55 protein-coding genes and 1 tRNA gene (1 of these 56 only partly in view) are annotated in these 55,272 nt (G+C 69.8%); 29 read left to right on the forward strand and 27 right to left on the reverse strand.

The annotated features are described in order from the left end of the window. A protein-coding gene (locus tag K4L06_RS15060) for a hypothetical protein (RefSeq protein ID WP_221672169.1) crosses the window boundary here: on the forward strand, positions 1 to 911 show its 3' portion. Its footprint begins 253 nt before the window's first position; 911 of the gene's 1,164 nt are visible here — the last part of the coding sequence; its start codon lies off the left edge, out of view; its stop codon occupies positions 909 to 911. Positions 912 to 1,183: 272 nt separating this feature from the next. After that, positions 1,184 to 1,480 (forward strand): hypothetical protein, encoded by a 297-nt coding sequence (locus K4L06_RS15065; RefSeq protein ID WP_221672170.1) that lies wholly within the window; start codon positions 1,184 to 1,186, stop codon positions 1,478 to 1,480. Between the two features lie 135 nt (positions 1,481 to 1,615). Here the strand turns inward: K4L06_RS15065 and K4L06_RS15070 are convergent. After that, a tRNA-Pro gene (locus K4L06_RS15070) sits at positions 1,616 to 1,692 on the reverse strand. Between the two features lie 275 nt (positions 1,693 to 1,967). Here K4L06_RS15070 and hisS point away from each other — a divergent pair. The 3 genes from hisS (at position 1,968) to K4L06_RS15085 (ending at position 6,201) form a co-directional block, all read left to right on the forward strand. Beyond that, on the forward strand, positions 1,968 to 3,353 hold the full coding sequence (hisS, locus tag K4L06_RS15075) for a histidine--tRNA ligase (RefSeq protein WP_221672171.1): 1,386 nt from the start codon (positions 1,968 to 1,970) through the stop codon (positions 3,351 to 3,353). A 259-nt stretch (positions 3,354 to 3,612) separates the two neighbouring features. Beyond that, positions 3,613 to 5,511 (forward strand): aromatic amino acid lyase, encoded by a 1,899-nt coding sequence (locus tag K4L06_RS15080; RefSeq protein ID WP_221672172.1) that lies wholly within the window; start codon positions 3,613 to 3,615, stop codon positions 5,509 to 5,511. A gap of 141 nt (positions 5,512 to 5,652) precedes the next feature. After that, entirely contained in the window at positions 5,653 to 6,201 is a 549-nt protein-coding gene (locus K4L06_RS15085; protein ID WP_221672173.1) for a 2OG-Fe(II) oxygenase, read from the forward strand. 12 nt (positions 6,202 to 6,213) lie between these two features. Here K4L06_RS15085 and K4L06_RS15090 read toward each other — a convergent pair whose 3' ends face one another. Further along, the gene (locus tag K4L06_RS15090; protein WP_221672174.1) at positions 6,214 to 8,088 is read right to left on the reverse strand and encodes a diguanylate cyclase; all 1,875 of its coding nucleotides are present in this window, start codon (positions 8,086 to 8,088) and stop codon (positions 6,214 to 6,216) included. Positions 8,089 to 8,320: 232 nt separating this feature from the next. On the opposite strand from K4L06_RS15090, the gene K4L06_RS15095 reads away from it, so the two are divergent. The 9 genes from K4L06_RS15095 to hisIE all read left to right on the forward strand — a co-directional run bounded on the left by K4L06_RS15095 (position 8,321) and on the right by hisIE (position 16,064). Next, positions 8,321 to 8,632 (forward strand): YerC/YecD family TrpR-related protein, encoded by a 312-nt coding sequence (locus K4L06_RS15095; protein WP_221672175.1) that lies wholly within the window; start codon positions 8,321 to 8,323, stop codon positions 8,630 to 8,632. A gap of 85 nt (positions 8,633 to 8,717) precedes the next feature. Beyond that, the gene (gene hisG, locus K4L06_RS15100) at positions 8,718 to 9,632 is read left to right on the forward strand and encodes an ATP phosphoribosyltransferase (RefSeq protein WP_221672176.1); all 915 of its coding nucleotides are present in this window, start codon (positions 8,718 to 8,720) and stop codon (positions 9,630 to 9,632) included. Positions 9,633 to 9,640: 8 nt separating this feature from the next. After that, positions 9,641 to 10,942, forward strand: a complete 1,302-nt coding sequence (gene hisD / locus K4L06_RS15105; RefSeq protein ID WP_221673649.1) for a histidinol dehydrogenase — start codon at positions 9,641 to 9,643, stop codon at positions 10,940 to 10,942. Positions 10,943 to 10,985: 43 nt separating this feature from the next. Continuing rightward, positions 10,986 to 12,083, forward strand: a complete 1,098-nt coding sequence (gene hisC / locus K4L06_RS15110) for a histidinol-phosphate transaminase (RefSeq protein ID WP_221672177.1) — start codon at positions 10,986 to 10,988, stop codon at positions 12,081 to 12,083. Continuing rightward, positions 12,080 to 13,240 carry a bifunctional histidinol-phosphatase/imidazoleglycerol-phosphate dehydratase HisB gene (gene hisB / locus K4L06_RS15115; RefSeq protein WP_221672178.1) on the forward strand — a complete coding sequence of 387 codons (1,161 nt, stop codon included), beginning with the start codon at positions 12,080 to 12,082 and terminating at the stop codon, positions 13,238 to 13,240. Before hisC ends, hisB begins: the two co-directional genes overlap by 4 nt. Continuing rightward, positions 13,240 to 13,851, forward strand: a complete 612-nt coding sequence (gene hisH, locus K4L06_RS15120; RefSeq protein WP_221672179.1) for an imidazole glycerol phosphate synthase subunit HisH — start codon at positions 13,240 to 13,242, stop codon at positions 13,849 to 13,851. The genes hisB and hisH overlap by 1 nt, the downstream gene beginning before the upstream one ends. Before the next feature lie 2 nt (positions 13,852 to 13,853). Beyond that, a complete protein-coding gene (hisA, locus tag K4L06_RS15125; protein WP_221672180.1) occupies positions 13,854 to 14,603 on the forward strand; it encodes a 1-(5-phosphoribosyl)-5-[(5-phosphoribosylamino)methylideneamino]imidazole-4-carboxamide isomerase in 750 nt (249 codons plus the stop codon). Next, complete coding sequence (hisF, locus tag K4L06_RS15130; RefSeq protein WP_221672181.1) at positions 14,597 to 15,403, forward strand: imidazole glycerol phosphate synthase subunit HisF; 807 nt, start codon at positions 14,597 to 14,599, stop codon at positions 15,401 to 15,403. Before hisA ends, hisF begins: the two co-directional genes overlap by 7 nt. Then, complete coding sequence (gene hisIE, locus K4L06_RS15135; RefSeq protein WP_343225769.1) at positions 15,378 to 16,064, forward strand: bifunctional phosphoribosyl-AMP cyclohydrolase/phosphoribosyl-ATP diphosphatase HisIE; 687 nt, start codon at positions 15,378 to 15,380, stop codon at positions 16,062 to 16,064. The genes hisF and hisIE overlap by 26 nt, the downstream gene beginning before the upstream one ends. Positions 16,065 to 16,366: 302 nt before the next feature. On the opposite strand, the gene K4L06_RS15140 is transcribed toward hisIE, so the two are convergent. Beyond that, on the reverse strand, positions 16,367 to 17,158 hold the full coding sequence (locus K4L06_RS15140) for a hypothetical protein (protein ID WP_221672183.1): 792 nt from the start codon (positions 17,156 to 17,158) through the stop codon (positions 16,367 to 16,369). Positions 17,159 to 17,532: 374 nt separating this feature from the next. Between K4L06_RS15140 and K4L06_RS15145 the strand changes: the two genes are divergently transcribed. The 4 genes from K4L06_RS15145 (at position 17,533) to K4L06_RS15160 (ending at position 20,594) form a co-directional block, all read left to right on the forward strand. Beyond that, a complete protein-coding gene (locus K4L06_RS15145; RefSeq protein ID WP_221672184.1) occupies positions 17,533 to 19,149 on the forward strand; it encodes a calcineurin-like phosphoesterase family protein in 1,617 nt (538 codons plus the stop codon). After that, positions 19,146 to 19,739, forward strand: coding sequence for a YdeI/OmpD-associated family protein (locus tag K4L06_RS22800; protein WP_221672185.1), 594 nt, complete (start codon positions 19,146 to 19,148; stop codon positions 19,737 to 19,739). Before K4L06_RS15145 ends, K4L06_RS22800 begins: the two co-directional genes overlap by 4 nt. A 176-nt stretch (positions 19,740 to 19,915) precedes the next feature. Continuing rightward, complete coding sequence (locus tag K4L06_RS15155) at positions 19,916 to 20,368, forward strand: type II 3-dehydroquinate dehydratase (protein ID WP_221672186.1); 453 nt, start codon at positions 19,916 to 19,918, stop codon at positions 20,366 to 20,368. 7 nt (positions 20,369 to 20,375) lie between these two features. Continuing rightward, positions 20,376 to 20,594: a hypothetical protein gene (locus K4L06_RS15160; protein ID WP_221672187.1), complete on the forward strand. Its 219-nt coding sequence runs from the start codon at positions 20,376 to 20,378 to the stop codon at positions 20,592 to 20,594. A gap of 216 nt (positions 20,595 to 20,810) precedes the next feature. Here K4L06_RS15160 and mtnC read toward each other — a convergent pair whose 3' ends face one another. The 5 genes from mtnC to K4L06_RS15185 form a co-directional block, all read right to left on the reverse strand. Then, a complete protein-coding gene (mtnC, locus tag K4L06_RS15165; RefSeq protein WP_221672188.1) occupies positions 20,811 to 21,509 on the reverse strand; it encodes an acireductone synthase in 699 nt (232 codons plus the stop codon). A 216-nt stretch (positions 21,510 to 21,725) separates the two neighbouring features. Continuing rightward, positions 21,726 to 22,283, reverse strand: a complete 558-nt coding sequence (locus K4L06_RS15170) for an acireductone dioxygenase (RefSeq protein ID WP_221672189.1) — start codon at positions 22,281 to 22,283, stop codon at positions 21,726 to 21,728. Beyond that, positions 22,280 to 22,918, reverse strand: a complete 639-nt coding sequence (locus tag K4L06_RS15175; protein WP_221672190.1) for a methylthioribulose 1-phosphate dehydratase — start codon at positions 22,916 to 22,918, stop codon at positions 22,280 to 22,282. Before K4L06_RS15175 ends, K4L06_RS15170 begins: the two co-directional genes overlap by 4 nt. 101 nt (positions 22,919 to 23,019) lie before the next feature. Then, positions 23,020 to 24,447 carry an amino acid permease gene (locus tag K4L06_RS15180; RefSeq protein ID WP_221672191.1) on the reverse strand — a complete coding sequence of 476 codons (1,428 nt, stop codon included), beginning with the start codon at positions 24,445 to 24,447 and terminating at the stop codon, positions 23,020 to 23,022. Positions 24,448 to 24,689: 242 nt separating this feature from the next. Continuing rightward, a complete protein-coding gene (locus tag K4L06_RS15185) occupies positions 24,690 to 26,171 on the reverse strand; it encodes an amino acid permease (protein ID WP_221672192.1) in 1,482 nt (493 codons plus the stop codon). Positions 26,172 to 26,475: 304 nt separating this feature from the next. Here K4L06_RS15185 and K4L06_RS15190 point away from each other — a divergent pair, with 304 nt between their 5' ends. Next, positions 26,476 to 26,970 carry an NUDIX hydrolase gene (locus tag K4L06_RS15190; protein ID WP_255595661.1) on the forward strand — a complete coding sequence of 165 codons (495 nt, stop codon included), beginning with the start codon at positions 26,476 to 26,478 and terminating at the stop codon, positions 26,968 to 26,970. 28 nt (positions 26,971 to 26,998) lie between these two features. Then, positions 26,999 to 27,334, forward strand: a complete 336-nt coding sequence (locus K4L06_RS15195) for a hypothetical protein (protein WP_221672194.1) — start codon at positions 26,999 to 27,001, stop codon at positions 27,332 to 27,334. Between the two features lie 849 nt (positions 27,335 to 28,183). Here K4L06_RS15195 and K4L06_RS15200 read toward each other — a convergent pair. The 8 genes from K4L06_RS15200 to K4L06_RS15235 form a co-directional block, all read right to left on the reverse strand. Then, entirely contained in the window at positions 28,184 to 30,271 is a 2,088-nt protein-coding gene (locus K4L06_RS15200) for a phospholipase C, phosphocholine-specific (RefSeq protein WP_221672195.1), read from the reverse strand. A gap of 412 nt (positions 30,272 to 30,683) precedes the next feature. Next, the gene (locus K4L06_RS15205; RefSeq protein WP_221672196.1) at positions 30,684 to 31,157 is read right to left on the reverse strand and encodes a GNAT family N-acetyltransferase; all 474 of its coding nucleotides are present in this window, start codon (positions 31,155 to 31,157) and stop codon (positions 30,684 to 30,686) included. After that, positions 31,154 to 31,516, reverse strand: coding sequence for a hypothetical protein (locus K4L06_RS15210; RefSeq protein WP_221672197.1), 363 nt, complete (start codon positions 31,514 to 31,516; stop codon positions 31,154 to 31,156). The genes K4L06_RS15205 and K4L06_RS15210 overlap by 4 nt, the downstream gene beginning before the upstream one ends. Further along, the gene (gene yeiP, locus K4L06_RS15215) at positions 31,506 to 32,072 is read right to left on the reverse strand and encodes an elongation factor P-like protein YeiP (protein WP_221672198.1); all 567 of its coding nucleotides are present in this window, start codon (positions 32,070 to 32,072) and stop codon (positions 31,506 to 31,508) included. The genes K4L06_RS15210 and yeiP overlap by 11 nt, the downstream gene beginning before the upstream one ends. A gap of 126 nt (positions 32,073 to 32,198) precedes the next feature. Beyond that, positions 32,199 to 32,969, reverse strand: coding sequence for an SDR family NAD(P)-dependent oxidoreductase (locus K4L06_RS15220; protein ID WP_221672199.1), 771 nt, complete (start codon positions 32,967 to 32,969; stop codon positions 32,199 to 32,201). 153 nt (positions 32,970 to 33,122) lie between these two features. Further along, positions 33,123 to 33,689 (reverse strand): hypothetical protein, encoded by a 567-nt coding sequence (locus tag K4L06_RS15225; protein ID WP_221672200.1) that lies wholly within the window; start codon positions 33,687 to 33,689, stop codon positions 33,123 to 33,125. Positions 33,690 to 33,693: 4 nt separating this feature from the next. Beyond that, positions 33,694 to 34,308, reverse strand: a complete 615-nt coding sequence (locus K4L06_RS15230) for a hypothetical protein (RefSeq protein ID WP_221672201.1) — start codon at positions 34,306 to 34,308, stop codon at positions 33,694 to 33,696. A 150-nt stretch (positions 34,309 to 34,458) separates the two neighbouring features. After that, positions 34,459 to 34,941, reverse strand: coding sequence for a GNAT family N-acetyltransferase (locus tag K4L06_RS15235; RefSeq protein WP_221672202.1), 483 nt, complete (start codon positions 34,939 to 34,941; stop codon positions 34,459 to 34,461). A gap of 204 nt (positions 34,942 to 35,145) precedes the next feature. On the opposite strand from K4L06_RS15235, the gene K4L06_RS15240 reads away from it, so the two are divergent. From K4L06_RS15240 to K4L06_RS15265, 6 genes are read left to right on the forward strand one after another with little or no spacing between them, the layout of a single operon-like run. After that, positions 35,146 to 35,808 (forward strand): DUF4189 domain-containing protein, encoded by a 663-nt coding sequence (locus tag K4L06_RS15240; protein WP_221672203.1) that lies wholly within the window; start codon positions 35,146 to 35,148, stop codon positions 35,806 to 35,808. 60 nt (positions 35,809 to 35,868) lie between these two features. Then, entirely contained in the window at positions 35,869 to 36,450 is a 582-nt protein-coding gene (locus K4L06_RS15245) for a DUF4304 domain-containing protein (protein WP_221672204.1), read from the forward strand. 52 nt (positions 36,451 to 36,502) lie between these two features. Then, positions 36,503 to 36,937 carry a DUF4279 domain-containing protein gene (locus K4L06_RS15250; RefSeq protein ID WP_221672205.1) on the forward strand — a complete coding sequence of 145 codons (435 nt, stop codon included), beginning with the start codon at positions 36,503 to 36,505 and terminating at the stop codon, positions 36,935 to 36,937. Positions 36,938 to 36,958: 21 nt separating this feature from the next. Then, positions 36,959 to 37,366 carry a hypothetical protein gene (locus K4L06_RS15255; RefSeq protein ID WP_221672206.1) on the forward strand — a complete coding sequence of 136 codons (408 nt, stop codon included), beginning with the start codon at positions 36,959 to 36,961 and terminating at the stop codon, positions 37,364 to 37,366. Next, positions 37,363 to 37,668, forward strand: coding sequence for a hypothetical protein (locus tag K4L06_RS15260; RefSeq protein WP_221672207.1), 306 nt, complete (start codon positions 37,363 to 37,365; stop codon positions 37,666 to 37,668). Before K4L06_RS15255 ends, K4L06_RS15260 begins: the two co-directional genes overlap by 4 nt. Positions 37,669 to 37,695: 27 nt before the next feature. After that, complete coding sequence (locus tag K4L06_RS15265) at positions 37,696 to 38,394, forward strand: hypothetical protein (protein ID WP_221672208.1); 699 nt, start codon at positions 37,696 to 37,698, stop codon at positions 38,392 to 38,394. A gap of 39 nt (positions 38,395 to 38,433) precedes the next feature. Here K4L06_RS15265 and K4L06_RS15270 read toward each other — a convergent pair whose 3' ends face one another. The 5 genes from K4L06_RS15270 to K4L06_RS15290 form a co-directional block, all read right to left on the reverse strand. Further along, positions 38,434 to 40,998, reverse strand: a complete 2,565-nt coding sequence (locus K4L06_RS15270) for an EAL domain-containing protein (RefSeq protein ID WP_221672209.1) — start codon at positions 40,996 to 40,998, stop codon at positions 38,434 to 38,436. Then, complete coding sequence (locus tag K4L06_RS15275) at positions 40,995 to 41,894, reverse strand: hydroxymethylglutaryl-CoA lyase (RefSeq protein ID WP_221672210.1); 900 nt, start codon at positions 41,892 to 41,894, stop codon at positions 40,995 to 40,997. Before K4L06_RS15275 ends, K4L06_RS15270 begins: the two co-directional genes overlap by 4 nt. After that, positions 41,891 to 42,505 (reverse strand): hypothetical protein, encoded by a 615-nt coding sequence (locus tag K4L06_RS15280; RefSeq protein WP_221672211.1) that lies wholly within the window; start codon positions 42,503 to 42,505, stop codon positions 41,891 to 41,893. The genes K4L06_RS15275 and K4L06_RS15280 overlap by 4 nt, the downstream gene beginning before the upstream one ends. 330 nt (positions 42,506 to 42,835) lie before the next feature. After that, the gene (locus tag K4L06_RS15285; RefSeq protein ID WP_221672212.1) at positions 42,836 to 44,851 is read right to left on the reverse strand and encodes a biotin carboxylase N-terminal domain-containing protein; all 2,016 of its coding nucleotides are present in this window, start codon (positions 44,849 to 44,851) and stop codon (positions 42,836 to 42,838) included. 200 nt (positions 44,852 to 45,051) lie between these two features. After that, the gene (locus tag K4L06_RS15290; protein WP_221672213.1) at positions 45,052 to 45,834 is read right to left on the reverse strand and encodes an enoyl-CoA hydratase-related protein; all 783 of its coding nucleotides are present in this window, start codon (positions 45,832 to 45,834) and stop codon (positions 45,052 to 45,054) included. 132 nt (positions 45,835 to 45,966) lie between these two features. Between K4L06_RS15290 and K4L06_RS15295 the strand changes: the two genes are divergently transcribed. Genes K4L06_RS15295 through K4L06_RS15305 form a run of 3 tightly spaced genes read left to right on the forward strand, consistent with a single transcriptional unit; the run spans position 45,967 to position 48,345 of the window. Beyond that, positions 45,967 to 46,212, forward strand: a complete 246-nt coding sequence (locus K4L06_RS15295) for a FeoA family protein (protein WP_221672214.1) — start codon at positions 45,967 to 45,969, stop codon at positions 46,210 to 46,212. Beyond that, positions 46,209 to 48,101, forward strand: coding sequence for a ferrous iron transporter B (locus K4L06_RS15300; protein ID WP_255595155.1), 1,893 nt, complete (start codon positions 46,209 to 46,211; stop codon positions 48,099 to 48,101). Before K4L06_RS15295 ends, K4L06_RS15300 begins: the two co-directional genes overlap by 4 nt. 1 nt (position 48,102) lies before the next feature. After that, on the forward strand, positions 48,103 to 48,345 hold the full coding sequence (locus tag K4L06_RS15305; protein ID WP_221672215.1) for a DUF6587 family protein: 243 nt from the start codon (positions 48,103 to 48,105) through the stop codon (positions 48,343 to 48,345). Between the two features lie 84 nt (positions 48,346 to 48,429). Here the strand turns inward: K4L06_RS15305 and K4L06_RS15310 are convergent, their stop codons facing one another. From K4L06_RS15310 to K4L06_RS15335, 6 genes are all read right to left on the reverse strand, one after another. Continuing rightward, entirely contained in the window at positions 48,430 to 48,975 is a 546-nt protein-coding gene (locus K4L06_RS15310; protein ID WP_221672216.1) for a hypothetical protein, read from the reverse strand. 36 nt (positions 48,976 to 49,011) lie between these two features. Then, complete coding sequence (locus K4L06_RS15315; protein ID WP_221672217.1) at positions 49,012 to 49,386, reverse strand: hypothetical protein; 375 nt, start codon at positions 49,384 to 49,386, stop codon at positions 49,012 to 49,014. After that, on the reverse strand, positions 49,383 to 49,970 hold the full coding sequence (locus K4L06_RS15320; RefSeq protein WP_221672218.1) for a polymer-forming cytoskeletal protein: 588 nt from the start codon (positions 49,968 to 49,970) through the stop codon (positions 49,383 to 49,385). Before K4L06_RS15320 ends, K4L06_RS15315 begins: the two co-directional genes overlap by 4 nt. 319 nt (positions 49,971 to 50,289) lie before the next feature. Further along, complete coding sequence (locus K4L06_RS15325) at positions 50,290 to 51,663, reverse strand: J domain-containing protein (RefSeq protein WP_221672219.1); 1,374 nt, start codon at positions 51,661 to 51,663, stop codon at positions 50,290 to 50,292. Beyond that, a complete protein-coding gene (locus tag K4L06_RS15330; RefSeq protein ID WP_221672220.1) occupies positions 51,660 to 53,357 on the reverse strand; it encodes a molecular chaperone HscC in 1,698 nt (565 codons plus the stop codon). The genes K4L06_RS15325 and K4L06_RS15330 overlap by 4 nt, the downstream gene beginning before the upstream one ends. A gap of 140 nt (positions 53,358 to 53,497) precedes the next feature. Next, the gene (locus K4L06_RS15335) at positions 53,498 to 55,108 is read right to left on the reverse strand and encodes a carboxyl transferase domain-containing protein (RefSeq protein WP_221672221.1); all 1,611 of its coding nucleotides are present in this window, start codon (positions 55,106 to 55,108) and stop codon (positions 53,498 to 53,500) included. Positions 55,109 to 55,272: the final 164 nt, after the last annotated feature.

Raw genomic sequence — 55,272 nt, forward strand, 5'->3', positions numbered from 1 at the left:
AGGCACCGGATACGACCGAGCTGCGCAAGTTCGGCGAGCTCGAGGTCCGGCGCAAGGACAGGACGATCGCCGCGTTGACCTGTGCGCAGGACACCGTCGAACGGGTGCCCGATCTGCTGCTCGACCGGATGCGCAAGCTCGGGCGCACCCACGCCAGCGACGCGGTCGAGTTTCCCAACTACGACATCCAGTATCCCGGCCCGGTCGCGCAGTCGCCGGCCTGCGAACGCGACTCGAACGTGGACAGCTGCTGGAGCCAGGGCGTCTCCGCCGCGCGCGGCGGCGATCCGGCGCTGGCGCTGGGCTACTTCGACAAATCCTGCGATGCCGATCTCGGGCCGCAGGGCTGCTACGAAGCCGGCAAGCTGTATTTGCACAACCGCAAGCTGCGCGACTACGCCCGCGCTTACGATCGCCTCGGCCGCGTCTGCGACAGCGACGATATCGGCCAGGGGCCCTACGCCTGCAAGTACCTGGGCTGGATGCACCACACCGGGATCGGCGCGCCGCGCGATCCGGTCCAGGCCTGGACCTATCTGGCGAAGGCCTGCTTCCTGCACAACCAGGAACTGATCGTCGACGCCGAAGGCTGCCACTTTCTGGCCGAAGCGGCGCTGCGCGAGCGGCGCGAGTCCGGCGATCGCGGCTATCTGGCTTATCTTGCCCTGGCCATGGGCTGCGCCGACGGCGCCGAGGGCATCTGCACCCAGGCCGGGACAGCGCTGGCCGAGGCCCGGGCCGGGTCCGCGAGCTGGGTCGCCCGCTGCGACGAAGACGCAGGCGCAGCGTCGCCCGCGCGCGACTGCGCCGGGCTGATCGCAGCGCAGGCCGATTACGAGGCCAACCAGGCTTTGCGCAGGCAGATCTACTCGCTGTGGCGCGCCGAGTCGGACGCACCGGACGCCCGGTGATAGCGTTCGTCGCGGCTCCGCGGGCGGCCGCAGGCGATGTTGCGGAGCGGACACGGCCCGGCCATCGGAGCCCGCGGGACCGGAGCAGGGCCGCGCCGGGCTAAGAATTTTCCCCGTATCGCCGCCGCCGGCTTCGCTGCATCTTGAAGAAAACCCCTTTGTCCGGGGCGTGTCGGCTTTGCGCGAGTGGTTGCCGAGACGGTCGGCGGTGCCGATCCTCTCCCGGCCGGGCTCGGTTCGCATCGGCGGGGCGCCCCGTCCTGGAGCATCGTATGAGCCTTCTGGCCGATCTGCTGATCGGGATCTTCGATTTCGTCATCGATGTGCTGTTGTTCAGGCGCCTGCGGCGAGGCCACGGCAGCCGCGAACGCAGCGTCGCCGAGGACACGTTCGCGATCGCGCATTTCAACTTCGGCACGCTGCTGCTGATCGGCGTCGTCAGCGCCGGGCTGATGCTGCTGCTGGCGCTCGGCTTTGGGCTGTCGGCAGGCGTGAGCGTCGGCGTGGGTATCGCCGTCGGCGTCGTGTGGGGGCTGTGGCGTTACCTTCGCATGGTCCGCGAGGACTGAGCGCGCATCGCATGGCTCGGTCGGCGAACGACACCGGTCCGCCGACGAAAGCTGCGCCGACCAAAACCGCACATAGCAAAAAGGCCCCGAAGTCCCGCGTTGCGCGGCTTTCGGAGCCTTGTGCTGTTCAACATTTGGTCGGGGAGACAGGATTTGAACCTGCGACTTCTACGTCCCGAACGTAGCGCTCTACCAGGCTGAGCTACACCCCGACTGCTGAGCCGCAAATTCTAGCGACGTCCCCCCGGGTGATGCAAGAGGGGCGATGCAAAAAAATTCATCGCGACGGTTCCGGCCCCGATCAAAGCCCGCCCTGGGGCGGTTCCGGCGCTTTTACGCCGGATCGGTCGTCGTGCCCCGGCGCGGCAAGCCAGGAGCGGGGCGGGACGTTAAACTGTTTGCGTCGGTTACGCCAGCCGTTCGTCCTTCCGCGGACGGGCCCGGGCGCCGCCGCCGGCCCGTCCGCCCGACCCCATTGGAGTACCGCTTGATCAAGCCCCGCACCCCGCCCGGGGTCATGGAGCTCTTGCCCCGTGACCAGATCGCCTTCCAGCGCATGCTGGACACGATCCGCCGCAACTTCGAGCGTTTCGGCTTCCTGCCGATCGAAACGCCGGTCATGGAGCTGTCGGAGGTGCTGCTGACCAAATCCGGCGGCGAGACCGAGCGCCAGGTCTATTTCGTCCAGTCCACCGGCGCGCTGGAGAAGAGCGCGCAGTCGGGCGAGCGCGGCGTGCCGGAAATGGCCCTGCGCTTCGACCTGACCGTGCCGCTGGCGCGTTACGTGGCCGAGCACGAGCACGAGCTGGCGTTCCCGTTCCGCCGTTACCAGATGCAGCGCGTGTACCGCGGCGAGCGCCAGCAGCGCGGCCGCTTCCGCGAGTTCTATCAGTGCGACATCGACGTGATCGGCAAGGACGCGCTCAGCGTGCGCTACGACGCCGAGCTGCCGGCGGCGATCTACGCGGTGTTCTCCGAACTCAACATCGGCGCCTTCACCATCCAGCTGAACAACCGCAAGCTGCTGCGCGGCTTCTTCGAGGCCCAGGGCGTGGCCGATGCGCAGCAGCAGGCGCTGGTGCTGCGCGAGGTCGACAAGCTGGACAAGCGCGGCGCCGATTACGTGCGCGAGACCCTGACCGGGCCGGAGTTCGGCCTGGCCGCGGACGCGGTCGCCACCATCCTCGACTTCGTCGCGATCCGCTCGACCTCGCACGAGGACGCGTTGGCGCGCCTGGCCGCGCTGGGCGAGGGCAACGAATCGCTGCGCCAGGGCGTGGCCGAGCTGCGCGAGGTGCTGGAGCTGGTGCGCGCGCTGGGCGTGCCGGAAAAGAACTACGCGCTGAACTTCTCGATCGCGCGCGGCCTGGACTACTACACCGGCACGGTCTACGAGACCACCCTCGACGATTACCCGCAGGTCGGTTCGATCTGCTCGGGCGGCCGCTACGAGGACCTGGCCAGCCACTACAGCAAGTCCAAGCTGCCCGGCGTCGGCATCTCGATCGGCCTGACCCGGCTGTTCTGGCAGCTGCAGGAAGCCGGCCTGGTCAGCACCGCCGACAGCAGCGTGCAGGTGCTGGTCACCCAGATGGACGAGGCCCACCTGCCGCACTGCCTGGCGATCGCCAACGAACTGCGCCACGGCGGCCTCAACACCGAAGCGGTGATGGAAGCGTCCAAGCTCGCCAAGCAGTTCAAGTACGCCGACCGCGCCGGCATCCGCTTCGTGGTCGTGCTCGGCGAGGACGAACTGGCCAAGGGCACGGTGACGGTCAAGGACCTGCGCCGCGAAGACCAGTTCGAGGTCGCGCGCAGCGAACTCGCGCGCACCCTGCGGGTCGAACTCGAACAGTCGCGGGCCATGCAGTGACCCTCTCGCGCGCCGGTCGCGTCGGCAACGCCGGCCGTCCGGACGCGCCGACGCGCGCTCGCCGCGCGTGCTCCTCCCATCCCGCGCGGCGCTCCACGCCGATGCGGGATCGGGCGCCGGCTGCGGCCGGCTTCCACCCCGCGACCGGCAGCCGCCGGCGCGGTTCCCATCGTTCCATTGACGCACCGACTCCCGAGTATGCGCGGCCGGTTCCGGCCGTCGCAGATGATCGCCAGGGTGCGATGCGGAGAACCCACGCTTGAACAAGATCCAACTCGATGGCCGCTCGCTGACGCGGTCGCAGCTCGTCGCCGTGGCCTACGGCGCCCAGGTCGAACTGTCCGCGGCGCAACTGCCGGCGGTGGCGCGCGCGGCCGACTTCCTGGCCGAACAGGTGCGTCGCGAAGAGCCCATCTACGGCGTTTCGACCGGCTTCGGCAGCAACGCCGACCGCCTGCTCGGCGCGCACCATCTGCGCGATCAGCTGCCGGGCGCCAAGCGCAACCAGGAGACCCTGCACGAGGAGCTGCAGCGCAACCTGATCGTGACCCACGCGGTCTGCGTCGGCGAGCCGTTCGCGCCGGAAATCGTCCGCGCGATGCTGTGCATCCGCGTCAACACCCTGATGCGCGGCCACTCCGGCATCCGCGTGCAGACCCTGCAGGCGCTGACCGACCTGCTCAACGCCGGCATCGTGCCGGTGGTGCCGCAGCTGGGTTCGGTCGGCGCCAGCGGCGACCTGGCGCCGCTGTCGCACCTGGCCATCGTCCTGCTCGGCGGCGGCGAAGCCTTCTATCAGGGCCAGCGCCTGCCCGGCGCCGAAGCGCTGGCGCGCGCCGGCCTGGCCCCGGTCAAGCTGTCGTACAAGGAAGGCCTGGCGCTGAACAACGGCACCGCGCAGATGCTGGCCTGCGGCGTGCTGGCCCTGGCCAAGCTCGAAGACCTGCTCGACACCGCCGACCTCGCCGCGGCGATGACCATCGACGCCTTCGCCGGCCGCCTGGGCGCGTTCGCCGAGGAAGTGCACGCGCTGCGTCCGCACCCGGGCCAGGTCGAGGTCGCCGCCAACCTGCGCAAGCTGCTGGCCGGCTCGACCCTGTCCGACATTCCCTACCACCTGGTGCCGCGTTTCCGCGCCTGGCAGCCGCAGAGCTGGGATACTCCGGCCGCGCAGCAGCTCAGCTTCGACATCGGCTGGGACTGGGTGCCGTTCGGCCAGCGCCACGGCCGCGAAAAGTTCTACAACCGCTTCCGCCCGTTCCGCGGCGGCAAGAAGCATCAGCCGCAGGACAGCTATTCGCTGCGTTGCATTCCGCAGGTGCACGGCGCGGTGCGCGACGCCATCGCCCAGGCCGCGCGGGTGCTCGAGGTCGAACTCAACTCGCTGACCGACAACCCGATCGTGTTCCCGGACGCGCAGGCCGAGCACGTCGAACAGCAGGTGATTTCGGCCGGCCATTTCCACGGCATGCCGCTGGCGCTGGCGATGAGCTACGTCAAGGCGGCGATCCCGGTGCTGGCGAGCATTTCCGAGCGCCGCCTCAACAAGCTGGTCGACCCGGCCACCAACGACGGCCTGCCGGGCTTCTTGATCGGCAACGAGGATTCGACCGAGTCCGGCCACATGATCGTGCAGTACACCGCCGCGGCGATCGTCAACGACCTGGCCAGCCGCGCCCATCCGGCTTCGGTGTACTCGATCCCGACCAGCGCCAACGCCGAGGACCACGTCTCGATGGGCGCCAACGAGGCGCGCCATGTGCTGGCGATGGCCGACGACCTGGGCAAGGTGCTGGCGCTGGAGCTGTACACCGCCGCCCAGGCGCTGGACCTGCGCCGCGATATGATCAACGCCGCGCGCGATCTGGCCGACCGCGCCGATGCCGCGACTCTCGCCGCCAAGGTCGCCGGCGGCCCGCTGGCCGGCGGCGAGGATCACGCCGGCTTCCTGGCCGAAGTCGAGGGCCTGCGCGCCGAACTGGCCGCGGCCGACGAGTTCCGTCCGGGCCGCGCGGTCGCCGCCGCGCACGCGGCGCTGCGCGAAGCCATCCCGTTCCTCGATCACGACCACGCCCTCGACGGCGAAGTCGCGACCGCGGTGCGGCTGGTGCGCGACGGCACCGTGCTCGACGCGGCCCGCGCCGGGCTGCAGGACTGACGTCTCGCAGGCCTCAGTGACCCCTCTCCCGCTTGCGGGGTGAGGGGTTGCGTTTGCGGGCCATTGGCCCGCGCAGCCCCGAACGCCCGAACGCATCGCGTTCGGGCCGGGTGGGGCAGGGATGAAGGCAAGGAGCCCGCCATGCAGATCGTCCGCCACAACGACCGCGTCTTCACCCTGGCGCCGCTGCTGGCGCCGGACGAATGCGCCGAACTGATCGCGTTGGCCGAAGCGCACGGCTTCGAGCCCGCCGGCGTGCGCACCGCCGCCGGCGGCCAGAAGCCGATGGCGCATGTGCGCAACAACGAGCGCGCGGTATTCGAATCGCCGCATTGGATCGACACCCTGTGGCGGCGCCTGCGCGAGGCCGGCCTGCCGACGCTGGACGGCGAGATCGCGGTCGGCCTGCCGCGCGCGTTGCGCTTCTACAAGTACGGCCCCGGCCAGCGCTTCCGCATGCACAAGGACGGGCCCTGGAGCGAGGACGGCCGGCTCAGCAGGCTGACCCTGCTGGTCTATCTCAACGACGGCTTCGCCGGCGGCGACACCGACTTCCGCCAGTTCCGGGTCGTGCCGCGCACCGGCGAGGGCCTGCTGTTCGTCCACGACACCTGGCACGAGGGCGCGGCGGTCGAGCGCGGCACCAAGTACGCGCTGCGTTCGGACGTGATGTACGCCGCGCCGCGCTGAGCGCCGCGCGCTTCACGACGCCAGCCGCTCCTCGCCCCACACCCGCACGCAATCGCGGCCCTCGGCCTTGGCCAGGTACAGCGCCTGGTCGGCGAACTGCAAGGCCGCTTCCACGCCCAGGTCCGCCTCCGGCGCGATCTCGTGCACGCCGATGCTGGCGGTGACCGGGATGTCGCGGCTGCGGCTGGGGCAGGGCTGGGCGGTCAGGCGCTGGCGCAGTTCCTCGGCGACCCGGGCGCCGGCGTCGAGGTCGTGGTCGGGCAGCACGGCGACGAATTCCTCGCCGCCGAAGCGGGCCAGCAGGGCGTGGTGCGGGATCAGCACCTGGGCGATCAGGCCGGCGGCCCAGCGCAGGCATTCGTCGCCGATCAGGTGGCCGTAGCGGTCGTTGATCTGCTTGAAGTGGTCCAGGTCGATCATCATCAGCACCAGCGGCCGGCGCTGGCGGCGCGAGCGGTGCAGCAGCGATTCGAAGGCCTCGCGGAAATGGCTGCGGTTGTGCAGGCCGGTCAGGGCATCGCGCTGGCTGGTTTCGCGCAGCCGCTCGTGCGCGTCCTCGAGCTGGACCAGGGCCTGGCGCAGCTCCAGGGTGCGCAGTTCGACCTTGTGCTCGAGCTGGTCGCGCGCCTCGCGCACGATCCGCTCGTTCTCGCTGCGCAGCGACGAGTAGCGATAGCCCAGGGCGACCGAGAGCAGCAGCATTTCCAGGGCCGAGCCGATCTGCACCCCGTACTCGGTGATGAACATCTTCGGCAGCAGGTCGAAGGCGATCGCGGCGAACATGCCGGTGCCGAGCAGGAACGCCGACCAGGCCAGCAGGAACAGCCGCGCCGGCTTGTAGCCGCGGCGCATCGCCACCAGGCTTTCGACCGCGATCCAGGCGATGCTGACGAACACCGCCGCCGAGGCGATCGGCGTGGCGATGCGGTAGGGCAGGCGGGTCGCGGCCAGGCCGAGCACGACGAAGAACGCGATCATCGCCAGGCCGACGTAATCGCCGCCGCGCCAGCGCTGACGCAGGCCTAGGAATTCGCGCGCGAACTGCTGCATGCCGATCTGGGCCAGGCAGATCGACAAGGGCACCGAGTGGTCGGCCAGCCACGGCGAATGCGGCCACAGGTATTCGAAGCCCAGGCCGTTGAGGGTCAGCAGCACCAGGCCGAAGGCGCAGATGTGGAACAGGTACCAGAAGTAGCTGGAGTCGCGCAGGCTCAGCCACAGCACCAGGTTGTAGAAGAACAGCGCGGCGAGGATGCCGTAGTACAGGCCGATGCCGAGCTGGGCGTCGCGCGCCAGTTCGGTGAAGGCGCTGGGCGTGTACAGGGTCAGCGGCACCTGCATCGAGCTTTGGCTGCGCACGCGCACGAACACGTCGACGGTTTCGCCGGGCGGCAGGTCGATCCAGAAATTCGGGTGGCGGTAGCGGATCGCGCGCGCCGCGAACGGCAGGCTGTCGCCGCCGGCCTGGTAGGTGGCGACGCCGTCGGCGCGCACGGTGTAGACGTCGAGCCGGTCGCTGAGCGCGAACTCCTGCACCAGCAGCCAGCGCGGCACTTCGGCGTTGCGGTTGCGCATCGCGATATGGAACCAGAACGCGCCGGGCTGGAAGCCGAACGAGTTGCGCCCGCCGGGCAGCGGCTGGAAGCGGCCGTCGAGCATCGAGCGGCGCGCGCCGTCGAGTTCGAGCCGGCCGCCGGGGTCGTGGTAGTAGGCGGTGTACGGCGCCAGCTCGACCGCGCGGCGGCTGCGGTCGAGGTCGAGCACGCTATGCGCGCGGGCCGGCGCGATCGCGGCGAACAGGGCGCAGAGCAGGGCCAGGCAGAGCAGGCGGAACGCCGCGGCGGAGCGGCGCGAGCGGACGGGCACGGCGGACTGGGTCGTGTTCATCTTCCATGGCGATGACGGACGCAGGCCGTTGCGTCGCGCGGGCGGGAGGCTCCCGCGGAGGAGCGCGGGCAGGGGCGTGTCCTGAGTCTTAACGCGATTCGTTGTCGGTTCAGGCCGGCGCCGGGCCGGGCTTGACGCAACCCGCCGCGATCGATAATGTATTAACGCGTTAGTACATTAATGCGTTCATGGTCCGGCCTATGGCAACTGTGACGCCCGACCGGAATCGTCCATGAAGCGCCGCAGCACCGACCTCGACCCCAGCCAGGACGCGCTCGCCGACCTCGCCGACGCGTTCGCCGGCCTGCGCAGCGCCGAGCAGGTGCGGGCCTTCCTCGAGGACCTGTGCACCCCGGCCGAGCTGGAAGCGATGAGCGACCGCTGGCGGGTCGTGCCCCTGCTCGAACAGGGCGTGCCCTACCGCGAGATCCACGACCGCACCCAGGTCAGCGTGACCACCATCGGCCGCGTCGCGCGCGTGCTCGAACGCGGCGCCGGCGGCTATGCCGCGGCTCTGCACCGTCGCCCCGGCCGACATCGTTGATCGCCGCCGCGCGCGCGTCGCGCCCCCGGTCCGCCCCCGTCCCTGTCTTCTCGCCTAGCCCCCGCACCCCATCGAGACCCCGTCCATGAGCCCTCCTGCCAGCGCCGTCGCGCGCGACCGCCTGCGCATCGCGATCCAGAAGTCCGGCCGCCTCGCCGATCCGGCGCGCGCCCTGCTGGCCGCCTGCGGCCTGAGCTGGCGCGAGAGCCGCGATCGCTTGTTCTGCTACGGCGAGACCCTGCCGGTCGATCTGCTGCTGGTGCGCGACGACGACATCCCCGGGCTGATCGCCGACGGCGTCTGCGACCTCGGCGTGGTCGGCCGCAACGTATTGTTGGAGCAGGACGGCGACCGCCGCGGCCAGGGCCGCGCGGCGGCGTTCCGCGAGTGGCGCCCGCTCGGTTTCGGCGGCTGCCGGCTGGCGATCGCGGTGCCCGACGCCTGGCATTGGGAAGGGCCGCAGCAGCTGAGCGGCAAGCGCATCGCCACCAGCTACCCGGCGCTGCTGAGCCAGTGGCTGGCCGAACAGCGCGTCGACGCGCAGGTGGTGCTGCTGTCGGGCTCGGTCGAAATCGCCCCGCGCCTGGGCCAGGCCGAGGCGATCTGCGACCTGGTCTCCAGCGGCGCCACCCTGGGCGCGAACCAGCTCAAGGCGGTGCAGACCCTGGTCGAGAGCGAGGCGGTGCTGGCCGGCCCGGTCGAGCGCTTCGACGACGTGCGCGGCGAACTGGCCGACCTGCTGCTGCGCCGGCTCGACGGCGCGATGCGGGTTCGCAACAGCAAGCTGCTGATGTTCCAGGCCCCGCGCGACCTGCTCGGCGAACTGCTGCCGTTGCTGCCCGACGCCGAGGCGCCGACGGTGATGCGCCTGGACAACGGCGACGACGTGGCCTTGCAGGCGCTGTGCCACGGCGCGGTGACCTGGCAACGGCTGGAAGAGCTCAAGCGCGCCGGCGCGCGCGGCCTGATGGTGCTGCCGGTGGAGGGCATGCTGGCATGAGCGCGCGCATGCAACGCCTGCAATGGGATGCGCTGGACGAAGCCGCGCGCGAGCAGGCCCTGCGCCGTCCGGCGCAACAGACCCGCGCCGATACCGCCGCGGCCGTGGCGGAGATTCTCGCCGCGGTGCGCCGCGACGGCGACGCCGCGCTGCGTCTTTACGCCGAGCGCTTCGACGGCCGCGCGCCGCAGCGTTTCGCGGTCTCGACCGAGGAATTCGAGCAGGCCGAGCGCGCGTTGAGCCCGGCGTTGCGCGCGGCGATCGACGAGGCCGGCGAACGCATCGCCCGCTTCCACGAAGCCGGCATGACCCGTCCCTATGCCCTGGACACCGCCGACGGCGTGCGCTGCGAGCGGGTGCTGCGGCCGATCCGCCGGGTCGGCCTGTACGTGCCGGCCGGTTCGGCGCCGCTGCCTTCGACCGCGCTGATGCTGGGCGTGCCGGCGCAGTTGGCCGGCTGCCGCGAGGTCGCCCTGTGCACGCCGCCGCGCGCCGACGGCAGCGCCGACCCGGCGGTGCTGTACGCCGCGCGCCGCTGCGGCATCGAACGCGTGTACAAGCTCGGCGGCGCCCAGGCCATCGCCGCGATGGCCTTCGGCACCGACAGCGTCGGCAAGTGCGACAAGCTGTTCGGGCCCGGCAACGCCTACGTCACCGAGGCCAAGCGCCAGGTCGCCTTGCTCGAGGGCGGGGCGGCGATCGACCTACCGGCCGGGCCGTCCGAGGTGCTGGTGATCGCCGACGCCGGCGCGCGCGCCGACTTCGTCGCCGCCGACCTGCTGTCGCAGGCCGAGCACGGCCCGGATTCGCAGGTGATCCTGCTCAGCGACGATGCGGCCCTGCTCGACGCGGTCGACGCCGAACTCGAACGCCAGTTGGCCGCGCTGTCGCGCGCCGACACCGCGCGCGCCGCGCTGGGCGCTTCGCGTTCGATCCGGGTCGATTCGATCGGCGCCGCGCTCGCGGTCAGCAACCGCTACGCGCCGGAACACCTGATCCTGGCCCTGCGCGACGCGCGCGCCTGGCTGGGCGAGGTCGAGGCCGCCGGTTCGGTGTTCCTCGGCGACTGGGCGCCGGAGGCGCTGGGCGACTACTGCAGCGGCACCAACCACGTGCTGCCGACCAGCGGCGCGGCGCGCTACGCCGGCGGGGTCAATGTGGCCAGCTTCCAGGTCGCGATCACGGTACAGGAAGTGCAGCCGCAGGGCCTGCGCGCGATCGGCCCCTGTGCGGTCGAACTGGCCACGGCCGAAGGCCTGGACGCGCACCGCGAGGCGGTGGCGCTGCGCTTGCGCGCGGTGGCGGCATGAGCGGACGACTTTTTGTGGGCGACTTTCGGTGAGCGACGAGGCGATGAACGACGATCCCGTAATGCTGTTGCGCGAGGACCTGCGCGATTTCGCCGGCTACAGCTCGGCGCGTAGCGAGAAGCGCAGCGGCCGGGTCTGGCTGAACGCCAACGAGGCGGCTTGGCCGAGCGTGGCCGACGGCGAGGGCGCGGTGCGCCGTTACCCGGACCCGCAGCCGGCGGCGTTGCGCGAGCGCCTGGCCCAGTTGTACGGCTGCGAACCGCAGCAACTGCTGGCCGGGCGCGGCAGCGACGAGGCCATCGACCTGCTGGTGCGGGCGCTGTGCCGGCCCGGCGGCGACGCGATCGTGATCACCCCGCCGACCTTCGGCATGTACGCGGTCTGCGCGCGCCTGCACGGCGTGCGCACCGTCGAAGCGCCGTTGCGCGATACGCCCGAAGGCTTCGCCTGCGATTTCGCCGCGCTGGCCGATACGGTCGAAGCGCAGGCGGCCAAGCTGGTGTTCCTGTGCTCGCCCGGCAATCCCTCCGGCACCCTGCTGCCGCTGGACCAGATCGCCGCCTTGGCGCGGCGCCTGCGCGGCCGCGCCCTAGTGGTGGTCGACGAGGCCTATATCGAATTCGCCGACGCCGCCTCGGCGGTGAGCCTGCTCGGCCGCGAGCGCAACATCGCCGTGCTGCGCACCCTGTCCAAGGCGCATGCGCTGGCCGCGGCGCGGATCGGCGCGGTGACCGCCGATGCCGGCCTGATCGCCGCCTTGCAGCGCTGCCAGGCGCCGTACCCGCTGCCCACGCCCTGCGTCGGCCTGGCCCTGCGCGCCCTGGCCGAGGTGCCGCTGAACACCACCAAGGCGCGCACGACCACCGCGATCGGCGAGCGCGAACGCCTGGCCGAGGCCTTGCGCGGCCTGCCCGGCGTGCGCCGGGTCTACCCGTCGCAGGCCAACTTCCTGCTGGTCCGCTTCGACGACGCCCAGGCCGCGTTCGACGGCCTGCTCGACACCGGCGTGGTGGTGCGCGACGTGCGCGCCGCGGCGCGGCTGGACGACGCGCTGCGGATCAGCCTGGGCACGCCGGAGCAGAACGCGGCGGTGATCGAGGTGCTGGGCCGGATCGCGCGCCGCGCCGGAGTCGCGGCATGAGCGCCGGTACGCCGATCCTGTTCGTCGATCGCGACGGCACCCTGATCGAGGAGCCGGCCGATTTCCAGATCGACAGCTACGCCAAGCTGCGCTTCGTGCGCGGGGTGATCCCGGCGATGCTGAAGCTGCGCGACGCCGGCTACCAGTTCGTGATGGTCACCAACCAGGACGGCCTGGGCACCGAGTCCTATCCGCGCTGGAGCTTCGACGGCCCGCACGAGCTGATGATGCAGGTGTTCGACAGCCAGGGCATCGCGTTCCGCGAGGTTTTGATCGACACCAGCTTCCCGGCCGAGAACCGGCCCACCCGCAAGCCCGGCATCGGCCTGGCCCTGCACCTGCTGAAGGACCGCGGCATCGACTGGGCGCGTTCGGCGATGGTCGGCGACCGCGAGACCGACAACGGCTTCGCCGACAACCTGGGCATCCGCGCGTTCCAGCTGCGCACCGAGCAGTTCGGCGGCGAGTGGGACTGGGCCGGGATCGCGCATGCCCTGGCCGACCGCCCGCGCACCGCGCGGGTGCAGCGCAACACCCGCGAGACCCGGATCGAGGTCGCGCTGGACCTGGACCGCGCGGCCGAGCCGCGGGTCTCGACCGGGCTGGGCTTCTTCGACCACATGCTCGAGCAGATCGGCAAGCACGGCGGTTTCGCCCTGGAACTGCGCTGCGAGGGCGACCTGCACATCGACGAGCACCACACCATCGAGGACAGCGCCCTGGCCCTGGGCCAGGCCCTGCGCGAGGCGCTGGGCGACAAGCGCGGCATCGGCCGCTACGGCTTCGATGCGGCGGCGGGCGAGGGCGCAGGCGACGGCGACGGCGTTCAGGAAGAAAGCACATTAGCCCGGCCGGCCAGCTTCGTCCTGCCGATGGACGAGACCCTGGCGCGGGCGGCGCTGGATTTTTCCGGCCGGCCGTACTTCGTGTTCTCCGGCGCGTTCGCGCGCGAGCGGGTAGGGGATTTCCCCACCGAACTGGTGGCGCACTTCTTCCGTTCGCTGTGCGAAACCGCCGGCCTGAACCTCAATCTGAACGTGGAAGGTGATAACGATCACCACAAGATTGAGGCATGCTTCAAGTCGGTAGCGCGTGCGCTGCGTCAGGCGATCCGTCGCGAAGGTCGCGAGCTGCCGAGTACCAAAGGGGTTCTGTAATGACGTGGGTGGTAGTAGTGGATTCGGGGGGGGGGAACGTCGGCTCGGTGCGTTATGCATTGGAGCGGTTGGGCGCGCGTTCGATCCTGAGCGCGGACCCAGCGACGATCGCCTCGGCCGATCGCGTGATCCTGCCGGGCGTGGGCGCCGCCGCCCCCGCCATGGCGCGTCTGCGCGAGCGAGGCCTGATCGACCCGATCCGCCGCTTGCAACAGCCCTTGCTCGGGATCTGCCTGGGAATGCAGCTGTTGTACGAGTCCTCGGAGGAGGGCGAGGTGGAATGCCTCGGCCTGCTTCCGGGCCGTATCACCCGACTGCCATCAGGACCAGGAGTGCGTGTGCCACACATGGGCTGGAACCTCCTCCGCCAACGCGCGCCGCGAGACCGCGGCGACGCCCTGCTCGCCGGGCTCGGCGAGCGCGACCAGGCCTATTTCGTCCACAGCTACGCCGCACCGGTGACCCAGGACACCCTGGCCAGCGCCAGCTACGGCATCGACTTCACCGCCGTGGCCGGGCGCGGCAACTGCTACGGCGCCCAGTTCCACCCCGAACGCTCCGCCGCGGTCGGTTCGCGCCTGCTCGCGAACTTCCTGGCCCTGGAGGGGTGAACATGGGCAACGCCACCTTATATCCCGCGATCGACGTGCGCGACGGCCGGGTCGTGCGCCTGCACCAGGGCGACTACGCCCAGGAAACCCGCTACGAGACCGAACCGCTGGCGCTGGCCACCCGCTATGCCGAGGCCGGCGCCAAGTGGCTGCACCTGATCGACCTGGACGCCGCCCGCTACGGCGGCTACACCCTGGCCCCGCTGCTGCGCGCGATCACCACCTCCAGCTGGATGCGGGTGCAGACCGGCGGCGGCGTGCGCAGCGAGGCCGACGTCGAGGCGATCCTGGATGCCGGCGCCGACCGGGTCGTGGTCGGCTCGCTGGCGGTCAAGGAGCCCGAGCAGGTGATCGGCTGGTTCCGCCGCTTCGGCACCGAACGCATCACCATCGCCCTGGACGTGCGCCAGGCCGGCGATGGCGGCTGGGAGCTGCCGGTGGCCGGCTGGACCGAGGCCAGCGGCGCGCGCCTGGAGCCGGTGCTGGAGCGCTATGCCGGCGCCGGCCTGCGCCACCTGCTGTGCACCGACGTATCGCGCGACGGCACCATGGCCGGACCCAACCTGGAGCTGTACCGGCACCTGCACACGATCGCGCCGCAGGTCCAGGTGCAGGCTTCCGGCGGGATCCGCGACATCGCCGACATCGTCGCCGCCGACGGCGTCGGCTGCAGCGGCGCGGTGCTCGGCAAGGCCCTGATCGAAGGCCGGTTCCAGCTCGGCGAGGCGCTGCGCCAGGTGCGCCGATGCTGAACGCCGCCGCGCCGAACCCGACCCCGCTGAGCCGGCGCATCGTGCCCTGCCTGGACGTGCGCGACGGCCGGGTGGTCAAGGGCGTGCGCTTCCGCGACCACGTCGACATGGGCGACATCGTCGAGCTGGCGCTGCGCTACCGCGACGAGGGCGCCGACGAACTGGTGTTCTACGACATCACCGCCAGCCCGCAGGGCCGCAGCGTCGACCGCGACTGGGTCGAACGGGTTTCGCGCGCGATCGACATCCCGTTCTGCGTCGCCGGCGGCATCCGCTCGGTCGAGGACGCGCGCGGCGTGCTCAACGCCGGCGCCGACAAGATCTCGGTCAACACCCCGGCGCTGGAGCGGCCGGCGCTGATCGGCGAAATCGCCGCCGAGTTCGGCGTGCAGTGCGTGGTGGTCGGGATCGACAGCCTGCGCGACCCCGACGGCGAATGGCGGGTGCGCCAGTACACCGGCGACCCCAGCCGCACCCAGGCCCTGGCCCGGCGCACCCTGGACTGGGTGGTCGAGGCGCAGCGCCTGGGCGCCGGCGAGATCGTGCTCAACTGCATGGGCAGCGACGGCGTGCGCAGCGGCTACGACATCGAGCAACTGGCCGCGGTGCGGGCGGTGTGCGAGGTGCCGCTGGTCGCTTCCGGCGGCGCCGGCGCGATCGAGCATTTCGGCGCGGTGTTCCGCCAGGCCGATGTCGACGCGGCCTTGGCGGCCAGCGTGTTCCACTCCGGCAGCATCCGCATTCCGGTCCTCAAGGCAGCGTTGCGAGAGCAGGGTGTCCCAGTCCGCGAACTCCAATGACCCCGCCGCGTCCGGCCTGGATGCGGCGCAGATCGACGCCCTGGCCTGGGACAAGCAGGACGGCCTGCTGCCGGCGGTGATCCAGGACGCCGCCGACCTGCGCGTGCTGATGCTCGGCTACATGGACCGCGCCGCGCTCGACGCGACCCTGGCCAGCGGCCACGTCACCTTCTACAGCCGCAGCAAGCAGCGGCTATGGACCAAGGGCGAAAGCTCCGGCCACTTCCTCGACCTGGTTTCGATCCAGACCGACTGCGACCGCGACACCTTGCTGGTGCGCGCGGTGCCGCACGGGCCGACCTGCCACCTCGGCCGCGCCAGCTGTTTTCCCGAGGCGCCCGTCGATGCGCTGGCGTTCCTGGGCGAGCTCGACGGCCTGATCGACCAGCGCGAACGCGAGCGCCCGCAGGGCAGCTACACCACTCACCTGTTCGACAAGGGCGTGGCGACGATTGCCAAGAAGGTCGGCGAAGAAGCCGTGGAGACCGCCCTGGCCGCGGTCGGCGAAGACGATGCCGCGCTGTGCGGCGAAGCCGCCGACCTGCTGTTCCACCTGCAGGTGCTGCTGCGCGCGCGCGGCCTGTCGCTGGCCGACGCGGTCGCGGTATTGCGCGCGCGCCACGGCCAGCCGCATCGCGGCGCGCGCCGGCGCGAGGACTGAGGCGCCCCGAGCGGCCCTCATTCCGCCCTCTCGGTTTTCTGTTTGCTTCGCTCGCCATAATCGCGACAGCGACGTACTACGGCGCCTTCCCTCGCGACGAAACCGCTCCCTCTCCCGCTTGCGGCAGCAGGTTGTGCTGCGATGCTTCCAGGTGCGACGAAACCGCTCTCTCTCTCCGGCTTGCTGCAGCGGGTTGTGTTGCGGTGCTTCCAGGTGCGACGAAGCTGCTCCCTCTCCCGCTTGCGGGAGAGGGAGCGGGCGGCTTACCCGTTCAAGCGTGGCGCCGCCGTAGCGGCCAGAACTCAACTGATGTCGTTCTCGAACGCCGCCCGCGTCAGCCCGGCGATGGTCGTCGAGCTGTCGCTGAGCACCGCCTTCTCGAACCAGTTCAAGGTATTCCACTGGTCGTCGATGCCCTTGTGCATGTACTCCTTCTGCAGCTCGGAGTACGGCGACACCGGGCCGGGCCCATTCTGCGGGATCTCGCCTTTCTGCTTCTTGTCCATGTAGGCGTCGACCATGATCCCGGAGACGATGTTGTTGGATTTCTCCGTCTCCCAGCGCGCGCGCAGGTAGTCGGCGGCGACGGCGAGGTTGGTGTCGTAGAAATGGCCCGGGGTCCAGCGCAGGTCGCGCAGCTGCTCGAACGCGCCCTGGATGTCGTCCGGGTGGCGATCCATCGCGTCCTTGATGTAGGCATCGACCTTGCTGCGGTCCTCCGGCGCCCACTGGGTCGCCTCGGTCTTGTAGGCGCCGATCGCCGCGTCGATGGTGTCGCGCGAAGCGGCGGGCAGGTCGGGATGGCGTTCGAGGATCTTCTGCCCGTACTGGTCGACCAGTTGCGCGATCGTCGGTTCGCGTTCGGTCTTTTGCCGGCCGGGCAGGGCCAGGATCTGCAACTTGATCTCCACCGCGACGGCCTTGTCGATCGCGGCGCGGTCGTCGGCCAACTGGCTGGCGCTGGCGCCCTGGCTGAGGTGGGTCTGGTACTGCTCGATCGCCTGGTCGGTGACTTCCGAGGCGGTCGGCGGTTCGGGCGGTTCGGGTCGATAGGCGTAGGCGGTCGGTGCCGCCGCATTGATCGGCGTAACCATGACGGACTCCCTGCGGATTGGGGGACTTTCACCCTAGGACGCTGCGCCGGCCGCGGCCATTCGGGCCATCCCTAGGCCTTTGTTAAGCCGGAACCGGCTTCGCAGCGGGTATCGCCCGAATCCGATACGCCCCCGCCCCCTGTAGGAGCGGCGCGAGCCGCGACCGACCGCAGCGAGGTGCGCGAGCGTTGCGTCCGAAGCCCGGATACCGCGGTGAGGCCGGATTTTCGCTTCGGATACCGCGCTCGTGCGCACCGCTGCCGTTGTCGCGGCTTATGACCGGAGGAAATCCCCGTGGGACGCCGCTCCTACAAGGAGCCGCGAGGCATGCGGCGACGACCGCGCATAATGGGCCGTTCCCAAGGAGTTCCCGCATGCGCTCGATCGCGTCCGCCGCCGCCCTGTTGTTCGCCCTGTCCGCTACGGCCGCCTCGGCGGCGCCGCGGTGCGAGGGCACGGTCTACGCCGACCGCAACGGCAACGGCCGTCGCGATCCCGGCGAGGCGGGGCTGGCCGGGCAGCGCGTGTCCGACGGCGAAACCATCGTGCTCAGCGACGCGCAGGGCCGTTACCGCCTGAGCCCGCGCGACGGCAGCAGCCAGTTCCTGATCAAGCCGGCCGGCTATCGCCTGCCGTCGCGCGACAACGGCCTGCCGGATTACTGGCTCAATGTGCGCGACGACGACGGTCCGGCATTGAAGTACGGCGGCATCCCGCGCAGCGCCGCGCAGTGCCGCGACTACGGCCTGATCCCGCAGCGCGGGCAGGCCGACCAGCCGCTCGACGTGCTGGTGTTCGCCGATCCGCAGACCAAGAGCGCGCTCGACGTCGAGCATTACCGGCGCGCCATCGTCGAGCCGCTGGCGCGCGCCGGCGCGGCCGCCCAACTGGGCCTGAGCCTGGGCGACATCACCCACGACGACCTGTCGCTGTATCCGCGGCTCAACGCCGCGACCGCGCGCCTGGGCGTGCCCTGGCTGCACGCGCCGGGCAACCACGACCTCGATTTCGACGCTACGCGCGACGAGGATTCGCTGCTGAGCTTCCGCCACGTCTACGGCCCCGACACCTACGCCTGGGAGGAGGCGCAGGCCAACTTCGTCGTGTTCGACGACGTGGTCTATCGCCCGCAGCCGAAGCCGGACTACATCGGCGGCCTGCGCGCCGACCAGTTCGCCTTTCTCGAACGCTATCTGGCCGATGCGCCGAAGCGGCGCCTGCTGGTGCTGGCCATGCACATCCCCTTGTTCGACACCGCGCCGGGACGCGAAACCTTCCGCCATGCCGACCGCGAGCGCTTGTTCGCCCTGCTGCGGCCGTTTCCGCGGGTGCTGGTGCTGAGCGGGCACAGCCATGCCCAGCGCCATGTCTTCCACGATGCGGCGAGCGGCTGGCAGGGCGCGGCGCCGCTGCACGAGTACAACGTCGGCGCCGCCTGCGGTGCGTTCTGGTCCGGGGTGCGCGACGCCCAGGGACTGCCCGACGCGACGATGAGCGACGGCACCCCGAACGGCTACGCGCGCCTGCGCATCGGCGCGGACGCGCGCTACGCGCTGAGCTGGCATCCGGCGCCGTCGGCCGGGCGTGCGCTGGATGCGGATTCGGTCGCCAATGCGCATCTGCGCCTGTATGCGCCCAAGACCCTGCGCCGCGGCTCGTATCCGATCCGCGGCGTGTACGCCAACGTGTTCATGGGCCGCGAGGACAGCCGGGTCGAGCTGCGCATCGACGGCGGCGAGTGGAAACCGATGCGCCGGGTCGAGCAGCCCGACCCCGCGCTGTTGGCCGAGAACGCCCGCGACGACGCGGCCGAGCGCCTGCGCGGCTACGATCGCGCGGCGATCGCGATGCCGTCGGCGCATCTGTGGAACGCGGCGCTGCCCACCGACCTGGCTGCCGGCGAACACGCGATCGAAGTGCGGGTGTTCGACCCGTGGCAGGGCGAGCAGCGCCTGGTCACCGGCTACCGCCTGATCGAGGCCGCACCGTGAGCGCCGCGCCCAAGGGGCCGGCCGACGACCTGCCGGTGATCGCCTTCGCCGATGCTGCGGCGTTCGAATGCTGGCTGGAAAGCGGCGAGGATCCGCGCGGGGTATGGCTGAAGATCGCCAAGAAGGGCCAGGGCGTGGTCACGGTGAACTATCAGGACGCGCTCGATGTGGCGCTGTGCCACGGCTGGATCGACGGCCTCAAGCGCGGCCTGGACGAGGTCTACTTCCTGCAACGCTTCACTCCGCGCCGGCCGCGCAGCCTGTGGTCGAAGATCAATATCGGCAAGGTCGAGCGGCTGATCGCCGACGGCCGCATGCGCCCGGGCGGGCAGCGCGAAGTCGATGCGGCGCAGGCCGACGGACGCTGGGACGCGGCCTACGAATCGGCCAGCAAGATGAGCGTGCCCGAGGACCTGGCGCTGGCGTTGAAGCGCGAGCCGAAGGCGCGCAAGCAGTTCGAGGCGCTGGACGGCGCCAACCGCTATGCGGTGCTGTGGCGGGTGCATACGGCGAAGAAACCGGAAACGCGCGCGGCGCGGATCGTCAAGCTGGTGGCGATGCTGGCGCGCGGCGAGAAGATCCATCCGTGAGCCAGGGACGCGTGAGCCAGGGACGAAGGGGGTTAAGCGCGCTTAACCCCCTGCGTCCCTGTGCAATTGACGCGGGTTTTACGCGTCGGGCGGCGGCCGGGAATGGAGCCTTTACGCCCGCCGTTCCTACAGTGAGCCTCAAGGCGCGCCGTCCCGAGTGCGCCGCGAGTGCCAACGTGTCGATCCTGATCCTGCGCGGCCCGCAGTCCGAGGCCGCCGTCGAGTGGCCGCTGCAAGCGCTGGCCGGCCCGGTCCGCGCCGGTTTGATCGAGCGCGCCGCCAGCGCCGGCAAGGCGCTGGCGCTGCGCTGCTGCCGCAGCGAGCGCGAACTGGTCGACTGCCTGCGCGGCATGCGCGCGGCCAATACCGAGCTGCTGCTGCTCGATCCGGGCGCCTGCGTCCCGGCCAGCGCCGAACTGCGCGACGCCCTGGACGGCTTGCCGATGCCTTACATCGAAGTGCACGACGACCGGATGGGCGCGTTGGAGCCCTCGATTCTCCCGCATTGCGGCCCGCGCCTGCGCCTGGTCCACGGCTATGCCGCGCACAGCTACACCCTGGCCTTGTCGATCGCGCTGGAGCACCTGGGTTGCGACGAAAGCGGCAACGATGTCCACGTGGGCACTTGAGCCGGTCATGGACGAGACCAGCGAGCACCATTTCTATTTCGCCGACTACGAGATCCTGGTCGGCGGCCGGTTCTGCATCCGCGGACAGACCACGCTGGACTATGCGCCCGCGGAGGCGGCGCGGTTCGACCCGGCCGACCTGGTCGAACGCATCCGCCGGCGCATCGCCGAGGAGCGCGGCGTCGAGCGCGAGGAAGTGCGCATCCGCCAGTTGAGCCGGTTGTAGCCCCCCGCCGCCAGCCGCCGCGATCGACGCATCGCTCCCTGTAGGAGCGGCGTGAGCCGCGACAGCCGAAGCGGCGTACGCGAGCGCAGCGGCCGAAACCCACGAATAAACGGGCTAGTCCTGACCGTGCCCGGGCTGCGGACACGGGCGTGGTATGACGTCGCTGCGGCGGTCGCGGCTCACGCCGCTCCTACAGTGGCCCGCAGGCCGCTTGGATCAAACCGGATCGATCTGGGCGAACGACTCCACCCGGGTGTGGCCGTGGGTGGCTTCGCCTTCGCGGGGCTGCGGGTAATCCTCGCGGCGGTCGAGCAGCACCGTGCCGACGCCGGCGTCGCGGGCGGCGTCGAGTTCCTCGACCACGTCGGACAGGAACAGGATCTCCTCGGCGGGCAGGCCGATCGATTCGACGATGCGGGCATAGCTGTCGCGCTCGCGCTTGCCGCCGACCTCGGTGTCGAACCAGCCGGAGAACAGTTCGGTCAGGTCGCCCGCGTCGCTGTGGCCGAACAGCAGCCGTTGCGCCGGCACGCTGCCGGAGGAGTACACGTACAGGCGCAGGCCGGCGTCCTTCCAGCGGCGCAGCGCCGGCGCGGCGTCGGGGTACATGTGCGAGGTGAAATCGGCGCTGCGGTAGCCGTCGGCCCAGATCATGCCCTGCAGGGCCTTGAGTGCGGTGTGCTTGCGGTCCTGGTCGATCCAGCCCTGCAGCACCTCGATCACGGTCGAGTCCTGGCACACGCCGCCGTTCTCCAGCGCCACCGCGTCCAGCCATTTGCGCACCGCCGGCTCGCGCCCGCGCGCGGCGACGAAGCCCGGCAGGGCGCGGCGCGCGTAAGGGAACAGCACGTCCTTGACGAACGAGATGCTGCTGGTGGTGCCTTCGATGTCGGTGAGGATGGCGCGGATGGGCATGAGGCTAGGAAATAGTGGAGAGGAGTGAGGAGGGAGCGAAAGCGGCAGGCGAAGCATGGGACTGGACCCGGGCCAGGAGCTTCTCGCTCCTCGCTTCTCTGCGCTCTTTTCTCGCTCGACGTGGAGGAGCGAGCGAAACCGGCAGGCGTAGCGGCGGAACGAACGCAGGCAGGAGCGTCTTCTCACTCCTCGCTGCTCTGCGCTCACTCCTCGCCCTCACCCCGCCTGCCCCTTCTCGTAGCGCGGAAACTGCTGGGCCAGGTCGCTGCCGGTGAAATAGCCGACCCAGCCGTCCGGCTCGGTGAAGAAGCGGATCGCGACGAAGCTGGGCTCCGGGCCCATGTCGAACCAGTGCAGGGTGCTGTCGGGCACCGAGATCAGGTCGCCTTGCTCGCACTTGATCTCGTACACGTTGGGTTCGACGTGCAGGGTGAACAGCCCCGAGCCGGCGACGAAGAAACGCACTTCGTCTTCCTTGTGGTAATGCTCGTCGAGGAACTTGCCGCGCATCGCCTCGCGCTGCGGATTGTCCGGGGCGATGCTGACCACGTCGACGGTCTTGAAGCCGCGTTCGGCGGTGATGCGTTCGATGTCGCCGCGGTAGGCGGCCATGATCGCCTCCGGCGTGTCGCCCGGCTTGACCGGCTGGGCGGCCTGCCACTGTTCGAAGCCGACCCCGATCTTGGCCAGCTCGCGCGCGATCTGGGCCTGGTCGCCGGTGCTCAGCTTCGGCGTGCCGGGTTCGTCCTCGGCGAAAATGCGCAGGCGGCTCATCGCTGCAGTCTCCTCAGTTCCAGTTCGCATCCGAGCAGGAATTCGAACGCCTCCAGGTGGCGCCGGGCTTCGGCCATGTCGCGGCCCCAGGCGTACAGGCCGTGGCCGTCGATCAGATAGCCCCACATCGGCTGCCGGTCGAGGGTGGCGTCGACCTGGGCGGCCAGGGTCGGCATGTCTTGGGTGTTCGGATACACCGGCAAGTCCAGCTCGGTGTCGTGGGTGGAGGTGCCGCGGAAGGCCTTGAGCAGCTCGTAGCCTTCCAGGTGCACGTGGCCCTGGCCGGCGAACAGGCGCGAGGCCACGGTCTGGGTCTGCGAGTGGGTGTGCAGGACGCAGCCGACCTCGGGGTAGCGCTTGTACAGCTGGGTGTGCAGCAAGGTCTCGGCCGAGGGCCGGTGCTCGGTGGCGACCGGTAGCCCGTCCAGGTCCACGACCATGATGTCGTCTTCGGTCAGCCGGCCCTTGTCGCGGCCGGAGACGGTGATGGCGACATGCGCCTCGTCGATCCGGCGCGAGAAGTTGCTGCTCGTGGCCGGGGTCCAGCCGCGCTGGGCCAGCTCGCGCACGTTGACGATGATCTCGCCGGCGCAATGCGCCAGGCGCTGGGGGTCGTAGGGCAGGGGGCTGTTCATGGTCTCAGTTTACAAACAAACGGCGACCGGGGCGGCCCGGTCGCCGTGGGTTTGCCCCTCCTGGCGGCAACACAGCGTTGCCGCCGGCCGCAGAGGGCCGTTCAGCGCGGCCGCAGGCGGCTGTGGCGGAAGCCGTAGGCGAAATAGACCACGATGCCGACCGCGGTCCAGACCGCCATCAGCATCCAGTTGTGCGCGCTCATGGTCGACAGCAGGACCAGGCAGCTGACGATGCCGGCCAGGCAGATCGGCCAGGCGAACGGGATCCGGAACGGCCGCGGCAGGTCGGGCTGGGTGCGGCGCAGGATCAGCACCCCGGCGCAGACCGCGGCGAACGCGATCAGGGTGCCCATCGAGGTCATGTCGCCGAGGATGTCGAGCGGGAACAGCGCCGCCAGCAGGGCGATGCCGATGCCGGTGATGACGGTGTTGATGTGCGGGGTGCGGTGCTTGGGGTGGATCTTGGTGAACACCGGCGGCAGCAGGCCGTCGCGGGCCATGATCATGAAGATGCGCGGTTGGCCGATGATCATCACCAGCACCACCGAGGACAGGCCGACCAGGGCGCCGACTTCGACCACCACCCGCAGCCAGTTCAGCGCCGGATGGGCGGCGATCGCGGTCACCACCGGCTCGTCGGTGCCCAGGCTGGTGTACGGCGCCAGGCCGGTCATCACCGCGGCCATGCTGATGTAGAGCACGGTGCAGATCGCCAGCGAGGCCATCATGCCGATCGGCATGTCCTTCTGCGGCTTGTGCGATTCCTGCGCCGCCACCGACACCGCCTCGAAGCCGATGTAGGCGAAGAACACCATCGAGGCGCCGCGCAGCACGCCTTCCCAGCCGTACTTGCCGTCGCCCTGCGATTCGGGGATGAAGGGCGTCCACAGCTCGGGGTTCACGTACTTCCAGCCGACCGCGATGACCAGCACGATCAGGCCCGACTTCAGCAACACCATCGCCATGTTCATGGCCGAGGATTTGCGGATGCCGACGTAGCACAGCCAGGTCAGCAGCAGCACGATCGCCGCCGCCGGCAGGTTGGCGATCGCGCCGGTCGGGCGCAGCTTGGCGTCCAGCGGCGCCTGCACCAGCGCCGCCGGCAGGGTGATGTCGAAATGTTCCAACAGACTGAGGAAGTAACCGGTCCAACTGACCGCCACCGCCGAGGCGGAGACGCCGTACTCCAATATCAGCATCCAGCCGATGAACCAGGCCGAGAGCTCGCCCAGGGTGGCGTAGGTGTAGGTGTAGGCGCTGCCGGAGACCGGCACCATCGCCGCGAACTCGGCGTAGGCCAGGGCGCAGAAGGTGCAGCAGATCGCGGCGAGGACGAAGGACAGCATGATCGCCGGGCCGGCGTGCTCGGCCGCGGCCTTGCCGGTGATGACGAAGATGCCGCCGCCGATCACCGCGCCGATGCCCAGCGCGGTCAGGCCCCAGGGGCCGAGGGTGCGGTGCAGGCTGAGGCCGTCGGCGTCGCTGTGGGCGGCGTGCGGGTGTTTGGTCGCCCGGAGTTGTTCCAGCATGGGGTTCGTCCTGGTGTTGCGTGTGTCCGCGCTCCGGATCACTTCGTCCCGTCATTCCCGCGAAGGCAGGAATCCAGAGACTTCAGCGTCTCGCCCCGATGCCGTCCTGGGTTCCCGCCTGCGCGGGAATGAGGAGGCGGCGAGGCTCGGTCTCGGAGCGGATCGGTAGAAACGTTGCAGCGCGAAAAGGAAAAAGGCCGGCGGAAGGTCTCCGCCGGCCTCGAATCATGGATGCGCCGGGTTCAGGCCTTGCCGCCCGCCGCCTTGCGCAGCTTGCTGTTGTGGTAGCCGTAGGCGAAGTAGATCAGCAGGCCGATCGCGGTCCAGCCGGTCATCAGGTGCCAATGCTCGGAGAACGGCTTCCAGAACAGGTACAGGCAGGCCGCCGCGCCGAGCGGGCAGACCACCGCGACCAGCGGCACCCGGAACGGGCGCGGCAGGTCCGGACGGGTCTTGCGCAGGATCAGCACGCCGACGCAGACGGTGGCGAAGGCGAGCAAGGTGCCCATCGACACCAGTTCGCCGAGCAGGCCGATCGGCAGGAAGCCGGCCAGGATGCAGGCGAACACGCCGACGATGATGGTGCCGATGTAGGGCGTCTGGAACTTCGGATGGACCTTGGCGAACATCTGCGGCAGCAGGCCGTCCTTCGCCATCGAATAGAAGATGCGCGGCTGGCCCATCAGCATGACCAGGATCACCGAGCTCAGGCCGGCGATCGCGCCGATCTCGACCAGCAGTTTCAGCCAGCCCAGCGCCGGGTAGGCTTCCAGCGCGGTCGCCACCGGCTTGGGCGTGCTCAGCATGTGGTAGGGCAGCAGGCCGGTCAGCACGCCGGAGACGATGATGTAGATGATGGTGCAGATCACCAGCGAGCCGAGGATGCCGATCGGCATGTCGCGCTGCGGGTTCTTGGCTTCGCCGGCGGCGGTGGAGACCGCGTCGAAGCCGATGTAGGCGAAGAACACCACCGAGGCGCCGCGGATGATGCCGTCGTAGCCGTACTTGCCCGGGCCCTGGTTTTCCGGAATGAACGGCACCCAGTTGTCCGGGTTGACGTACTTCGCCGCGAAGGCGACGAACAGGGTGATCACCACCACCTTGATCGCGACGATGATGGTGTTGATGAAGGCCGACTGGGTGATGCCGACGTAGCACAGGCCGCTGAGGGCGGCGACGATCGCCACCGCCGGCAGGTTGATCAGGCCGCCGGTGTAGACGATCGAGCCGTCGACCACGTTCAGCGGCGCCGCCGACAGCGAGGCCGGCAGGCCGACGCCGAAGCTGGTCAGCAGGCTGTTGAGGTAGCCCGACCAGCCGACCGCGACGGTCGAGGCGGCGAACAGGTACTCGAGCACCAGGTTCCAGCCGATGAACCAGGCCACGAACTCGCCCAGGGTGGCGTAGGAATAGGAGTAGGCGCTGCCCGAGACCGGCAGCATCGCCGAGAACTCGGCGTAGCACAGGCCGGCCAGGGCGCAGGCGAAGCCGGCGACGATGAAGCTCAGCACGATCGCCGGGCCGGCGTGTTCGGCGGCGGCATGACCGGAGAGGACGAAGATGCCGGCGCCGATGACCGCGCCGATGCCCAGCATCACCAATTGGGTCGCGGTCAGGGACCGTTTCAGCGTGGCTTCGCCTTCGAGGCTGCCCTCTACGGGCTCGCCGGCGTCCACGTGGCCGGCCGGCGCCACGGGTTTGGTGATGAACAGGCCTCTCGACATCGAACTCCCCTCTCTCTCGTAAGAAGTGATCTTGAAGTGATCTGTGCCCGTCGTTCTGCGACGACGATGGATGACCGACTCCCGGAGCGGGGCGGCGGGCCACCTTAACTCAGTGCGGAAACGGGCGGCAAGCGGAGCCGGTCATGGCCTTTGCGGCGATAATCACGGTCCCGGCCTCGCCCCATGTGCTTTTTTCGATATGCCTGTGAAACATTCGGATCCGATCGGTCAGCTGCGTTCCAATCTCGACCTGTACGCGCGGCAATGGCCCGAGGAAGCGGAACATACGCTGCCGTTTCTGGCCTTGCTGGACGAGGCGGACGGCGGCGGAACGGCGCCGGACGGCGCGACCGAGCCGGGCGACCCCTTCCAGCGCGAGCGCCTGGCCGGCCACTTCACCGGCGGCGCCTGGCTGATCGACCGGGCCGGCCGGCGGGTGCTGCTGACCCACCACCGCAAGCTCGGCCGCTGGCTGCAGCTCGGCGGCCACGCCGACGGCGACCGCGACCTGGCCCAGGTCGCCCTGCGCGAGGCCGAGGAAGAATCGGGCCTGACCGGCCTGAGCGTGGACCCGGAGCTGTTCGACCTGGACCGGCACTGGATCCCGGCCCGCCACGAGGTGCCGGGGCACTGGCACTACGACCTGCGCTACGTGGTCCGCGCCGGCGACCACGAGGACTACGTGGTCAGCGAGGAATCGCTGGACCTGGCCTGGCGCGACATCGCCGAACTGCTGGCCGACCCGACCAGCGACGAGTCGATGCGGCGCATGGCGGGCAAGTGGCTGGCGCGGGGGTGAGGAACGCGGCGACCGAGGCGCGCGCTTGATGGCCATCGTTACTAAGACCTGCCCGCACTGCGGCGCCCGCGTTCGGGTGACGGCAGCCGAGTTGATTAGGGATAGTCCCCGCACCTATTGCCGCGCCTGCCGCGGCTGGGTGCCGCATTCGTTCGCCGTGTCGAGTCTGGCCAATCTGGGCGGATTGGTCTGCGGTGGATACGCTGCGGTCGAGTTTTTGCACCTGCTGGAATCGGGCATGGGCAAGCCGGTGCCATTATGGGCATGGGCTTTGATGCTAGCGGTGGCGATCATGGTAGGCCTGACCATGGCGATGTTCTTTGCCGGCGTGGCGTATTTGTTGCACGCCCTGTTGCGGCGATAGCTGATTTTCGCGATCGGTGGGCCGGCCACCGGAAGAAATCTCCGTAGGCGCCGCCGCGTCACCGCCTTGTCGCGTGCCGCGTGTCGCGTTGCCGGTCTCCGCCGGCGCCGCGCTTGCGTCCACCGCTTCGGTTGTCGCGGCTTATGCCGCTCCTACAGGACGCGGATCCATCAGGGGTAGGAGCGACGCGAGTCGCGATCGCCATGCATCCAGCGCGCCGTAGCGGAGGTTTTCCAGCGTGCGCCGCAACCGCGGTATCGCGGTCGCGGCTTGCGCCGCTCCTACCCCTGAATGCGCGGCCTGCAGCGGCGGGCTCGCCTGTAGGAGCGGCGTAAGCCGCGACCACCGCAGCGGTGCGATACCACGATTCCTTCCGCAGCTGTGGATCGACAGACCATCGGCCGTTTCCGTGTTGCCGATTTCCGCCGGGCTGCGCTTGCGTCCACCGCGTCGGTTGTCGCGGCTCACGCCGCTCCTACATGAGGCGGCTCCATCGGGGGTAGGAGCGACGCGAGTCGCGACCGCCATGTTTCCAATTGCATCGTCATATCGCAAAACAGCGCGGTCGCCTGTAGGAGCGGCGTCCCACGGGGATTTCCTTCGGTCATAAGCCGCGACCGTCGCAGCGGTGCGATACCACGTTCCCGTCCGCGGTTGCGGATCGACAACATCATCCGTCGTTGCCGCTTTGCCGCGTTGCCGGTCTCCGCCGGCGCTGCGCTCGCGTCCACCGCTTCGGTTGGTCGCGGCTCACGCCGCTCCTACAAGGAGCGGCTTCGTCAGGGTAGGAGCGACGCGAGTCGCGACCGCGGTGTCCAACGGTCGCGTCGCAAAACCGGGTGGCGAAGCTCAGCCTCGCCCGATCGCCGGATCGCTGACGCCCGGGGCGCCGTTCTCGGCATGCCCGGCGATGCGGCGCAGATAGCGCGCGTCGCTATCGCAGGTGACGCTGAAGTCGTACCAGCGCTGGCTGGTCGCCAGCGGCCAGTGGTCGCGCACCCGCGCGCCCGGGGCGAGGTCGTAATGGCGCGCCGGTGCGTCGCTGTAATGGTTCGGGCGCAGGGTCAGGCGGCAGGCCGCGCGGCCGCTGTTGACCAGCTCCAGGCTCAGCAATTCGCCGATCGCATCGTGGCGCACGATCATTTCCGGATTGGCCCCGGTCGCCGACAGCGCCTTGTTCAGATCGCCGCGGAACTGGCGCAGGAAGCCGTTCGGGCCATAGGCTGCCAGATTGTAAATGCCCTGGGTGTACTGGCGCGCGCTCCAGTAATCCGACAGCGCGGTGTTCGCGTCCAGGGTGTAGTACCACGGCCCGTCGCTGCGGTTGCCGGCGTATACGTTCAGACACGCGCCGGCGACGCCGTCGTTGCCGAAGTCCAGCCAATAGCGGCCGCTGGACGCCTCGATCCGCCCGTCCACCCGCAACTCGTACGGCAGCGCGCGCGCCGGCCGCGCGCCGCGTTCCTGGCGCGGCATCAGCGGCTTGCTCGGCGGCTTGGGCTCGTTGAGCTTGCAACTGGCGTCGGCGCCGCTCATCGCGCCGGAGGTGTCCGGCAAGGCCGGCCACTGCGCATTGGGATTGGCGAAATCGAACGCGGTGCTGAGGTCGCCGGCGACGCTGCGGCGCCAGGCGCTGATGTTCGGCTCGGCGATGCCGAAGCGCGCTTCCAGGAAGCGCAGCACCGAGGTGTGGTCGAACACCTGCGAGTTGACCCAGCCGCCCTTGCTCCACGGCGAGATCACGAACATCGGCACGCGGATGCCGAGCCCGACCGGAATGCCGTTGTAGTTCTCGGTCGCGGTGTCGACCGTGCTCTTGCCCAGGCTGGAGCTGATCGCCGGCAGCGGCGGCGGGACATGGTCGAAGAAGCCGCCGTTCTCGTCGTAGTTGATGATGAACACGGTCTTCGACCAGACCTCGGGGTTGGCTACCAGCGCTTCGAGCAGGCGCGCGGTCAGCGACTCGCCGTAGGCCGGGGTGGCTTCCGGGTGCTCGCTCATGATGTAGGACGGCACGATCCACGACACCGCCGGCAGCGTGCCCTGGCGCACGTCCTTGGCGAATTCGGCGATCAGGTGCTCGCCGCGCGAGGTCTTGGCGTTGGCCTCGTTCGAGCCCGGCACGATGGCGCGGGCGCGCTTGTACAGTTCCGAAGCGGTGTCCAGCTTGCGGAACTTGGCGAAGTAGGCCAGCGAGTTGTCGCCGTAGTTGTCGTGCTCCTGGTACACCCGCCACGGGATCCCGGCGTTCTGCAGGCGCTCGGCATAGGTGGTCCAGCGATGGCCGGCGAAGTTCGGATTGTCGCGCGCCATGTCGCCGGTCCAGTTGCCGTCGTCGGCGTTGTTGACCGCCTGCGGACCGAAGTCGCCGACGGTCATGCCGCTGGTGCCGGCGAACAGGTGCATGCGGTTGGGATTGGTCGGGCCGTGGTGCGAGCAGTAGTAGGCGTCGCAGACCGTGAACGCGTCGGCCAGGGCGTAGTAGAACGGCAGGTCCTCGCGGCGGAAGTGGCCCATGCACATCGAGCCCTTGGTCGCGATCCAGGCGTTGTAGTCCTTCCAGCGCGTATGCGAGCCCTTCCAGCTATGGTCGATGTCGGCCATGCAATGCGCGGCGGTGCGCATGGTGTCGAGATGGAACGGCAGCACCGCCTGCGGGTTGGTCGCCGACTTGGGCTGTTCCCACACGGTCTTGCCGCCGGGGATCGGAATCGGCCGCGGATCGTCGAAGCCGCGCACGCCGCGCAGCGCACCCAGGTAATGGTCGAAGGAACGGTTTTCCTGCATCAGGATCACCACGTGCTGCACGTCCTGGATGGTGCCGGTGACGCGCGCGGCCGGGGTGGCGAGCGCGGCGCGGATGGTGGGCGGCAACAGGCTCAGGGCGGCGGCGGAGCCGGCGAGTTTGAGGAAATCGCGACGGGTGGAAGTGACCAAGGCCGGGCTCCTGGCTGGGCGGGCGGCGGGACGCCGCGGAAAAAAGACTAGCCTGAGAGGCGCAGATTGCAGGTTCGTGGCAGCGCAACGCACGCGAGCGGGATCACGTTTCCGCAAGTCGGCTCGGATGATTCAGCTGCAAAAATCTGTGAGCGCGGTCGCGCGCCTGCGTGTAGCTCTCGCCCCCTGGGCGATGCCCCCGTTTGTAGGAGCGGCGTGAGCCGCGACCGCCGAAGCGGTGAGCGCGAGCGCTGGTCACCGAAGCCAGGATATGCGGCGGCGGCTGCGGGCTCTTCCCGGAGGGGCGTAGCTTCGGATGCGGGCGTGGTATTCGACCGCTTCGGTTGTCGCGGCTCACGCCGCTCCTACAGGCGGGACGTAGGCCGGGTGTCCCGTGCCGGGACGGCGCGGCTCAGCCGCGCAGCCACTTGGTCATCAGGCGCCGCGGATGCGCGCTGTAGCCGGCGCGCTCGTAGATGCCGCGGGCATGGGCGTTGTCGTCGTTCACTTCCAGCCGCAGCGCGTCCAGGCCCTCGCTACGGCACAGCGCCTCGACTTCGCTCAAGGCGCGCTTGGCCAGGCCGCCGCCGCGATGCGCGGGCAGCACGAACAACTCGTCGAGCAGGCCGTAGCGGCCGCCGAATTCCAGGCTGAAACAGAAGCCGAGGACGAAATAGCCGGCGATATCGCCATCGCGCAGGATCAGCCGCAGCCGGCCCGCGTTCGGATCCGAGACCAGGGCCAGCAACGCGCGCCGCAGTACGGGCTCGTTCCACGGCAGGTGCTCGACCGCGTAGAACTCGCGCAGTACCGGAATCAACCGCTCGAGGTCGGCCAGGACGGCGGCGGCGAAACGATAATCGGAGGCGAGGGGAGCATCGCTCATGGCCACTCCTGGCTGCGGCCGTAGCGCGCCATCCAGGCGGCGACGGCCGGGTCGGACCGGTGTTCGGCGCGCAACTCGTCCCAGCGCGCGCGTTCGTCGCGGCGGAGCTGTTCGGCCTGCAGCGACAGGGCTTCCATGGCCTGCGCATCGGAGGGTTCGCCGCCGGAGAAGTCCAGGTTCTGTTCGTGCGCGATCACGAATTCGCGCAGCTCGCCGGGCAGGGCGCACCAGCCGCCGGCGAAACCGGCTTGGATACGCGGCGGCGTCTCGCAGGCCGCGTCGGCGCCCGCGCCGGAGCGCGAGCACCCGACCGCCAGCGCCAGCGCGCCGGCGGCCAATAGCGCGATCTCAGTCCGCACGGCCGGCGAACTCGCCGGTGGTGGTGTTGACCAGCACGCGCTCGCCGTTGCCGATGTACTCCGGCACCATGATCTCGATGCCGGTCGACAGCTTGGCCGGCTTCGGCCGCTTGGTCGCGGTGCCGCCCTTGAGTTCCGGCGGGGTTTCGATCACTTCGATCGCCACGCTCTGCGGCAGCTGCAGCGCCACCGGCTGATCGTCGATGATCTGCACGTAGCAGCCCGTCAGGTCGTCGACGATGTAGCCGGCGGCGTCGCCGACCACGTCCGCGTCGAGGGTGTAGGGGGTGTAGTCCTCGTCGTCGAGAAACACGAAAGCGTCGCCGTCCTTGTACGAGAACGTCGCCTGGCGGCGGCTCAGTTCGACTTCCTTGAGCTCGTCCTCGGCGCCGACGCTGAGATCGAACTTGGTGCCGCCGGGCACCGAGTACATGGTGAAGCGGTACTTCACGTTGCCGCCGCGGCCCTGCGGCGAGCTGCGTTCGATATCGCGCACCTGGTACACGATGTTGTTGTGTTCGACCACGTTACCTTTTTTGACGTCGTAGGCTTTCATTTGGGCGCCGGGAATGGGGAATCGGGAATGGGGAGTCGTTGAAGCGGAGCGTCGGAGCCGGAGCGGATGGGGTGGGAGCGGAAGCGCTTTCGCGATTCCCGATTCCCCATTCCCGACTCCCGGCCCTTACTTCGGCGCCAACCGGGTAGCGCCGTCCAGGCGGATGGTCTCGCCGTTGAGGTAGCGGTTGCCGAGGATGTAGCCGACCAGGTCGGCGAACTCTTCCGGGCGGCCCAGGCGCGAGGGGAAGGGGATCGAGGCCGACAGCGACTGCTGCACCGATTCGGGCATGCCGTCGACCATCGGGGTCCAGAAGATGCCCGGGGCCACGGTCATCACCCGGATGCCGAAGCGCGACAGCTCGCGCGCCATCGGCAGGGTCATGCCGACCACGCCGCCCTTGGAGGCCGAGTAGGCGGCCTGGCCGATCTGGCCCTCGTAGGCGGCGACCGAGGCGGTGTTGACGATCACGCCGCGCTCGCCGTCCTCGCCGGCTTCGTTGTGCTGCATCAGGTTGGCCGCGGCCTTGGCGACGTTGAAGCTGCCGACCAGGTTGACCATCACCGTGCTCTGGAACTGGCCCAGCGGCATCGGCGCTTCCTTGCCGAGCACGCGGCCGGCGCCGAGGATGCCGGCGCAGTTGATCGCCGCGTTCAGCCCGCCGAGGAACTCGCGCGCGGCCTCCAGGTTGGCCGCCACGCCGGCCTCGTCGGTGACGTCGGTGCGGAAATAGCGCGCCTTGTCCGCGCCCAGCGCCGCCATGGCCTGCGCGCCCTTGTCGTCGTTGACGTCGAACAGGGCGACCTTGCCGCCGCGGGCGACCAGGTGCTGGGCCACGGCCAGGCCGAGGCCGGAGACGCCGCCGGTAATGACGGCGCGGGCGTTGTCGAGTTGCATGGGCGGTTCCTGAAGGCGGAAAGCCGCCATTCTAAAGGAGCCGCCCCGGTTCGCGCCCGGCCCGGCGCTCGGCCCGCGGCCCGGTGGGAGAGCCCCTTTCCGCCCATGCCCGGTCGAGGGCGTTGTCCGCCCGGGGCCAGGGGCGCGGACCGATCAGCGCGCCGTGGCCTGCTCGAACATCGGGTCGGAGAACAACTGGCGCAACAGTTTCTGCACCGTTGCCGCGTAGTTGTCGAAAGCCGCCGGTATCGCTATCGCTCCGACCAACGAGGAGGGCCAAAGGTGCGGCTGGGCGAGGGTCCGATCGTAAAGCGTCTTGCCGTCGCGGCTGACCACGAAGCGCGCCATGATTTCGGCGCGGCCGATATCCAACCTGGAGGCGTCGAGGTGGTGGCCGAGCAGTTCGCCGCGGATCTCGGTGGCCGCATCGGCATCCAGGCGCCCGGCGGCGCCCAGCTCGGCGACCACGGCGTCGCGCAGGTAGGTGGAGAACTTGCCGTCCGGTCCGCCTTTCAAGGTCGAGCCGCGCACGCGCAACGGGGTCTGGTCCAGCTTGGCATCGGCGCCGAACGCGCCGACTCGCAGCGGCGCGCCGTTGCGGTGGCGGGCCAGCGCCGCATTGGACTCGATCCCGGGCTGGTAGGGGACGGTCTGCATGCTCACGCAGGCCGTTTGCAGCAGCAGCGCCGAGATCAGGACGAGTTTCGCCAGGGTCCGCATCGGTTCAGTCCGCGTCGAAGGCCCGTTGTTCGGACAGCTGCTTCAGGCCATTCCATACGATCTGGTCCATCATCTGCTGCGAAGCCGCCTGTACGCTCATGGGCTTGGCTCCGGCCGGGCCGGCCTTGTTGCCGACGGTCGTATGCACGGCATGGGTGATCTTGGCTTCGGTGGTTTTGCCGTTGGCCGTGTAGCTGACGGTGGCGTTGTAGCCGTCGGTCACCAGGGTGCCGGCCAGGCCCAGGGTCATGCCGGAGGCGACGCCCCTGGCGACGAGGTTCTTGGTGAGCGGCACGTTGTCGACGATCACGCGCAGTTGCGCGCCGCCCGCCGCGGGGGTGTAGCCGACCTGGGAAAACAGGCCCGAGGCGTTGGCGGCCGCCATCGCGCGCAGGCGGAGTTCGGTGCTGGCGCGGGGATTGGCGTTGCCCTGGGTGCGGAATTCGGACAGCAACTGCACCGGCTGGGGCGAAGCCGCCGGCGTCAGGTCTTCACGGGCGACCGTCGGCAATGCCGGATCGACATAGAATTTGGCGGTCATGCAACCGGTCAGCGAGATGCTCAGGACGAGCGCAGCGAGCGTCGCGCGCAGCGCGCGCGAGCGGAAAGTGATCGACATCGTGTTCCCCTGTGGCTGGCCGGCTCCGGCCAGATGCCGCGGATCGCGGCACGGCGTGCTTTATAGCCCGGTTGAACGCAGTTTCCAATATGTGAGGGGTTGCACGGTTTGTCGCCGCCGCTGCGGCGGGAGATCGCCGCTGCAGGCGGGCTAGACCGTGCGCAAATACCAGGTATGGCTGCCGGCCAGCTCCGCGTAGCCCATCGGCGCGTCCAGCAACTGGAAGCTGTTGGCCTCCAGCAGGCGCTGGGCCTCGCTCATCCGGTCGAGCAGTTCGACATAGCACTGGCCGTAGCCGCAGCCGCGCGCGGTCAGCAGGCACTTGTCCAGCAGCGCCTGGCCCAGGCCGATTCGGCGCACCGAGGGCAGCAGGTAGAACTTGCGCAGCTCGCAGGTGCGGTCGTCGCCGCCTAGCAGCGGCGCGATGCCGGCGCCGCCGCCGAGCTTGCCGTCGCGTTCGACCACGAAGTAGGCGCTGCGCGGGCGGCTGTAGCTGCGCTGCATCGCGTCCAACTCCGGGTCGCTGGCCAAGGTCCCGCCGAACTCGGTCTGCACCTGGCGGGCGATCGCGGCCAGCGCGGCGTCGTCGCGGGGCAGGATCGGGCGCAGTACGACGCCGGGCGGCAGGGGCATGCGGTGGAACTCTCGAGGGGACCGGCGTACATCCTCGCTCAGGACGGGGCCGATGCGAAGATCCCCACGGCCGGTTCTCGCGCGGGCCCGCCGGGACGACGCCCGGGCAGGCGCGACCCCGCGGGTTGGCGCTACAGTAGCGCCCGGCGCCCGGACCGCCCGTCGGCGGGGTCGGGGCAGGGATCGCAAGCCAAGGAGAATCGCATGAGCAAGCCGGTCTATCGGGCCGCAGGATTGTTGTTGCTGGCGCTGCTCGCCCAGCAGGCGAAGGCCGACCAGGGCTGCCCGGAAGGGCTGAGCCCGATCGGGCGGGCGCCCGGGCCGATCTGCGTGCCCACCCCGGGCTACGGCACCGGCCCCGTGCAACGCGCGGCGCCCCGATACAGCGCCCCGGCGCCCATGCCGGCGATCACGATGATGCCCACGCCGCAGCGGCTGCGGTTTTTCGGCGTGCACGTCAGCGATCCGGCGCGCTCGCAGCTGTACTCGTCCAACTACTCGCTCGACGTCGCCAAGGCCTCGAGCCTGGCGCTGGACTACTGCCGCCAGCAGACCGGCCAGGAATGCGCGGTGCTCGGCTCGTTCGTCGACCAATGCCAGTCGATCGTGATCGACAAGGCGCGCAAGACTTACCGCGGCCTGGACCTGATTCCGCGGGTGGCGGCGCGCACCGCGATGGCCGAATGCAAGCGCGGCACCCGTTCCGGCGAATGCCGGCTGTGGCGCCTGCCGCTGTGCAGCGGTTCGGATTACAGCGGCGGCAACTTCATCGGCGAGGACAACGGGCGTACGCCGGAGCAGATCGCCGACGAGATCGCGACCATGACCCGCGAGCTGTCGGCCGAGCTGGCCGCCGAAGACGGTTGAACCCGGCCTGCGTTCCGGATCGCCCCGAATGCGCCGCAACCCAAGGACGGATCGAAGCCCATGGACCCCGCCAAACACATCGACGCCGTCGTCGCCCAGGGCCTGGCCCCGCTGCTGAAGTCGCAGGGCTTCGCCAAGGCCGGCCGCAGTTTCCACCGACGGCGCGGCGACCGCTGGCAGGTGGTCAACGTCCAGGCCAGCAGCGGCAACAGCGCCGCGCAGGCGCGTTTCACCCTCAATCTGGGCCTGTACATTCCCCAGATCGAGGTCCTGGCCGGGCAACCGCCGCTGCAGGGCAAACCCAAGGAATACGAATGCACCCTGCGCGAACGCATCGGCGCGTTGATGCCGCAGGCCCGCGACCATTGGTGGACGCTCGTCCCCGACAGCGAGCCGGCGACGCTGGCGGCCGAGCTGGCCGAGGCTTTCGCGGCCTACGGCTTGCCGTGGCTGGAAGGCCATGCCGACCTGGCCGAGGTGGCCGCCTCGCTCGCCGAGGCGCCGACGATCCTGGCCGCGGCCGCCGCGCTGGCGGCGGGCGACCGCGAGGCGGCGGCGCGCCGGATCGAGCATATGAAGGCCGAGCGGCCGCGGGCGACGGCGGTGGCGGAGGCTTGGGCGGCCAAGCATCTGCGGGCGTGAACCCGATGCCTGCGCCACGCGCCCGCACGGCAGCCATGATCCAGGAGAACGGATGAGTCGAGCGCAGTGGTCCACCGCGGTGTTGCGGGTGTTCGGCGACGATCTGGACCCCGATGAAATCAGTGCCTTGCTCGGCAGCCGCCCGAGCAGTTCGGCGCGCAAAGGCGACCGGCAGGTTATCGGGACTGCTGGGCGGATACGGATCCTCAAGACCGGACGCTGGAGCCTGCACGCCGTCGACAGCCGACCCGAGGACATCGAGGCGCAGATCTTCGCGATTCTCGACGGACTGACCGCCGACATGGCGGTCTGGCGTTCGCTGGGAGAGCGCTACCAGGTCGACATGTTCTGCGGGCTGTTCATGGACAGCGGCAACGACAATCTGTTGCTTTCGTCGAAAGCGCTGCTTGCGCTGGGACAGCGCGGCATCGAGCTGGAACTGGATATCTACGACCCGATCGAAGACGAATCGGCCGAGCCGCACTGAATCGACCGACGAGGAGGCCGAATGTTTGACCATGTGTTGAGCGCCAAGGAAAAGGACCTGCTTGGGCTGATCCAGCTCAGCGCCAGCCAGATGCCGCGATGCGTACTGAACGAGGAACTCATCGGCCCCGTCTGCGAACGCCATGGCTGGACCCGCGAGCAGTTCCTGGACGAGTTCGCCGTTCTCGTCGCACTGGATTTCGTTCGCGGCGATCTGTCCTATGCCGGCGGCGACCACGCCATGAACGATCTGCGCGCGTTCGCCCATATGGACTATCGCTTCGACGGCTTCGCGCTGCGCATCTACGAAGCGTTCGACGCCGGGGAGTACGATCGGCCGGGCGATCCCGACGATGTCGTCCCCTGGCAGAAATACACTTTGCCTGAAGTGATGGACGCCTTGCGCGAACGCGGCTTGCTTTGCCGATGAACCTGCACTGGAAAGACCTGGAAACCGACGCCGGCCGCTGGTTCGGCCTGGCCCTGCAATGCCGCATGGACGACGGCCGCCACCGCAAGCCGCCGCTGCGGCTGGAAAGCGGCGACAACGGCCGGATCCGGCTGGTGCAGGAGCGCGAGGGCAGCGAGCCGCCGGCGGTGCGCTTCTGGGCGACCTTGCTGGGCGACTACGCCGGCGTGCATTGGTTGCGCGGCGACGACGAGGCGCCGGCGCCGGTGCCGGCGTCGACACTGGATTCTGCGACCGTCGAACGACATGCGGCGCTGCCGTAGGCGCAACGCCTGCCCGGTTGGAGCCGGGTGTTCGCGCGCGCGGTGGCCGAGGGACCGGCTTCGTTCCTGTATCCGGGGTTGTGGGTGTTCATGGCGATGCGGCCCAAGGCCGGAACCTGGTCGTTCGAGACCGAGGCCCTGTTCCGGGCGCACGGCCACTGGTGGCTCGATGACGCACGCGATGCCTTGCGGGAAGACCCGCTGTTCTTTATCGACTGGTGGCACGGCGGCTATCCGGTGCTGAACCTGCGCGCGCCGGCCGCCGCCGACGACGGCCGGCTCAAGTGGTGGCGCAAGAAGGCGCGCGAGGACGCGTTGCCGCCGGTGCTGCTGTGGTATCTGAGCTGCCTCAACGGCTATGTCATCGTCGACGGCCATCTGCGCCTGCAGGCGGCCCTGCTCGAAGACCGGCCGCCGTCGTTTCTGGTCGCCTACTCGGCCTACGAACAGGCGGTGCAGCGCGATCCGGCCGCGCAGCGCGCGATTCTCGATTCCTACGAGCGCCACGCCCGCGAGCTGGCGCTCAGGCTGCCGCAGCGCCGGCCGATCGGCACCGACTCGATCAACTCCACCCTGATCGCGGCTTTCGACGACCGCCCGCTGCTGTTGCCGCGCAGCTACGGCTGGGCCACGCCCGGCTTGGAAGCGCAATGGCTGGGGCAGGTCCGGGCCAGGCTGGCGGCGATCGGGCGCAGCGAGGCCATGGACGAGATCGCGGCGCGCTGAGCGCAATCGCGGCCCCGCCGGGCATCCGCTGGCCTTCGCTCAGCCCGCGTGGCTGCGGCAGTAATCGCGCAAATCCCCCGGCGACAAGCCCGGGGCGAACAAAAAGCCCTGGCCGATGCCGACGCCGAGTTCGCGCAGGAAGCCGCGCTGGCGTTCGGTTTCGATGCCTTCGGCGACCAGGCCCAGGCCGAGGCTGCGGGCGATGCCGGTGACGGCCTGGCAGACCGCGACGTCGGACTGGTTGTCGGGCACGCCCTGGACGAACAACTGGCTCAGCTTGAGGCCGTGGATCGGCAGGCGGCGCAGGTAGTTGAGCGCGCTGTAGCCTTCGCCGAAATCGTCGATCGACAGGTGCACGCCGAGTTCGCGCAGGCGGGCGAAGGTGCGCACGGTGTCGGGCGCGTCCTCGATCAGCACCCGCTCGGTGAACTCCAGTTCCAGCGCATTGCCGGGCAGGCCGTACTCGGACAGCGCCGCGGCGACGTTGCTGGCGAGGTCGTCGCCGAGGAACTGGCGGTAGGAGACGTTGACCGCGACGCGTTCGATCCGCACGCCTTCGTCGCGCCACTTGCGCAACTGGCGGCAGGCCTCGTGCAGCACCCAGCCGCCGATGCCGACGATGTCGCCGGTGGTTTCGGCGTGGCCGATGAAGCGGTCCGGGCGCATCTCGCCCAGCGAGCGGTTGCGCCAGCGGATCAGCGCTTCCACCGCGATCACCCGGCCGTCGCTCAGGTCGACCTGCGGCTGGTAGACCAGGTGGAACTCGTCGTTGTGCACCGCGCGGCGCAGGTGGGTTTCCAGCTGCAGGCGGTGCAGCTGCTGTTCGGCCAGTTCCGGGGTGAACGCCTGCCAGCTGTTGCGGCCGCGGCGCTTGCTGTCGTACATCGCCACGTCGGCGCTCTGGATCAGTTGCTGCGCGGTGCGGCCGTCGAGCGGCGCCTGGGCGATGCCGATGCTGGCGGTGATGCTGAACTCCTCGCCGTCGACCCGGAAGCTGTCGCCGAAGCTCTCCAGGATCGCATCGGCGATGCGTTCGGCGCGCAAGGGCTCGCCGTCCAGCGAGCACACCACCAGGAACTCGTCGCCGCCGAAGCGGGCGATCTGGGCCGGGTCGTTGCCGATCGCCTGGCGGATCCGGCGCGCGGCCGAAGCCAGCAGGCGATCGCCGGCGGCGTGGCCGAGCACGTCGTTGACCACCTTGAAGCGGTCCAGGTCGATGTACAGCACCGCCAGCGGCGACTGCGGGAAGGTGTCCAGGCGTTGCTCGAGTTCGGCCAGCACCGCGTCGCGGTTGAGCAGGCCGGTCAGGGGATCGCTGCGCGCCTGGATGCGCAGGTGTTCTTCTTCCTGTTTGCGTTCGGTGACGTCCTGCATCGTTCCGGTCAGCACCTGGCCGACCGGGTCGCCGGCGCCGGCGTCGCCGATCACCCGCACCCAGAACACGCTGCCGTCGGGGCGCAGGCCCTGCAGTTCCAGATCCAGGCCGCGGCCGCCGCCGAGGCTGCGGTCGAGGTGGCTGCGCAAGCGGTGGCGGTCCACCGGGCGCAGGCAGTCGAGCAATTCCTCGATCGAGGCCGGCACGGTCTCGCGGCCGAGGATGCGCGCGGCCTCGTCGGTCAGGTACAGGCGGTCGCGGCCGGCGTCCCATTCCCAGCCGCCGATATGGGCCAGGGCCTGGGCGCGGTCGAACAGGGCGCTGTCGCGCTTGAGCGAGGTGACGTTGGAAAACAGCGCGAACACCTGGTTCGGGCGGTCGCCGCCGGGCGGGAACTTCGGTACCGCGGTCACCGACAGCCAGATCAGTTCGCGCCGCTCGCGGTGGTACAGGCCGAGCACGGTGCTCTCGACCACGCGCCCGGTTTCCAGGGCGATCCGCGAGGGGTATTGCTTGTGCGGCAGTTCGCGGCCGCGCTCGTCGATCACCATCCAGTGGCCGGAGCGCAGCTCGTCGGCGATGCTGTCGCCGCTGTGCAGCGACAACAGGCGCATCGCCGCGCTGTTGGCGTAGACGATGCGCAGGGAGTCGTCCTGCACGATCACGCCGCGGTCGATCAGCTCGACCAGTTCGCGGAAACGCAGTTCGGCGTCCTGGCGGGTGCTCAGGTCGCGGGCGACGGCGATGATCCGGCGCTGGCCTTCGTGCAGGAACGCGGCCGAGTGCACTTCGACCGGGAAACGGGTGCCGTCGCCGCGCTTGTTGGTGACTTCGATGACGTAGGTCTGGCCGCGGTTGAGGGTCTCCCACACCGGCACCAGATGGTCCTGCGGCAGCTCGGGGTTGAGCACGTGGATCGGCTGGCCGAGGATGTCCTCGCGCACTCGCCGGTGGGCTTCGGTGCCCAGGCGGTTGATCTCGATGACCGTGCCGTCTTCGTCGAGCACGGTGACCAGGTCGGGGATCGCGTCGAACAGGGCCCGGTACAGGCAACGGTGTTCGGCGCCGTCGCCGCGCGCGCGCAGCGCGGCGGCGGCTTCGGCCAGCAGGGCGCGCAGCGCCGGGTCGAGCTTGGGATCGTGTTGCGCCCGTTCCAGCGCCGCCAGCGTCCGCGCCGGGTCGCCGGTGCGGACCTGCGGCGGAGCCGGTGCGGGCGCGTCGCGCTTCACGCGGCCGCCAGCGCCTTGCCGACCTTGCTGCCGGTCTCGCGGCCGAGCAGGCCGGCCAGCCAGCGCCCGGTCTGGGCCAGCGCGTCCAGGTCGACGCCGGTGGCGATGCCCAGGCCGTGCAGCATGTAGACCACGTCCTCGCTGGCGACGTTGCCGCTGGCGCCCTTGGCGTAGGGGCAGCCGCCGGTGCCGGACACGGCCGAATCGACCACCGCCACGCCTTCTTCCAGGCAGGCCAGGATGTTGGACAGCGCCTGGCCGTAGGTGTCGTGGAAATGCACCGCCAGCGCCGCCACCGGCACTTCGGCGGCGACCGCCTTGAACATCGCCCGCGCCTTGCCCGGCGTGCCCACGCCGATGGTGTCGCCGAGCGAGATCTCGTAGCAGCCCATTTCGAACAGCGCGCGCGCCACCCGCACCACGTCGGCGACCGGCACCTGGCCCTGATAGGGGCAGCCGAGCACGGTGGAGACGTAACCGCGCACCGCCACGCCGTCGGCCTTGGCCCGCGCCAGCACCGGCGCGAAGCGTTGCAGCGACTCGTCGATGCCGGCGTTGATGTTCTTCTGGTTGAACGCTTCCGAGGCGGCGGTGAACACCGCGATCTCCTCGACTCCGACCGCGCGCGCGCGCTCGTAGCCTTGTTCGTTCGGCACCAGCACCGGATAGCGCACGCCGGGGCGGCGGGCGATGCCGGTGAACACCTCGGCCGCGTCCGCCAGCTGCGGCACCCACTTCGGGCTGACGAAGCTGGTCGCCTCGATGCTGCGCAGCCCGGTCGCGGACAGGCGGTCGATCAGGGCGATCTTGTCGGCGGTCGCGATCGGGCTCTTTTCGTTCTGCAGTCCGTCGCGGGGACCGACTTCGACGATGCGTACGGCGGAAGGCTGAGTCACGGATGTTCCTTGGATGGGACGCGTTGCAGCGATATGGCTTTGGCTTGGGTGTCGTATAGCAGATCGGTGCGGCGGGCGAGGGTGGCGCGCAGGCGTTCGGCATCGCCCTCGACCAGGGCGAAGCGGTCCTCCAGTTTGCGCCCGTCCAGCTCGCCGCGGGCGATCGCGGCCAGCGCGCGTTGCGAATCGGGCAGCCAGGCACTGATGCGGCCGCCCTGGATGCGATACAAGACCAGAAACACCGAGCCGGCCGGCGCGGTGGCGGTCAGGCTGCGGCCTTCGGCGCCGATCGCGCGTTCGGCCTGCGCCGGCGACAGCACGATGTAGCGGTCCTCGCCGAGCGAAAAGCCGGTCAGGTCCAACGCGACCGGACGTTCGCGCAGGCCGGGCCAGTCCTCGGTGTGGCAGCGCGCATCGATGCGGATGGTCTTGTCGACGCCCTCGGCGCGCAGGCGCCATTGGCCCGGCAGGTCGGGGTCGCAGCGGGATTCGGCGACCGGACTGCGCTCGAAGGCGACGCAGCCGGCGATCAGCGCCAGCGCGCCGAGCAGGATCGCGCCGCGCAGCAGCGGGCGCGGCGCGGGTACGGCGGACAGTGCGTTCGCGCTCATGGCGGCTCCGTCGTCGGCGCGGCAGGCGCCAAACGGATGAAACGGTAAAGCGTGCCCGCGTCCGGCCGCTGGAACGGCGACGGGTTGGCTTCGACCAGGCCATGGCCGCCGATCGGAGTCGGGTCGCAAGGCAGGGCGGCCGCGCAACCGACCAGGCCGGCGGTCGGTACAAGGCACAGGATCGGATACCGACGCATGCGAGATCCCTCTTGGCGACGCGGGGCCGGCGCGCCGAGCGGCGCCGGCGGAACGGCCCCGGCGCTCCAGCCGGGGCCTCCATCATTGCGGAAATTTCGCTAGCGGTCGATGTTGCGCCGCCGTACGGTCCGCTCAGGCCGGGGCCAGGGTCGCCAGCACCGCGTCGGCCTCGACGAAATCGCCGGCGGCGGCGCGGATCTCGGCGATGGTGCCGGCGCGCGGCGCCTTCAGGCTCAGCTCCATCTTCATCGCCTCGATCACCATCACTTCCTGGCCGGCTTCGACCGCGTCGCCCGGCGCGGCCTTGACCACCACCACCCGGCCCGGCATCGGCGCGTTGACGTTGTTGCCCGAACCGGCCGCTGCGCCCTGTTCGTGGCGGTACATCGGCACCGATTCCAGGCGCAGCCGGCGTTCGCCGTCGTGCATCACCAGGCGGGCGCCGTCGCCGAGCGCGCGCAGCCGGCGCGCGCGGCCGTCGATGCGCAGGCTCAGCTCGTCGCCGAGCAGGCGCGCGCCCTCGATGCGATGGGTGCCGTCGGCGCCGGCCAGCTCGATCCGGTAATCGCCGGCGCTGCCGTGGGCCTGCAGCTCCAGGCGCTGCTCGCGGCTCAGGAAGGCCAGGCTGCGGCGGCCGCCGTGGCCGAGCCGCCAGCCGTCGGCGATGGCCCAGGGCGAGCCCGGGTCGTTCGAGGCCGCGGCGCGCTCGCGGGTGCCGCGCTCCTGCGCCAGCAGTTCGCACACCGCCGCGCCGAGCAGCAGGTCGCGTTCGCCGGCCTCGTCGCGGTGCGCGGCGGGCATGAACTCGTCGAGATGACGGTCCAGGTAGCCGGTGTCGATGGTGCCTTCGACCACCGCCAGATGCCGCGCCAGGCGCTCGAGGAATTCGATATTGGATTTCGGCCCGGCGATCTCGCATTGCGCCAGCGCCGCGCGCAGCCGCGCCAGCGCGCGCGGGCGGTCGGCGTCGGCGACGATCAGCTTGGCGATCATCGGGTCGTAGAAGATCGTCACCGTGTCGCCTTCGATCACACCGGAGTCCAGCCGCACGTGCGCGTCGGCGGCCGGCAGGCGCAGGCGCTCGAGCTTGCCCGAGCCGGGCAGGAAGCCGGCTTCCGGGTCCTCGGCGTACAGCCGCACCTCGATCGCGTGGCCGCGCTGGACGATCGCCTCCTGGGCCAGCGGCAGCGGCTCGCCCGCGGCCACGCGCAACTGCCACTCGACCAGATCCTGGCCGGTGACCCACTCGGTGACCGGATGCTCGACCTGCAGCCGGGTGTTGATCTCCATGAAGTAGAAGCGACCGTCCTGGCCGACGATGAACTCGACCGTGCCGGCGTTGACGTAATCGATCGCCTGTCCGGCCAATACCGCCGCCGCGCCCATCTGCGCGCGCAGTTCGGGGCTCAGGAACGACGAAGGCGATTCTTCCAGCACCTTCTGGTAGCGGCGCTGGGCCGAGCATTCGCGCTCGTTGAGGTGGATCACCTGGCCGCGGCTGTCGCCGAAGATCTGGATCTCGATGTGGCGCGGGCGCTCGACGTAGCGCTCCAGCAGCACCCGGTCGCGGCCGAAGGCGTTGCGCGCTTCGCGCTGGCAGCTTTCCAGGTTGGCCAGGAACTCGCCGGCTTCGCGCACGATGCGCATGCCCTTGCCGCCGCCGCCATGGGCGGCCTTGATCATCAGCGGGTAGCCGATGCGGTCGGCCTCGGTCTGCAGCAGGGCGGGATCCTGGTTTTCGCCGGTGTAGCCCGGCACCACCGGCACCCCGGCGGCCTGCATCAGTTCCTTGGCCCCGGCCTTGCTGCCCATCTTGCGCATCGACGCCGCCTTCGGGCCGATGAAGGCGATGCCGGCGGCTTCGACCGCGTCGGCGAAGTCGGCGTTCTCGCTGAGGAAACCGTAGCCGGGATGGATCGCCTGCGCGCCGCTGCGCAGCGCGACCTCGATGATCGCCTCGCCGCGCAGGTAACTGTCGGCCGGGCGCGGGCCGCCGATCGGATAGGCCTCGTCGGCCTGGCGCACGTGCTGGGCGTCGGCGTCGGCCTCGGAATACACCGCGACGGTGCGGATGCCGAGCTGGCGGCAGGTGCGGATGACGCGACAGGCGATCTCGCCGCGGTTGGCGATCAGGATCTTTTCGAACATGGCAGGCCGCAGGTCGGGGCGCAGCGAGGCGCGTGGTCGGGAGCCGCGGCGCCGGAGGCGGACGCGATCCGGCGATTTTCGCCGATGCGGCGGCCTCGTGTCGCCCCGGCGTTGGCGAATGCGTCGCCGGCGGCGTGCGTACGTATCAGTATGCGCGCGCGCTCAGGCGTCCATGGCGGACGCCGGCGCGCGTCGCCGGCTCAGCGCGACCAGTTCGGCTTGCGCTTGTCGAGGAAGGCGCCGAGGCCTTCCTGGCCTTCGGCCGAGACCCGCAGCGCGGCGATCAGCGCGGCGTTGTCGGCGTCCAGGCGGGCGCCGTCGCGTTCGTAGGCGACCCGGCGCACCAGTTGCTTGGCCAGCGCGGCGGCGCGCGGGCCGGCCTTCAGCAGCAGGTCGACCTGGCGCGCGACCGCGGCGTCGAGCTGGTCCTCGGCCACGACCTCGTGCAGCAGGCCGATGCGCTGCGCGGTGGCGGCGTCGAAGATTTCGGCGGTGGCGAACCAGCGCCGCGCCTGGCGCGCGCCGATCGCCTCGATCACGTACGGCGAGATCACCGCCGGCAGCAGGCCGAGCTTGCTCTCGGTCAGGCCGAACTTGGCCGCCGGGGCGGCGATGGCGATGTCGCAGCAGGCGACCAGGCCGACCCCGCCGCCGAAGGCCGCGCCGTGGACCCGGGCCACGGTCGGCTTGGGCAGTTCGTTGAGGGTGCGCATCAGCCGCGCCAGCGACAGCGCGTCATCGCGGTTCTCGGCCTCGCCGGCGGCGGCCATGCCGCGCATCCAGTTGAGGTCGGCGCCGGCCGAAAACGAGGCGCCTTCGCCCTCGATCACCACCACTCGCACCTCGTCGTCGCCGGCGGCCGCCTCCAGCGCGCCGGTCAGGGCGGCGATCAGCATGGCGTCGAAGGCGTTGTGCAGCTCGGGACGGTTCAGGCGCAGGCGGGCGACAGGGCCCTCGCGCAGGCTCAGCAGCGGGTGGGTCATCGGGCGGGGGAGTTGATTGGAGTTGGCGAATGATACCGTTCAGCTTGCCCGCTCCGCCCCTGTCCGATGTACCAGTGCTAGAATGAGAACAATTCCCATTTGGGTCGCCACCTCCTTCCTGGAAGCCGCCTTTTGAAGCTGTCCGAACTGCCGCGTCGCACCGCGGCCACGGTCGAGTCCGTCGATGATCAGGTTCCCAACGACACCATTGCCAGGCGCTTGCGCGAACTCGGGTTCGTCGCCGGCGAGCGGGTGGAAGTGATGGCGGCCGGGCCGGTCGCCGCCGAGCCGCTGCTGGTGCAGATCGGCTACACCCGTTTCGCCCTGCGCCGCAGCGAAGCGGCGCGGGTGCGGGTGCGGCTGGAGACGCCGGCATGAGCGCGATCGCCGCCGCCGGCGCGATGCCCGCGACCGCGCCGATGCGCGTGGCCCTGGTCGGGAACCCCAACTGCGGCAAGACCGCCTTGTTCAACCTGCTGACCGGCAGCCGGCAGAAGGTCGCCAACTACGCCGGCGTCACCGTCGAGCGCAAGGAAGGCCGCCTGCATGCGCCGTCCGGGCGCAGCTACGCCGTGCTCGACCTGCCCGGCGCCTACAGCCTCAGCGCGGCCAGCCTGGACGAGGCGGTGACCCGCGACGTGCTGCGCGGCTTCTACCCGGGCGAACCGGCGCCGGACGTGCTGCTGTGCGTGGTCGACGCGACCAACCTGCGCCTGCACCTGCGCTTCATCCTGGAACTGCGCGAACTCGGCCGGCCGATGCTGGTGGCGATCAACATGATGGACGCGGCCAAGCGCCGCGGCATCGACATCGACCTGGCCGCGCTGGAGCGCGAGCTCGGCGTGCCGGTGGTGCCGACGGTCGCGGTCAAGCGCGACGGCGCGCGCGAACTGGTCGCGCTGCTCGACCGGATCGCGGCCGCGCCGCGCGAACCGCACGAGCCGCGGGTACGCCTGGGCGAAGGCGCCGACCTGCACGCCGAGACCCGGCGCCTGCTGGAACTGAGCGTGCGCATGCCGACCCGCACCGCGCGCGTCGACGACGCGCTCGACCGCTGGCTGCTGCACCCGGTGCTCGGCCTGCTGTCGCTGGCGGTGGTGATGTTCCTGATCTTCCAGGCGGTGTACGCCTGGGCCACGCCGTTGATGGACGGAATCGAGGCGATCACGGCCTGGACCGGCGAGCGCGCCGGCGCGCTGCTGCCCGACGGGCCGTTGCGCAGCCTGCTGGTCGACGGCGTGATCGCCGGCCTCGGCGGGGTGATGGTGTTCCTGCCGCAGATCCTGATCCTGTTCGCCTTCATCCTGGCGTTGGAAGAATCCGGCTACCTGCCGCGCGCGGCCTTCCTGCTCGACCGGATGATGGCCGGCGCCGGCCTGTCCGGGCGCTCGTTCATTCCGCTGCTGTCGAGCTTCGCATGCGCGATCCCCGGGATCATGGCGACGCGTTCGATCCAGGACCCGCGCGATCGCCTCGCCACGATCCTGGTCGCGCCGCTGATGACCTGCTCGGCGCGGCTGCCGGTGTATGCGCTGCTGATCGGCGCCTTCATCCCGCAGCGCCAGGTCTGGGGCGTGCTCAACCTGCAGGGCCTGGTCCTGTTCGGCCTGTACCTGGCCGGCATCCTCAGCGCGCTGGCGGTGTCGTGGGTGATGAAGAAGTGGCGCCGCGACAAGAGCGAGCACGCGCTGCTGCTGGAACTGCCGTCCTACCGCATTCCCAACCCGCGCGACCTGCTGATCGGCCTGTGGGAACGCGCCTGGATCTTCCTGCGCCGGGTCGGCGGCATCATCCTGGCCCTGACCATCCTGCTGTGGTTCCTGCTGTCGTTCCCGGGCGCGCCGGAAGGCGCCACCGCCCCGGCGATCGACTACAGCTTCGCCGGCCGCATCGGCCACGCGATGACCGCGGTGTTCGCGCCGATCGGCTTCAACTGGCAGATCTGCATCGCCCTGATCCCGGGCCTGGCCGCGCGCGAAGTGGCGGTGTCCTCGCTGGCCACGGTCTATGCGCTGTCGGCGCCGGACGACGAGGCCGCGGCGCAGGCGCTGACCCCGATCATCACCGACACCTGGTCGCTGGCGACCGCGCTGGCCCTGCTGGTGTGGTTCATCTACGCGCCGCAGTGCATTTCCACCCTGGCCACCATCCGCCGCGAGACCAACTCGTGGAAGCAGGTGGGGATCGCCGCCGGCTACCTGTTCGCGCTGGCTTATCTGGCCTCGCTGCTGACCTATCAGGTCGCGGTATGGCTGGGAGCGGGCTGAGATGGACCTGGGCCTGTTCGCGCAGTACCTGGTGATCGCGATCGCGGTCGCGGTCAGCGCGGTGGTGGTCGCGCGCAAGCAGTTCCCCGGCGGCGTGCGCCGCCTGCGCATCGCCTGCGCGCTGCCGCTGGTGCGCGAAGGGCGCCCGGACTGGATGCGCAGGCTCGGCCGGCGCATCGCTCCGGCGCCGCGCGCGGCCGGGCCGAACTGCGCCGGGTGCGACAACTGCGGCCCTTCCGACTGAGACTCCGGGCCGCGCGGTCGCGGCGCGCGTCCCTCGTCGCAACCGTATCGTCGGAACCGCGCCGTCGACTGCGTGCGCGCCGCCTCAGCCGGCGCGTTCGCGCAAGTAGGCCGCGGCGCGGTCCAGATGCCGGCGCGCCTCGTCCAGATGGTGCCGCGGCGGCGCGCCGTCGAAGCGGCTGAGCCCGTCGCCCAAGGTCAGGTAGGCGCGCACCTCGCCGCTGCCGCGGCTATCGAAGGCGAGAACGAAATCGTCCGCCTCGGCATCGTTGAACCCGGCCGCGCCGCGCAAGGGGCCGAGCACGCGCAGCAGTTCGATCGGATGCCCCGACGCCTGCAGCATGACGATGCGCAGTTCGCGGCGCAGTTCGTCGTATTCCACCGGCGGCGTGCCGGTCCACGGGTCCTGGCGCCAGGCCTTGATCATCTCGGCGACGGTGGTCGCCTGCGGATCGGCCAGGGCTTCGGCGTGGCCGCGGCGCTCGCCGTGGCCGGCCTGCGCCGGCGACGGCCAGTCGCCGAACTCGCTCGGGTGCGCCGGAGCGGAATCCATGTAGGCCTGATAGCGCTGTAGGTCGAGGGTGAATCTCGCGTACAGCGAAAGCGGTTGCGGCACTGCCGGTTGCGACATCCAGAAGATCCTTTCCTGTGACCGTGGCGCCGCGGATCAGCGGCGCAGCCGTCCCTTGCTCGCGGCTTTCCAGCCGACCGCCTCGAAGGCCTCGACCGACAAAGTGAAGGTGCGCTCGTCGCCCGGATGCAGGGCGCCGACGCCGACCACCTGGCGGGTGATCTCGTCGCCGCGCTCGTTGCGGATCGACAGCACCATCGAATACTCCCAGGCGACGTCGCCCTGCGGCGGGCGAATCGTGCCTTCCACGTGCAGCGGCGAGAACCTCGCCGCTGCGCGCTGCGACGCATCCGAGTCGAAACGCAGATGGTGCTTGCATGCCGGGCAGACGCTCGCGCTGTCGAGAATCGTCGCCTTGCAATGCGGGCATACGCGCGTCGCGCCGGGCTGGCCCTGGCGGACTGCGCTCATGAGTCGGCGCCGTTCTCCGTCTTGGCGCCGTTCTTGTCGTGCTTGGACGACTTGGCGTTGCCGGCGTCCTTGTCTTCCCAGCCGAACTCGACCTGGCCGCGCATGCGCGAACCGGCGGCGACGGTGACCACGCCGGCCTTGACGTCGCCGATCATCGCTCCGCTTTCCAGCAGCTCGACCCGCTGCGCGGCTTCGATGTTGCCTTCCAGCTCGCCGGCGATGACGACCTTGCGCGCGCGCACGCCGCCGTTGAGCTTGGCGCCGAGTTCGACGGTGAGATCGCCGTCGACCTGCACGTCGCCCTTGAAGCGGCCGGCGATGCGGATATGGCCCGAGCCCTGGATCTTGCCTTCGATCGACAGGTCGGAAGCGATCAGCGACTCCTTCACCGTTTCGCGTTCCGGCGCGCGCGGGGCGGGCGCGGCGGCTGCGGGCGCCGGGGCGATCGGCGCCGGCGCGTGGGTCGGCTGACCGAAGCTGAATTCGTTGAGCGTGTCGGGCTCGCGCTTGAGCGCGGTTTCGGGCTGGGCCGGCGGAACCGGATTGTCGCGCTTGGGCGGAGCGGGCTGATTGAAGATAGCCATGACGCGGTGTTTCCTCAGGTCGGGGGATCAAGTGATGACACGCGTGAACAACGGAGCCTAACACGCTGATCAGAAGCGCCCACTGTGATGTGCCTCACCAATCGGAGTTGCAGGAAACGGCGACTCCGGTTCAGTTATTTCGTGCGCTGCGTCGAATGCTTGGCGACACGGAAAAACATGGGCGGAAGCCACGAACTGCATGTCGGCGTCATGTCGACACTAATTCAGAAATCTTTCAGCGGGATGAACAGGGGAGTGCACGACAAGCGCGTCGCTCGGTCATGACCGTTCGGATCCAGCGGACCTTCGCGGTGTTTCCTTAATGGGGCGATGAGCCAGTCCGGCGGGAACGGCGCAGCAACAGGTAGTCGATGCATATCACCAGCAGGTTGGTGCCGATCACCATGGCCGGTATCGACAGGAACAAGCCGTCATTGGGAGCTTTCAACACCACTTGGGCGATCATCGCCGCTGCGATCCCCAATGCGCCGCGCAAGGCGATGGCTATCCAACGCCATGGGCCGAAGTACGCGGTGCTGGCGAAGTCCGCGAAGAAGCGGAGTTGATCGGCGTCCATTTGCGCCGGGATGCCTTGATAGCTATCGATCAGGCGTTTTGCGATTCGAGCGATGCGTTGCGGCATGCCAGGTATTGCGACGGCGATGACCAGCGCTCGAAGCAAGCCGAAGCGGCGCTTGAGTTGTTGGATCGGAAATCGCGAATGCTCGCCCCAATGAGCGGTGTTCTCGGTCTCCAGGCTCCAAGCAGCCGTTTTCCGGTTGCTCAGAAGCCGGGCGTCTTCGTAGCCGAAAAATTCGACGAGCACCGCCACCAGCGGCGGCGGCACGCGCAGCAAGTCGTCCTGCGCCAACCAGGAATGAAGTTTCTCGCCAACGCTTCGGCGAACGTGCCGGTCGTGCAGTTCTTCCTGTGCGTACAACCAGCGTTTGAACTCGGCCGCGCTGGATCTTTGGCAGCGGCGCTCGATCTCGGAGCGAAAGACTGGATAGTTCAGCCGTGCCTCGCCGCGTGCCGCTCGCATCGTCGAATGAACGTGAGGCGGATAGGTGCCCAAGGCTTCCAGGTCGAAGAAGTCCGATATTGCATCGAGCGTCTGGATCGGCAGCGCCGTCTGGTCGATCAGCAGCGGCACCAGGGCGATGGCGGCGTCATGCTTGTTTTTCAGCGAGTACAGCGGCGGATAGTCGCGTAGCCATTGCGAGAACGCATCGGGCGATCTGGCCAGCGCTTCGCCCAGGATCTCCCGCGCGATCTGATTGGGAGGCGTCCAGTCCGTTTCCGAGTCTCGTGCGGGGTCGCGGATAGGAATGGATGGCGCCCGCTCGCTGCGTCGGTTCGGGCTCGGCGACTCTTGGCCGGGCGAGCACGCAACGGCGGCGGGCTGGTTTGTTGGGGCGGCGATCTCGGCGGGCAGCGCAGGCCCGTGCGGGGCGGCCGAAGCCTGATCGCCGCCGGCCGGCTCCGCGCTCACGATCGCCGGTTGAACGCTGGTCTGGCCCGTTCGTTCGCGCTCTTGCGCCAGCTCCAGTGCAGCACGATAGGCTTCGTTGATCCGTTGGAATCCGGCCGGATCTTCGTCTGGCCTGGCTTGCCGGATCGCATTGGCATAGGCGCGCTTGATCTGCCGCCCATCAGCGTTTTCCTCGAGGCCGAGCGTGGCGAACGGACTCATGCGTAGCCCTGGGTCTCGATGCGGGCCAGGAGCTCTCCGAAATGGCTGCGGTGTTCGGCGATCAAGCGCGGGTCTTGCGATTCGAGGATTTGACGGAATTGCAACAGCGCATCTTGCAGAGCGTTTCGTGCCCACAGATGCTCTTCGTACAGGCGCTCGGCGCGCGCAATCATCAGCAGGTTTTCTTGTTGGTCGCGTGGATGGATCTTGATTTGTTCGAGCAAGGCGATCCGCGCGCGTATCTCCTCGACGCTGAGGACGCCAGGATTCTTCTCCAGCACCAGGTCGCGCTTGCGGCCGGTCGCGACCGCGGTCGCCTCCACCTGGAGGAGGCCATTGACATCGTAAGTGAAACGGATGTCGAGCGGATTGTCTGCGCTGGCGGTGTTGGGCGGGAGCTCGATGCTCAGATTGCCGAGCAGGACATTGTTCTGCACGCGCGGGCTTTCGCCTTGGTAGACCTCAATGTGCACGACTTTCTGTCCGTCATGAATTGGGTAATAGCGTTCGACTCGGCTTACCGGCACGGTGCTGTTGCGTTGGATGATGGGAGAAAAGGTGCCGGACACGAAGCGGCCGTTGCCGACCTCTTGTGCCGTGCTGACCCCCAGCGTATGCGGGCACACGTCGGTGAGGATGACCTCTTCCAGGCTCTCGTGGCGGGTCTTCATGCCCGCGGCGATGCAGGCGCCGGCGCCGATCGCCTCGTCGGGGTTCAAATGGCGCAACGGCAGGCGGCCGAACATGCGCGAGACCAGTCGCGCGCACAGCGGCATGCGCGAGGCGCCGCCGACCAGGACGATTTCGTCGAGTTGTCCCGGGTTGAGCTTGGCGTCGCGCATCGCACGTTCCAGCGGCGCGCGCAGGCGCTGCACCAGCGGATCGCAGATGCGGGCGAAGCCGGCCTCGTCGATGCGCCAGGCGCGGGCCTGGCCGGCCAGGGGAATCTCCAGCGCGGCTTCGGTGCCCAGCGCCAGGTCATGCTTGAGGCCTTCGATCCGCCGCTGCAGGACGGCGCGTTCGCCGGCGGCGAGCGCGTCGGCGGACAGGCCGTGTTCGTCCAGGAACGCCTCCAGCAGCGCGCGCGAAAAATCCTCGCCGCCGAGGAAGTTGTCGCCGGCGCTGGCGTGCACTTCCATGATCCCTTCGAACAACTCCAGGATCGACACGTCGAAGGTGCCGCCGCCGAGGTCGAAGACCAGGTAGCGGCCGCCGCCGTCGCGTTGCTGCAGGCCGTAGGCCAGCGCGGCGGCGGTGGGTTCGTTGATCAGCCGCTCGACCTTTATCCCGGCCAGTTCGCCGGCGATGCGGGTGGCCTTGCGTTGGCTGTCGGAAAAGTAGGCCGGCACGCTGATCACCGCCTCGACCACTTTCTCGCCGGTGGCCGCTTCGGCGTCGGCGATCAAGGACTTGAGGATCAGCGCCGAGAGCTCTTCCGGGCGGAAGCGATGGCCGCCGAGCGCGGTGACCCGGTCGCTGCCCATCCAGCGCTTGAACGCGGCCACGCTGCGCTGCGGGTGCGAGACCAGCCGCTCGCGCGCGGCGCTGCCGACGATGATCCGGTCCTGGTCGTCGACGCTGACCGCCGAGGGCGTCAGCAGCGAGCCCAGGGCATTGGGGATCAGTTGCGGGCCGTCCGGGCCGTAACGGCCGATCAGGGAGTGGGTGGTGCCTAAATCGATGCCGACGATCATGCGCGAATGTGCTTCCTTGACCGGTATGTCCGGCGGCTACGGGCCGCCGCGGCGTACGGTCGCAGGTTCGTGACCGCTCGCACAAGTCCCTCTGGCCGGCGTCGCGCGCGCCGGCGGGGAAAGCGCCGGTCCAGGCCGGCTTACATGCGGAACACGCCGAAGCGGGTGCGGTCTTCGATCGGGGCGTTGAGGCTGGCCGACAGGCCCAGGCCGAGCACGCGGCGGGTGTCGGCGGGGTCGATGATGCCGTCGTCCCACAACCGCGCGCTGGCGTAGTAGGGGTTGCCCTGGTTTTCGTATTGCTCGCGGATCGGCGCCTTGAACGCGTCCTCTTCCTCGGCGGTCCAGACCTTGCCGGCGGCTTCGATGCCGTCGCGGCGCACCGTGGCCAGCACCGAGGCGGCCTGTTCGCCGCCCATGACGCTGATCCGCGCGTTCGGCCACATCCACAGGAAGCGCGCACCGTAGGCGCGGCCGCACATGGCGTAGTTGCCGGCGCCGAAGCTGCCGCCGATCACCACGGTGAACTTGGGCACGTGCGAGCAGGCCACCGCGGTGACCATCTTGGCCCCGTCCTTGGCGATGCCGGCGTTCTCGTACTTCTTGCCGACCATGAAGCCGGTGATGTTCTGCAGGAACACCAGCGGAATGCCGCGCTGGTTGCACAGCTCGATGAAGTGCGCGCCCTTGAGCGCGCTCTCGGCGAACAGGATGCCGTTGTTGGCGACGATGCCGACCGGATAGCCGTGCAGGTGGGCGAAGCCGGTGACCAAGGTCTTGCCGTAGCGCGCCTTGAACTCCTGGAACTCGCTGCCGTCGGCGACCCGCGCGATCACTTCGCGGATGTCGAACGGCTTGCGTGTGTCCTTGGGCACGATGCCGTACAGCTCTTCGGCCGGGTACAGCGGCTCGCGCGGCGCCTGCGCAGCGACCGGCAGGGCCTTCTTGCGGTTGAAGGTGGCGACGATGTCGCGCGCGATCTGCAGCGCGTGGCGGTCGTCTTCGGCGAAATGGTCGGCCACGCCGGACACGCTGGTATGCACGTCGGCGCCGCCGAGCGCTTCGGCGTCGACCACTTCGCCGGTCGCCGCCTTCACCAGCGGCGGGCCGCCGAGAAAGATCGTGCCTTGTTCCTTGACGATCACCGACTCGTCGCACATCGCCGGCACGTAGGCGCCGCCGGCGGTGCAACTGCCCATCACCACCGCCACCTGGGGAATGTTCTCGGCGCTGAGCCGGGCCTGGTTGTAGAAGATCCGGCCGAAGTGCTCCCGGTCCGGGAACACTTCGTCCTGCAGCGGCAGGAAGGCGCCGCCGGAGTCCACCAGGTAGACGCAGGGCAGGCGGTTCTCGCGCGCGATCTCCTGCGCGCGCAGGTGCTTCTTGACCGTCATCGGGAAGTAGGTGCCGCCCTTGACCGTGGCGTCGTTGGCGACGATCACCACTTCCAGGCCCTGCACCCGGCCGATCCCGGCGACCATGCCCGCGGCCGGCGCGGCGTCGTCGTACATGCCTTCGGCGGCGAGCGGGGCGATTTCCAGGAACGGCGAGCCCGGGTCGAGCAGGGCGGCGATGCGGTCGCGCGCCAGCAGCTTGCCGCGCTCGGTGTGCTTGGCCCGCGCCTTGTCGCCGCCGCCGTGCGCGGCGCGCGCCAGGCGCGCGTCGAGCTCCTCGACCAGGGCCTGGTGGTAGGCGACGTTGTCGCGGAAGTCCTGCGAGCGTGGGTCGAGCTGGGAGGTGAGGGCGGGCATCGCGCAACGGCCGTCGGTTTTGGACGCGGCATCAGAACACAAAGCGCGCCGCGCGGCCAAGCGCCGGCGACGGCGCGGATCAACGCACGCCGGCGCATGGATGCGCGCTTCGGTGCGGCGTGGGCGCTGCGCAGACCGCGTGCGGAAACGGCCGGCGCCGCACA

Origin of the sequence: Lysobacter sp. BMK333-48F3 (assembly GCF_019733395.1) — a bacterium.
Classification (GTDB): domain Bacteria; phylum Pseudomonadota; class Gammaproteobacteria; order Xanthomonadales; family Xanthomonadaceae; genus Lysobacter.

Coding starts and splice junctions, on each gene's coding strand:
- K4L06_RS15205 (WP_221672196.1), bottom strand. CDS start 31,157: ATGAGCGATGCTCCCCTCGCCTCCGATTATCGTTTCGCCGCCGCCGTC.
- K4L06_RS15145 (WP_221672184.1), top strand. CDS start 17,533: ATGCGCTCGATCGCGTCCGCCGCCGCCCTGTTGTTCGCCCTGTCCGCT.
- K4L06_RS15280 (WP_221672211.1), bottom strand. CDS start 42,505: ATGAGCGCGAACGCACTGTCCGCCGTACCCGCGCCGCGCCCGCTGCTG.
- K4L06_RS15320 (WP_221672218.1), bottom strand. CDS start 49,970: ATGGCTATCTTCAATCAGCCCGCTCCGCCCAAGCGCGACAATCCGGTT.
- K4L06_RS15195 (WP_221672194.1), top strand. CDS start 26,999: ATGGCCATCGTTACTAAGACCTGCCCGCACTGCGGCGCCCGCGTTCGG.
- K4L06_RS15230 (WP_221672201.1), bottom strand. CDS start 34,308: ATGTCGATCACTTTCCGCTCGCGCGCGCTGCGCGCGACGCTCGCTGCG.
- K4L06_RS15260 (WP_221672207.1), top strand. CDS start 37,363: ATGAACCTGCACTGGAAAGACCTGGAAACCGACGCCGGCCGCTGGTTC.
- K4L06_RS15255 (WP_221672206.1), top strand. CDS start 36,959: ATGTTTGACCATGTGTTGAGCGCCAAGGAAAAGGACCTGCTTGGGCTG.
- hisF (WP_221672181.1), top strand. CDS start 14,597: ATGCTGAACGCCGCCGCGCCGAACCCGACCCCGCTGAGCCGGCGCATC.
- hisC (WP_221672177.1), top strand. CDS start 10,986: ATGAACGACGATCCCGTAATGCTGTTGCGCGAGGACCTGCGCGATTTC.
- K4L06_RS15085 (WP_221672173.1), top strand. CDS start 5,653: ATGCAGATCGTCCGCCACAACGACCGCGTCTTCACCCTGGCGCCGCTG.
- K4L06_RS15235 (WP_221672202.1), bottom strand. CDS start 34,941: ATGCCCCTGCCGCCCGGCGTCGTACTGCGCCCGATCCTGCCCCGCGAC.
- K4L06_RS15330 (WP_221672220.1), bottom strand. CDS start 53,357: ATGATCGTCGGCATCGATTTAGGCACCACCCACTCCCTGATCGGCCGT.
- K4L06_RS15175 (WP_221672190.1), bottom strand. CDS start 22,918: ATGAACAGCCCCCTGCCCTACGACCCCCAGCGCCTGGCGCATTGCGCC.
- hisD (WP_221673649.1), top strand. CDS start 9,641: ATGCAACGCCTGCAATGGGATGCGCTGGACGAAGCCGCGCGCGAGCAG.
- yeiP (WP_221672198.1), bottom strand. CDS start 32,072: ATGAAAGCCTACGACGTCAAAAAAGGTAACGTGGTCGAACACAACAAC.
- K4L06_RS15240 (WP_221672203.1), top strand. CDS start 35,146: ATGAGCAAGCCGGTCTATCGGGCCGCAGGATTGTTGTTGCTGGCGCTG.
- K4L06_RS15220 (WP_221672199.1), bottom strand. CDS start 32,969: ATGCAACTCGACAACGCCCGCGCCGTCATTACCGGCGGCGTCTCCGGC.
- K4L06_RS15160 (WP_221672187.1), top strand. CDS start 20,376: ATGGACGAGACCAGCGAGCACCATTTCTATTTCGCCGACTACGAGATC.
- K4L06_RS15325 (WP_221672219.1), bottom strand. CDS start 51,663: ATGAGTCCGTTCGCCACGCTCGGCCTCGAGGAAAACGCTGATGGGCGG.
- K4L06_RS15285 (WP_221672212.1), bottom strand. CDS start 44,851: ATGTTCGAAAAGATCCTGATCGCCAACCGCGGCGAGATCGCCTGTCGC.
- K4L06_RS15245 (WP_221672204.1), top strand. CDS start 35,869: ATGGACCCCGCCAAACACATCGACGCCGTCGTCGCCCAGGGCCTGGCC.
- hisH (WP_221672179.1), top strand. CDS start 13,240: ATGACGTGGGTGGTAGTAGTGGATTCGGGGGGGGGGAACGTCGGCTCG.
- K4L06_RS15090 (WP_221672174.1), bottom strand. CDS start 8,088: ATGAACACGACCCAGTCCGCCGTGCCCGTCCGCTCGCGCCGCTCCGCC.
- K4L06_RS15095 (WP_221672175.1), top strand. CDS start 8,321: ATGAAGCGCCGCAGCACCGACCTCGACCCCAGCCAGGACGCGCTCGCC.
- K4L06_RS15250 (WP_221672205.1), top strand. CDS start 36,503: ATGAGTCGAGCGCAGTGGTCCACCGCGGTGTTGCGGGTGTTCGGCGAC.
- K4L06_RS15310 (WP_221672216.1), bottom strand. CDS start 48,975: ATGTCGCAACCGGCAGTGCCGCAACCGCTTTCGCTGTACGCGAGATTC.
- K4L06_RS15305 (WP_221672215.1), top strand. CDS start 48,103: ATGGACCTGGGCCTGTTCGCGCAGTACCTGGTGATCGCGATCGCGGTC.
- hisB (WP_221672178.1), top strand. CDS start 12,080: ATGAGCGCCGGTACGCCGATCCTGTTCGTCGATCGCGACGGCACCCTG.
- K4L06_RS15185 (WP_221672192.1), bottom strand. CDS start 26,171: ATGTCGAGAGGCCTGTTCATCACCAAACCCGTGGCGCCGGCCGGCCAC.
- K4L06_RS15180 (WP_221672191.1), bottom strand. CDS start 24,447: ATGCTGGAACAACTCCGGGCGACCAAACACCCGCACGCCGCCCACAGC.
- hisA (WP_221672180.1), top strand. CDS start 13,854: ATGGGCAACGCCACCTTATATCCCGCGATCGACGTGCGCGACGGCCGG.
- K4L06_RS15335 (WP_221672221.1), bottom strand. CDS start 55,108: ATGCCCGCCCTCACCTCCCAGCTCGACCCACGCTCGCAGGACTTCCGC.
- K4L06_RS15065 (WP_221672170.1), top strand. CDS start 1,184: ATGAGCCTTCTGGCCGATCTGCTGATCGGGATCTTCGATTTCGTCATC.
- K4L06_RS15315 (WP_221672217.1), bottom strand. CDS start 49,386: ATGAGCGCAGTCCGCCAGGGCCAGCCCGGCGCGACGCGCGTATGCCCG.
- hisG (WP_221672176.1), top strand. CDS start 8,718: ATGAGCCCTCCTGCCAGCGCCGTCGCGCGCGACCGCCTGCGCATCGCG.
- mtnC (WP_221672188.1), bottom strand. CDS start 21,509: ATGCCCATCCGCGCCATCCTCACCGACATCGAAGGCACCACCAGCAGC.
- K4L06_RS15290 (WP_221672213.1), bottom strand. CDS start 45,834: ATGACCCACCCGCTGCTGAGCCTGCGCGAGGGCCCTGTCGCCCGCCTG.
- K4L06_RS15140 (WP_221672183.1), bottom strand. CDS start 17,158: ATGGTTACGCCGATCAATGCGGCGGCACCGACCGCCTACGCCTATCGA.
- K4L06_RS15170 (WP_221672189.1), bottom strand. CDS start 22,283: ATGAGCCGCCTGCGCATTTTCGCCGAGGACGAACCCGGCACGCCGAAG.
- K4L06_RS15300 (WP_255595155.1), top strand. CDS start 46,209: ATGAGCGCGATCGCCGCCGCCGGCGCGATGCCCGCGACCGCGCCGATG.
- K4L06_RS15225 (WP_221672200.1), bottom strand. CDS start 33,689: ATGCGGACCCTGGCGAAACTCGTCCTGATCTCGGCGCTGCTGCTGCAA.